Source organism: Nonomuraea cavernae, assembly GCF_014646355.1.
Taxonomy (GTDB): Bacteria; Actinomycetota; Actinomycetes; order Streptosporangiales; family Streptosporangiaceae; genus Nonomuraea; species Nonomuraea cavernae.
Map to the genome: position 1 here is coordinate 132,747 of NZ_BMNH01000009.1, position 57,355 is coordinate 190,101.

The window sequence follows — 57,355 nt, forward strand, 5'->3', positions numbered from 1 at the left end:
ACCTCGGTGAGCGACTCGCCGGCCAGGCGGCGTACGTCGGCCATCTCCCGGGCCGCCCGGCCGGGGTCCTTGGTGGCGAGCTTGGCCGCCAGCTCGCTCTTCAGCGTGATGACCGACAGGCTGTGCCCGAGCAGGTCGTGCAGGTCGCGGGCGAAGCGCAGCCGCTCCTCCGCGACGGCCAGGCCGGCCTTGGCCTCCTGGCTCTCGTGGGCGTCGCGGATCGTCCACCACAGCCACCGCCACAGCCACATGGCGGCGGCCATCGTCCCGGCGCTCACCGCCTGGACGGGCAGCACCACCTGCCACGGCTGCCCGGTGATCACGGCGACGCCGGCGCTGGTGAGCAGGATCACGGCGGCGCTCGTGCAGAGCGCCGCCCAAAGCGGCTGGAACAGGACCACGGCCGACAGCCACAGGAACGCGACCATCGACCACGAGCCCTCACCCAGGCCGCCGTCCGACGAGGGGGGTATGAGCAGCACCGCTCCGAGCGCCGCCATCCCGGTGAGGACCAGCCACACGGTGGGGCGCGGCCGGCCGTCGAAGGCGACCCTGAGCAGGTACGGGAACGGAACGAAGACGCCCAGCAGGCAGGCCCCGGCGGCCAGGGCGCGCGTCGCGGACAGACTCCCCTCGACGCCGAGGATCACCAGGAGGCCGCCTAAGGAGAGCGCGAGCAGGACGACCACGCCGTCCATCCAGTAAAGGAGGATCCTTCTCGCCGTCTCCGGGCGGGCCGCCACCGTCCCTCCCTCTCACCACAAAGAACCCGTTGCCCCGGAATCCTATAGTTCAGCCGGACGTGCGCCAGAGGGGCCGTTCGGCCGATGTCAGATAATGGCGGCATGAAGTTGCGGATCTTCACCGAGCCCCAGCAGGGCGCCACCTACGACGATCTCCTCACCGTCGCCCAGGCCGCCGAGCGGCTGGGGTTCGACGCCTTCTTCCGGTCCGACCACTACCAGCGCATCGGGCCCGGCGACCCTGGGCCCGGGTCCACCGACGCCTGGATCACGCTGGGGGCGCTGGCCAGGGAGACGTCCACGATCAGGCTGGGCACGCTCGTGTCGCCGGCCACGTTCCGGCTGCCCGGCCCGCTGGCGATCGGCGTCGCCCAGGTCGACCAGATGAGCGGCGGCCGGGTGGAGCTGGGCTTCGGAACGGGCTGGTTCGAGGGCGAGCACACCGCCTACGGCATCCCGTTCCCGCCGGTCGGCGAGCGGTTCGCCCGGTTCGAGGAGCAGCTGGAGATCGTCCTGGGGCTGTGGACGGCGGGCTCGTCCTACTCGTTCGAGGGCGCGCACTACCGGCTGGCCGACTCGCCCGCGCTGCCGAAGCCGGTCCAGCGGCCACACCCGCCGATCATCATCGGCGGCTTCGGCGCCAGGCGGACGCCGCGGCTCGCGGCGACCTTCGCCGACGAGTACAACGTGCCGTTCCACTCCCTGTCCGACACGGGCGAGGCCTTCCAGCGGGTCCGTCAGGCGGCCGAGGCCACCGGCCGCGCCCTGGTCTACTCGGCGGCCCAGACCGTGTGCGTGGGCAGCGACCGGGCCGAGCTAGAGCGCCGGGCGGCCGCCATCGGCACCGGTCTCGACGAGCTGCGGGCCAACGGGCTGGCGGGCACTCCGGCGGAGGTGCTGGAGAAGATCGGCGCGCTCGCGAAGCTGGGCGCCGAGCGGATCTACCTCCAGATGATGGATCTGGCCGATCTCGACCAGCTGGAGCTGATCGCGGCTGAGGTGCTGCCGTACGTCTGACGGGCTGCCGTACGGCTGACTAATCGAGTAGCACCGCTTTGTCGTGCTACGCCACACTTGGCCCGTGCTGCTGACGATCTCCACCACTGCTCGTCCGGCGACCGACCTGGGCTTCCTCCTGCACAAACATCCCGACCGGGTGCAGGAGTTCGGCCAGTCGTTCGGCACGGCGACGGTGTTCTACCCCGAGGCGGGCGAGCGGCGCTGCACCGCGGCGCTGCTGCTGGACGTCGACCCGATCGCGCTGGCCAGGTCACGCGGCAAGGGCTCGCCCGACTTCAGCCTGTCGCAGTACGTCAACGACCGGCCCTACGCCGCCTCCTCCCTGCTGGCGGTGGCCCTGGCCGACGTCTTCCGGACGGCGCGGGCGGGGCGGTGCGCGGCCAGGCCGGAGCTGCCCGGCACCCCGCTGCCGCTGGAGATCGGGCTGCCCGCGCTGCCCTGCCGTGGCGGGCCCGAGCTGGCCGGACGGCTGTTCGAGCCACTCGGCTGGACGGTGTCCGCGCAGGCCGTACCCCTCGACGAGGGGTTCCCCGAGTGGGGCGACTCGCGTTACGTCCGCCTGTCGCTCAGCGGGACCGTCCGGCTGGCCGACGCGCTCAACCACCTGTACGTGCTGCTGCCGGTGCTCGACGACGCCAAGCACTACTGGATCGCGCCCGACGAGGTCGACAAGCTGGTCCGGGCGGGCGGGGGATGGCTGCGCGGGCATCCCGAGCGCGGCCTGATCAGCCGCCGCTACCTGGGCCGCCGGTGGGCGCTCGCGCGCACCGCGCTGGCCCGGCTCGCCGAGCTGGGCGACGAGCCCGAGGAGCGGCTGGAGCCCGCGGTCGCCGAGGAGCCCGCCGCGGGCGAGACCGCGGCCGACGAGCTGGCCGCGGCAGCCGGATCGTGGCCGGCCCGGGACCGCCCGGACGACGGGCCCCGGGACGGCGAGGTTCCGGACCGCGGAACCGGCGACGCAGGGGACGGCGAGGCGGAGCCGAAGGCGCGGCCGCTCGCGGTCCAGCGGCGGGAGGCCGTGCTGCGGACGCTGGAGGACCTCGGCGCGGTGAGCGTGATCGACCTGGGCTGCGGGCAGGGCGCGCTGGTCGGCGCGCTGCTGGCCACCCCCAGGTTCGCCCGGGTGGCCGGGATGGACGTGTCGGCGATGGCGCTGACCATCGCGGCGCGCAAGCTGCGGCCGGAGCGGATGCCCGACAGCAAGCGGGCCCGGCTGACCCTGTTCCAGGGCGCGCTCACCTACACCGACAAGCGGCTGTCCGGCTACGACGCGGCCGTGCTCATGGAGGTCGTCGAGCACGTCGACCCGCCACGCCTGGCCGCGCTGGAACGGGTCGTGTTCGGGCACGCCCGGCCGGAGCACGTGATCGTCACCACTCCCAACATCGAGTACAACGTGCGCTACGAGTTCCTGACCGGGCTGCGCCACCCCGACCACCGCTTCGAGTGGACCCGCGCCGAGTTCGCCGGCTGGGCCGCCCGAGTGGCGGGCGAACACGGCTACCGCGTCACCCTCCGGCCCGTGGGCGAGGAGGACCCCGAGGTCGGCCCGCCCACCCAGATGGGAGTGTTCACCCGTGATCAGCGTTCCTGAGCTCTCGCTCGTGGTGCTCGTCGGTGTCTCGGGCAGCGGAAAGTCGACGTTCGCCGCCCGGCACTTCAGGCCGACCCAGGTCATCTCCTCCGACTTCTGCCGCGGCCTGGTGTCCGACGACGAGAACGACCAGTCGGCCACCCCGGCGGCGTTCGAGCTGCTGCACCACATCGTCGGCACCCGCCTGTCGCGCGGCCTGCTCACCGTGGTCGACGCCACGAACGTGCAGTATGCCGCCCGCAAGGCGCTCATCGACCTGGCCCGGCGGCACGACGTGCTGGCCGACGCCATCGTGCTCGACGTGCCGGAGGAGGTGGCGATCCGGCGCAACGCCGCGCGTCCCGAGCGCGACTTCGGGGCGGGCGTGGTGATCCGGCAGCGCAAGGACCTGCGCCGCTCCCTCGGCAAGATCTCCCGCGACGGGTTCCGCAAGGTGCACGTGCTGCGCGGTCTCGACGCGATCGACGACGCCACGGTCTCGTACGAGAAGGCCTGGACCGACAGGCGTGACCTGACGGGACCGTTCGACATCATCGGCGACGTCCACGGCTGCCGCGCCGAGCTGGAATCACTGCTGCGGCGGCTCGGCTGGGTCATCGAGCGGGTCGGCGGCCAGGCGGTGTCCGCCCGTCACCCCGAGGCCAGGACGGCGGTGTTCGTCGGCGACCTGGTCGACCGCGGCCCCGACACGCCGGGCGTGCTGCGGCTGGTCATGGGCATGGTCGAGGCGGGCGCCGCGATCTGCGTGGCGGGCAACCACGAGCAGAAGCTGGTGCGCGCGCTGAACGGCCGGGCCGTCAAGACCACGCACGGCCTGCGGGAGTCGCTCGACCAGCTCGGCGCCGGGCCGCCGGAGTTCGCCGAGCGGGCCCGCGCGTTCATGGACGGCCTCATCAGCCACTACCGGCTCGACGGCGGCCGGCTGGTCGTCGCGCACGCCGGCCTCAAGGAGGCCTACCACGGGCGCGCCTCCGGCCGGGTCCGCGCCTTCGCCCTGTACGGCGACACCACCGGCGAGACCGACGAGTACGGCCTGCCGGTCCGCTACCCGTGGGCCGAGGAGTACCGCGGCCGGGCCATGGTCGTCTACGGCCACACGCCCACGGTCCACCCCGAATGGGTCAACAACACGATCTGCCTCGACACCGGCTGCGTGTTCGGCGGCTCGCTGACCGCGCTGCGCTACCCCGAGCGCGAGCTCGTCCAGGTGCCGGCCGAGCAGGTCTGGTACGCGTCGGTCAAGCCGCTCGGCGGCCCCGCCCGCGATCCCGCCATGCTGGACATCGGCGACGTACAGGGCACCAGGCACGTCGAGACCCGCTTCGGCACGCGGGTCAAGGTGCTGGAGGAGAACGCGGCCGCCGCGCTGGAGGTGATGAGCCGGTTCGCGGTGGACCCGCGCTGGCTGGTCTACCTGCCGCCGACCATGGCGCCGCCGGAGACGTCCCGGCTGGACGGCTTCCTGGAGCACCCGCACGAGGCGTTCGAGGAGTTCGCCGCCGCCGGCGTGACCGAGGTCGTGTGCGAGGAGAAGCACATGGGCTCGCGGGCCGTCGCCGTGCTGGCCCGTACGCCGGAGGTCGCGGCGGCTCGGTTCGGCGTCACGGACGGCGGCTCGGGCACCGTCTACACCCGCACCGGACGGCCGTTCTTCGGCGACCTGGCGCCCCTGGTCGACGGCCTCCGGGAGGCGTGCGAGCCACTGTGGACGGCGCTCGGCTCGGACTGGGTGGCGCTCGACTGCGAGCTGCTGCCCTGGTCGGCCAAGGCGGGCGAGCTGATCAGGGCCCAGTACGCCTCGGTGGGGGCGGCGGCCCGGGCGGCGCTGCCCGAGGCGGTGTCCGCCCTGGAGGCTGCGGCCGGGCGCGGGCTGGACGTGGGCGGACTGCTCGACCGCACCCGCCGCCGGGCCGGCAACGCGGCGCTGTTCCGTGACGCCTACGCGCGTTACTGCTGGCCGGTCGACGGTCTCGACGGCGTGCGGCTGGCGCCGTTCCAGATCCTGGCCTGCGAGGGGCGGGCGACGGCGCTGGAGCCGCACGCCTGGCACCTGTCGACGCTGGCGCTGCTCGACTCGCCGCTGATCACCCCGACCCGTCACGTGTTCGTCTCGCTGGACTCCGCGGAGTCCCGTGCCGGGGCGGTGGCCTGGTGGGAGGCGCTGACGGCGGCCGGCGGCGAGGGCATGGTGGTCAAGCCCGCCGTCCACACGCCGGGCCGGGTGCAGCCGGGCGTCAAGGTGCGGGGCCGCGAGTACCTGCGCATCATCTACGGGCCCGACTACACCGAGTCGCTGGACGTGCTGCGCAGGCGCTTCCTCGGCAAGAAGCGGTCGATGGCGCTGCGCGAGCACGCGCTGGGCCTGGAGGCCCTGTCCCGGCTGGCCGACGGCGATCCGGGCTGGCGCGTGCACGAGCCGGTCTTCGCGGTGCTCGCCCTGGAGTCCGAGCCGGTCGACCCCAGGCTCTGACCGCCCTCACTCCCGCCGGCCGACACGTCAGCTCCCCCACTCCCGCCGGGCCGACGCGTCAGCCTCCCATACCTGCCGGGCCGACGCGTCAGCTTCCCTTGGCGCACCAAGCCCTGACGGCGGTGACGATCTGGCCGGCCTGGTGGCGGGTCACGTCGGTGAAACGCTCCTGGGCGTTGCTGACCACCTCGGTCTCCGGCACTCCCTGGACGAGCTCCAGGCAGGTGGCGCGGGCCCGCGTCAGCGTGCGCGGCTCCTCGGCCACCAGCCACGGGGCGATCCCGTCCAGCCGGGCCAGGAACTCCGACCACTGCTCCCCGCTCGGATCCGGTGTCCCGCTCACCATTCCGGACGCCGCCCCGGGCAGCCGGTCACTCGTCCCGGAGAACGGCGGTGCGGTGCCCAGGGCCAGGATCAGCGCGGCGGCCACCCCGGCCACCACGATGCCCGTGAGGGACACCCACACCAGCGGGCCCCGCCGAAGCCGGCGGCTCGTGGACGATCGGTGCTCCGGTGAGCGCTGGGGACCCATGCTGCGCACCGTACGCCCTCATGGGCGAATCATCCGGTTCTCACGCGTACGGACGCCCGAAAAAGCCCTTCCGGGCCGGACAAACCCCCGAGAGCTAGCCTCTGACCAGCAGCGCGACGCACTCCACGTGGTGGGTCATCGGGAACACATGGAATTCACTTCGCCCAGGTCGGATCCGGATTACCGATCCACTATCAGGCTTCGTGCGCTCCTGGTGCGCGTCGATCTTCAACCACGCCGCCTCAACCTCTCCATGCGCGTCCGGAGCGAGATGCGTATACCACAGAGTCGTCTGATACGCAGCGTGACCAAGCAGGTCCTTGACTCAGTACAGATCGACACCCTACTGCACCAGCCAGCTGGCCGCCGTATGACGACAGTCATGCGGGTCGTAACGTGGCACCGGATCGCCCCGCCGCTCCTTCGGCAACCCGCGATTCGCCTCCTCGATCTTCACGTTCGCAGCGTCGATCGCCTCGTACCAGACGACCCGCCAGTTCGCCCCCGACAGCAATGCAGCTCCTCGTGAAGACGTTCCAGCAGAGCCAGAAGCTGGCCGCCAACGGCGTGATCGCGCTGCTCGTGGCGGTGCTCACCCGGCCGTTCGTCGTGTCGGCCCTCACCGGCGCCCTGTCCACCGCGCTGACAGGGATGGCGTCGTTCGGGCTGCCGCTGACGGAGGTGCAGACGGGCGCGTTTGTGATGCTCGTGTCGGCGGTGCTCGGTCTGGTACTCCGCTCGAATGTGTCGCCGGGGCCGGCCACGTCGTCGTACCCACCGGGGTCGCATTCCTGAGTCGCCGTCCCGTGTCCTCGAGGGACGGTCTGGTCTTCCCCGCGCGGGTTTCTTAGGTTCGGGACTCCCGACAAGCCCTGTGACAGGGGATGCGAGAAGCCCCGCCCACTCTCTTCGGAGGGTGGGCAGGGCTTCTTCGTCGTGCCTGGGATCAGGCCCGGTACTCGACCCATGCCCGGCCGGCGGTGGCTGCGCGAGCCCGCGACGCCCGGATTTCTGCGGGGCCGTTGCGGGCGACGAACTCGCGGAACAGCGACCAGACCGCAGCGAGCCCGGTCACTGCGTCCTCTGGGGCGCTCTTGAAGGCGAGCACCTGGGCGGCAAGTGATTCGGCCCGCTCCGGCGTGTGCCCGGCGAGGATCAGCCTCGGGACGAACAGGGCAGTCTCGACCCACGCGGCGCCCTCGCAGGCCAGCCCCCAGTCGAGGACCCGCACGCCGCCCGCAGTGGCGAGCAGGTTGCCTGCATGGAGGTCGGCGTGCAGCAGCGTGTCGCCGGCGAGGGCGTCGAGGTCGAGGCAGGCACGGGCGTGACGGTAGGCGGCGAGCGCTTCCAGGTCTGCGGGAGGGTTTGCGAGCAGGGCGTCCGCGCGCTTCCGGAGGAACTCGACGTTGTCGCCGACAGGCGGCACGTCGGCGCCGGGGGCCGGGGTGAGTTCCTGGCCGAGCACCTGCACGAGGTCGAGGGCCCCGGCCAGGTCGGGCGAGTCGGGTCCGAGGTTCACGTCGCGGATGGCTGCGACGTAGCCGAAGACCAAGGCCACCCAACCGGCGGTGTGCCCGCTCCACAGCATGCGTGGGGCGGGCACACTCTCAGGTAGGGCGGCGCCGACGAGGCGCTCCCGCTGGTAGAGCCGGGCGGACGGCACGTCGTCGGGCAGGGCCTTCACGAACAGCGGTCCCGCCGCGGTGTCGAGGCGGGCAGCGAGGCCTGCGGTGAGACCGGCCGGCACGGGCGTGACCGTCCTGATCGGGCCGGTCGCCTCCCCGATGGCGTCACGTACCTCTGCGGGCAGGTCGTCCCATCGGTGTCCCGTCATCCTTGGCACTGTACGCCGCTCCTGCCTGGCCGGAAGCTATCTCAGGTGCTGTCGACGCAGCCTTCGTGGCACTGGCTGCACTTCTGGTTGCACTTGGCGCTGTGCGGCCACAGCGTCAGGTCGACCCGGTAGCCGGCACGCTTCATGGCGGTCATGGTGGCGGCCGGTCCGCCGCCGGCCGACTCGCCGGGGGCGTCGTCGGGCTGATGGTGGATGAACCTACCCGCGGCCCGGAAGCAGAACTCGGCGTACTCCTTGGTGTACAGGATGAACGTGTGCCAGCCGATGTCGACCAACTCGCTCGGGCCGAGGCGGGCGTCGGGGTTGGCGGCGCAGGTGGCGAGGAACGCCAAAGCCTGCTCCATGATCTGGTCGGCCTGGTGGGCGTGCTGGGGGTGGTCGGCGCGGATGCGCGCGACGAGCCGACCGAGCAGTTGAGGGGTGATGAGGGTGCGGGCGTTGGCGGTGGGGCGTTCGACCGTGATGGTCATGTCGTCCTCCGAACGGTCCTGCCTCCCGGGTTGGGAGGCTTGCTCTCACGATGGCTGCAGACCGGGCTCGGGGTCATTGCCGGGTGGCTCGACGGTCATTGAGGGTCTGGCGTCAATCACATCGGTGTGGCCTGCACGGTAAGTGCCGGGTCGGCTACGGTGCAGCCACCGGTGTTCGCGAGCCGTGGAGGCGTCCGATGGGGATCACCAGGTCAAGGCGTGCCCAGATCCAGCGCGAGGCGACGACCATCCGGATGCGAGCTCAGCGTGCCGGCCACACGACGGAGCGGATCGTCACCGAGCTGCGCAACGCCCTGCCCGAGTTGACAGCGCTGGAGGCGTGGCGGCTGGCGTTGGGCTGGTCGAGGGCGCAGGTGGTCGAGCAGGTGGCTGCCGCCTACTTCGGCGAGGGACTCCGGCCGCCAGGACTGTCCGAAGCACGGCTGTGCCGCATGGAGCACGGCCAGGAGCGTCCCGGCCCCGAGTATGCGGAGATGCTCGCCCGCGCCTACGGCACGAGCCAGGAGACGCTGGGACTGATGTCTCGGTGCGTGTGCGGGCGAGACCGTCGCGGATATGGTCAGCTCGGGTGCTGGACGCCGCTGCTACTGCCAGGAGTGGACATGACGTCAGCAAGTGGACTACCAGCCGTACGCGAGTCGCTGCGGCTGGCCCTGCTCGACGCCCCGCAGGGCGACCCCGCGGTGGTCGAGCTGGTGGAGGTAGCGGTGGAGCACTACGCCCTCAACTACAGCCGCCATGCGCCATCGCACCTGTTCGACGAGGTACATGCGTCCCGCAGGATGCTCGCCGAGGCCCTGGCCGCGCCCGGCGGCGACGGGATCCACAGAGACCTTCGGCGGGCGACGGGCTGGCTATCGGGCCTGCTCGGCAACCTCGCCTACCATCTGGCCGACCAGAGCGGCGCCCGCGCCCATCTCGCGCTGGCGGCATCCCTCGGCGAGCGCGTCGGGGATACCCGGCTGGTCGCGTGGACGCTCGGGGCGCAAAGCATGCTCGCCCGCGCCCGCCATGACCTGCCCTCCGGCTCATCTACGGCCAGGCCGGGCTGGAGCGCGCCCCGTCCCCGCTGGTGCGAGCTCAACTGCTGGGGTGGGCGGTACTGCCCTCCCTCGCACGTCTCGGCCGCACGACGGAGGCGGAACGCGCTCTCGGAGCGGCGACCGCGGCCCTCGGCGCGAGCGAGGAGGAGCCGGGCCGGTTCGGGTTCGACTTCGCCGAGTTGACGCTGCACGAGTCGGAGGCGTGGCTGGCGCTCGACCGTACCGACCGGGCCGCTATCCGCGCGGAGGCATCCGTAGCCGGCTGCACTCCGTACACGCCCGGCTGGACGGCGGCGACGCTCGTCCTCGCCCAAGCGGAGGCTCCGACGCAGCCGGGAGACGCTGCGGGGCGGGCTCTCGACGTGCTGGAGCGGGTCCCTGCGGACCGGCTGCGCTCGACATCCCGCGACCGATTGCGGACCCTGGTGAACGCCATGAGTGAGGCCGACATCGCCCCGGTACGGGATCTGCGTGAGCGGGCACGGGCCCTGCCGCCCCATACCGATATCGGCGGGCGCAGTACCGCCTGAAGGAGAGCGGCAGCTACGCGAGGCGGCGCGCGGCTAGATCCACGACCTCGACCAGGTCAGCCAGATCCACATGCTCAGCGAGTTCGCCGACGCACCCTCAGCGCGGTGATGGCCGACCGTGCAGCTCGATCGTCTCGGGTTTCACGCTCTTCGGGATGTCGAACAGCACGATCCCGTTGACCTTGTTGCCGGGGTTGATCTTCTCGTACGGCGACTTGGAGGACTCCAAGTAGATCGTCGCGCCCGAGTCCGCCTCGAACTCCTTGCCCTTGGCGTACAGCTTCTGGGTCGAGCTCGTGAAGGCCTGGGCCTCATCGCCGATGTTCTTCACGGTGACGTGCACGAGCAGGAACACGCCCTGGGCGTCCGTGCCGAGGAACTCAATCTGAGGTCATTCGTGGGGCCGGAGCCTCCTGACGATGACGAGTGACCGCCTCGTGCGCGACGACGCCCCGTCACCGGTTCGATGGCGGGGCGCTTTCATGATCGTGCGTCACACGTGCGTCATGATCTTGAGATCTCCTGAGACACACTGAGACCCGTGAGACAACTACTGTTGTCTTTCTCCAGGTCAGCTCCATGATCTACTCCCTCACCAGCAGCGCGACGCACTCCACGTGGTGGGTCATCGGGAAGGCGTCGAAGGCGCGCAGATCGTCGAGGCGGTAGCCGCGCTCGGCCAGCCAGGCCAGGTCGCGGGCCAGCGTCGCCGGGTCGCAGGAGACGTAGACGACGCGCGGCGCCTCCAGCGAGGCCACCCGGTCCACGACATCGCGCCCGAGCCCGGTCCGGGGCGGGTCGACCACCACCAGGTCGGCCCGCTCGATCTGGAACCGGTCGAGCGCCTCCTCGACCCGGCCCCGCTCCACCCGCGCCTGAGGCAGGTCGCGCAGGTTGGCCCGGGCGTCGCGGACGGCCGCGGCGTCGGACTCCAGGCCGAAGACGGCCCCCTCCGGCCCCACGGCCTCGGCCAGCCCGGCGGCGAACAGGCCCACCCCGCAGTAGAGGTCGAGCGCCCACTCCCCCGGCTCGGGAGCGGCGTAGGCCAGGACCGCGTCGAGCAGCGTCTCGGCGGCCCCGGGATGCACCTGCCAGAAGCCGCTGCCCGACACCCGGAACTCGCGGTCGCCCACCCGCTCGCGCAGCACGCCCGAGCCCCGGCGCGGCACCGTGCGGCCTTTGCCCTGGTCGAGCAGGACCGAGGCCGGCACGTCGAGGTCGGGCACGGCCACCGGGCGGTGCGAGCGGGGCCGGACGACCACGGCGTGGTCGCCGCCGGAGGAGGCGATCACCTCGACCCCGGCCGCGCCCGGCCACTCGTGCCGCTCCGCGCCGGCCGCCTCCACCTCGGGGTGGGCGATCAGACAGGCGTCGACCGGCTGGATGTCGTGCGATCGGTGCTTGCGGAAGCCCAGCTCACCACCGGGGCGGGCGGCGAACTGCACGCGGGTGCGCCAGCCGAGCCCGCCGGGAGCGCCGGGCACCTCCTCGACGACGATCTTCCGATCGATGCCCGCCAGCCGCCGCAGCTGCTCGGCCACGACGTCGGCCTTGAGGGCGCGCTGCGCGTCAAGGGTGGCGTGCTGCCAGTCGCAGCCGCCGCAGCGGCCAGGACCCGCGTAGGGGCAGGGCGGCGTCACGCGGTCGGGAGACGGCTCCAGGATCTCCACGGCGTCGGCCCGCAGGAACCGGGTCGTCTCCTCGGTGACCGCGGCGACGACCCGCTCACCCGGCAACGCGTGCCGGACGAAGACCACCCGGCCCTCGTGTCGTGCCACGCACCAGCCGCCGTGTGCGACCGGACCCACCGTCAACTCCAGAGATGCCTGTTCCACACGCATACCCTATGCCCTGCCCCTACCGATCACTTTCGGGAATGGATCACCTACGGTGTGCGCGCAGTCAGGCGTTCGGGCAGCGGCTCAGCGAGGCGGCGCCTGGTCGTCCTTGACGTTGCGCCTCGGCGGGCGGCGCGCCGACCCCGGAGCGACCGGCTCGGGACGGCCCAGCAGCCGGTCCGACGAGTGCAGCTGCCACGGCACGCTCGTCACCATCACCCCCGGCTTGAACAGCAGCCGCGCCTTCAGCCGGAGCGCGCTCTGGTTGTGCAGCAGGTGTTCCCACCAGTGGCCGACCACGTACTCGGGGATGAAGACGGTCACCACGTCGCGGGGCGAGCGCCGGCGCAGCGTCTTGACGTAGTCGAGCACGGGCTGGGTGATCTCCCGGTACGGCGAGTCGAGCATCTTGAGCGGCACCGGGATGCCCATCCGCTCCCAGTCCTCCTGCAACTGCCGTGCTTCCTTGCCCTCGACGCCCACGGTGACCGCCTCCAGGGTGGACGGGCGGGTGGCACGGGCGTAGGCGAGCGCGCGCATGGTCGGCTTGTGGATCTGGGAGATGAGCACGATGGCGTGGTTGCGCGCCGGCAGCGTCGCCTCGTCGTACTCCTCGGTGATCTCCAACTCGGCCGCCACGTTGTCGTAGTGGCGCCTGATGGCCTTCATCATGAGGAACAGCAGGGGCATCGCGATGCACACGATCCAGGCCCCGACCACGAACTTGGTGAGCAGCACGACCACCAGCACCAGCCCGGTCATGACGGCGCCGAAGAAGTTGATCACTCGGGAGCGGTGCATCTGGTGCCGGACCTGCAGATCGTCCTCGGTCTTCAGCAGGCGGGTCCAGTGGATGACCATGCCGGTCTGGCTCAGCGTGAACGAGACGAAGACGCCGACGATGTAGAGGTTGAGCAGGCGGGTGACGTCGGCGTCGAAGCCCCACAGCAGCAGGCAGGCGCCGAGTGCCAGGATGACGATGCCGTTGGAGAAGGCCAGCCGGTCGCCGCGGGTGTGCAGCTGGCGCGGCAGATAACGGTCCTGGGCCAGGATCGAGCCGAGCACGGGGAACCCGTTGAAGGCGGTGTTGGCGGCCAGGAACAGGATGAGCGCGGTGACCGCCGAGATGATCACGAAGAGCGCCGATCCGCCGCCGAAGACCGCGTCGGCCACCTGCGAGATGATCGGCTGCTGGTAGTAGCCGGGGCCGACCGGGGTGCCGTCGGGCCGGAGCAGGTCGGTGGCGACCGTGCCCGGATCGGCGATCTTGACCCCCGAGGCCAGGCCCAGCGCGATGATGCCGCCGAACATCGTGATCGCGATCAGGCCCATCAGCAGCAGCGTGGTGGCGGCGTTGCGGCTCTTGGGCTTGCGGAAGGCGGGCACGCCGTTGCTGATCGCCTCGACACCGGTCAGCGCCGCGCAGCCGGTGGAGAAGGCCCGCAGGATCAGGAACGCGGCGGCGAAGGCCGTCAGGTCGGTCTGCTCGGGCACGATGCCGAAGTCGGCGCTGGGCGCCCGCAGCTCGTCGCCGAAGACGAGCACCCGGAAGCCGCCCCAGGCGATCAGCCCGAGCACCGCGAACATGAACGCGTACGTGGGCACGGCGAACGCGGCGCCCGACTCGCGCAGCCCGCGCAGGTTGACCACGGTGAGCAGGATGACGATGCCGATGGCGACGGCGGGTTTGTGCTCGGCGACGAACGGGATGGTCGCGCCCACGTAGTCGACGCCGTTGGCCACCGACACCGCGACGGTCAGCACGTAGTCGACCATGAGCGCGCTGGCCACGGTGAGCCCGGCGTTCTTGCCCAGGTTGGTGGTGGCCACCTCGTAGTCGCCGCCGCCGCTGGGATAGGCGTGGACGTTCTGCCGGTAGGAGGCGACGACCGTGATCATCACCACCACGACGGCCATCGCGACCCACGGGCTGTAGGCGTAGAACGAGACTCCGGCCAGCGACAGGATGACGAGGATCTCCTGCGGCGCGTACGCGACGGAGGACAGCGCGTCGCTGGCGAACACCGGCAGGGCGAGCCGTTTGGGCAACAGCTGCTCGTGCAGTTGGCCGCTGCGCAGCGCGCGTCCCACCAGGACGCGTTTAAAGAGATCCGTTCCCTTCGCCACGTAACGAGATGCTAGTCCCATCTTCCGGTGCCACAGCCAGTACGCTCCCGGACCGCGCCATACTGGTGTCGAGCAACCGGCCGACCGCGAATTGCGGGGGAGAATGCATATAGTGATCATGGGATGTGGCCGGGTCGGCTCGACTCTGGCGCACATCCTCGAGGACAACGGCCATTCCATCGCGATCATCGATCGCGACCCCCAGGCGTTCCGCCGCCTGCGCGCCGGCTTCCGCGGTCGACGGGTCACCGGGGTGGGCTTCGACCGCGACGTGCTCACCGAGGCGGGCATCGAGTCCGCGACCGCCTACGTCGCGGTCTCCAGCGGCGACAACTCCAACATCATCTCCGCCCGGGTGGCGCGCGAGACGTTCGGCGTCGACAACGTGGTCGCCCGCATCTACGACCCCCGCCGCGCCGAGGTCTACCAGCGGCTGGGCATCCCCACGGTGGCGACCGTGCGCTGGACCGCCGACCAGATCCTGCGCCGCATCCTGCCCGAGGGCGCCGAGCCGCTCTGGCGCGACCCGACCGGCACGGTGGTCCTGGCCGAGGTCACCGTGCACCCCTCCTGGATCGGCACCCGGGTGCACGTGCTGGAGGCCCAGGCCAGGTGCCGCGGCGCGTTCCTCACCCGGATGGGCGAGGCGCTGGTCATCACCGAGAACACCGTGGTGCAGGAGGGCGACCTCCTGCACGTCATCGCCGCCGAGAGCGACATGGACCGGATCAACAAGGTGCTCGCCGCCGCACCCGAGGAGGAGCACTGATGCGCGTCGCCATCGCCGGCGCCGGCGCCGTCGGCCGGTCCATCGCCGCCGAGCTGCTGGAGAACGGCCACGAGGTCCTGCTCATCGACATCGACCCCAAGGCCATCAAGATCGACACCGTGCCGCGCGCCGAGTGGCTGCTGGCCGACGCCTGCGAGATCGCCTCGCTGGACGAGGCGGGCCTCAACGACTGTCACGTCGTCGTCGCCTCCACCGGCGACGACAAGGTCAACCTGGTCGTGTCGCTGCTGGCCAAGACCGAGTACGGCGTGCCGCGCGTGGTGGCCCGGATCAACCACCCCAACAACGAGTGGCTGTTCAACGAGTCGTGGGGCGTCGACGTGGCCGTCTCGACCCCGCGCCTGCTGAGCGCGCTGGTCGAGGAGGCGGTGAGCGTCGGCGACCTGGTGCGGCTGATGACGTTCCGCCAGGGGCAGGCCAACCTCGTCGAGCTGACCCTGGCCGACGACGCCCCCGTGGTGGGCCAGCGGGCCGGCTCGGTGCCGTGGCCGGTCGACTCCGCGCTGGTGGCGATCCTGCGCGAGGGCCGCGTGCTGGTGCCCAGCGCCGACGATCCGCTGGAGGCCGGCGACGAGCTGTTGTTCGTCGCCAGCCAGGAGGTCGAGCAGGAGCTGGCGCACCTGCTCTCCCAGCACTGACCCCGCGCCCCGGTGGTCAGGCCGGGGCGACCGGCGGTTTGATCGGGGTGCGGCCCCTGCTGAGCAGCCAGACCATGGCGGCCAGCGCCGCCACCTGCAGCGGCCAGCCCATCGCGATCTTGGCCAGGCCCAGCGCGGCCACGGCCTCGTCACCGCCGCCGAACAGGTAGACCGGCAGCTGCACGGCCACCCGGACCACGCACGGGAGCATGAGCAGCCAGGTCAGCTTGGTGCACAGCCGGACGATGCCCGGATCCTTGTGCCACCCGGTGGGATCACCGGTGACCGAGCCGATCAGGAACCCGACCAGCGGCCAGCGGGCCACGATCGAGACGAGCATGGCGATCGAGTAGGCGCCGTTGTACAGAATGCCGGGCAGGAAGTAGTCCTTGGCGTCGCCGGTGCGGCTGGCGAAGAACGCGCCGATCGCGATGCCGATCAGGCTGTTGATCACGAACTGCGGCGTCGACCGCTGCACCACCCTGACCACGAGCAGGAGCACCGACAGCGCGATGCTGATGATGAGCGACAGCTTCAGCTCTTCGGTGGCGATCCAGGACACCGTGAACGCGACCGTGGGCACCGCGGCCTCGATGATGCCGCGCACACCGCCGAACGCCTTGCCGAGCTGGGCTCGGACCGCGGCCTCCACGGTGTCGTGGGCGACGTCTTCCGCCTCGGCACTCACCTGATCAACTCCCTGGGCGCAGTTCGTATCGCGGATTGAACATCACTTTGCGCCCGTCCTGCACGCTGACCAGGCCCTCGGCCTTGACGATGCGGCCGGGCTCGATCCCCGCGATCTTACGACGGCCGAGCCAGACCAGATCGATCACGTCCGACCCGTCGTAGAGCTCGGCCTCCAGGGACGGGGCTCCGCCCCGTGGACGCAGGGTGACGGTACGTAGCGTACCGGCCACGCAGAACCGACGGCGTCCGCCACACGCGGCGATCGGTGTCGCGCCGGTCTGCTCGGCGTCTTTGCGCAGCTCCTGAGCCTCGATCTCGGACTGAGGCGAGGCCAGGCGGCTGAAGAACCCGCGCAGGCCCCCGCGTCGGGGGGGCGGTGCCGTACTCATGATGACTCAGCCTATGCGATGGGACGGTCAGCGAATCTCGCTGATCTCGGGCCCGCGTTTGAACGGGTTGAGGCCCGGCCCCTCGGTGGCCTCGGCCGTCTGGTCGCTGGGCCTGCGCAGGGTGATCGGCTCCTCGCGGGCCATCGGCTCGGCGCCGCGCACGACCACGACGTCCCTGACGAAGTCGACGAACGGCGCGGCGACCTCCTCGTCCATGGCGGCCTTGCCGTAGATCACGGCCAGCAGGAACCAGCGCGGGCCGTCGATGCCGAGGTAGCGGGCCGGGCGGGTGGTGCCCTCGGAGGCGATCTCGCCGGACAGCTCGACGCCGAACGGCCCCTGCCGCTCCTCCAGCGACGGAGACTGCTGCAGGATCTTGGTCTTGACCTCGTCCCACAGGCTCATGGACCGGGGCGCGGCCAGCGCCTGCAGCTGGAGCGAGCTGTCCTCGTACAGCGCGACGACGCCGATGTGCTGGTCTCCCATCGAGGCCAGCCGTACGTCGAAGTCGGGATTGTGCGGCAGCCGGAGGCCGCCGAGATCGATGCGGTCATGCTCGGGGTGGGGCTCGTCGGCGTCCCACGGGCCGGAGGCGCGCATGGGGGCGGAGGTCTCCGCCACGACTGGGTCCGGCTGCTCACGACGGCGACGTCGGAACACTGGTCTCACACTCCCTGGATTAACGTCCTGTTGAACCGAAACCGCCGGCGCCGCGCGCCGAGCGGGGCAGGTCTCCCACCTCGCGGAAGGCGGCCCGCTCCACACGCTGCAGCACGAGCTGCGCGACACGGTCGCCGCGGCGAAGGCGGAACGGCTCCTTGGCATCAGTGTTGATCAACGTCACCTTGATCTCGCCCCGGTAGCCCGCGTCGACGGTGCCGGGAGCGTTGACCATGGTGACGCCGTGCCGGGCCGCCAGCCCCGAGCGCGGATGCACGAACGCGGCGTAGCCCTCGGGCAGCGCGATCGCGATCCCCGTGCCGACCACGGCCCGCTCGCCCGGCGACAACTCGACGTCCTCGGCCGAGTAGAGGTCGGCGCCCGCGTCGCCCGGATGGGCGTAGGAGGGCACGGGCAGCTCGGCGTCGAGCCGGTGGAGGAGGACCTCCGTCGTGCCCTCGGCGGGCGGATCCACGGACGGGCTGCCGGTCAAGGATTCACCTCGAAGTCGTGGTGCTCGGCGGTGATGGCCTCGGCGTCGCCGTGGCGGGCGAAGTGCTCCATCTCGACCTCGATGAAGAGCGCCGCCGCCCGGACGGCGACCGGGCCGTCGGGGGCGCCGATGCGCCCCTCAGCCTCAAGGTACGCCTTCCGGCCCGAGATGCCGTTGCACCAGGCACGCAGGTGGAGTGTCGTGCCGACGGGAACGGGGAGAAGGAAGTCGGTCTCCAGGCGGCCGGTGACGTAGGGCTTGCGGAACAACCACACGGACATCCCGATGACCTCGTCCATCGCCGTGGCCAGCACTCCGCCGTGCGCGAGCAGCGGCGCCCCCTGATGGGGCTCCCCCACCACGAACTCCGCCTCGACGCTGAGCCCGTCGGGCGTGAACGCCGAGATGTGCAGGCCGGTCGGGTGGTCGACGCCACAGCCGAAGCAGCCGCTGTAGTGGGTGCCGAGCGCGCTGCCCGGCGCCGGTGCGTCGGGATGCGGCTTCGGAGGTTCGGTGCCCGAAGGCGGGGTGGTCACGGGAGAACGAGTCACGGATGACGAGGTTACTCGGTGTCGGCCGGACGTGGGTCGCGACCTGGTAGGACGGGCAGCGCGGGCGGCCGGCCGGGCTCGGGGCCGGGCTCCGGCTCGGCGGACTGGGCCGGAGGCAGGGCCGGCGGGGCGTGCCGCAGCTCGGGCAGCGCCCGGTAGATCACCGCCGCGACCGGCACGGCCACGACCGCTCCGGCGATGCCGCCGAGGATGCCGCCGACGGCCAGCACGAGGATGATGGCCAGCGGGTGGAAGTTGAGCGCCCTGCCCACGATCAGCGGCTGCAGCACGTGGTTCTCGAGCTGCTGCTCGACGACCAGGATGCCGACGAAGACCAGCGCGTAGACGGGGCCGTTGGCGCCGAGCGTGACGAGCGTGGCGATGGTGCCGGCGAAGAAGATGCCGACGATCGGGATGAAGCTGGCGAAGAAGATCAGCACGGCCAGCGGCGCCCAGAGCGGCACCCCCATGCCGGCCAGCACGATGCCCATGATGACGCCGTGCACGGCGGCCACGGCCACGGTGCCCTGCACGTAGTGGGAGAGCGTGGTCCACGCGGCCCGGCCGGCCCGGTCGACCCGCGGCGACATCGCGCCGAACCCGCGCAGGAACCACGACCAGATCCGGTCGCCGTCCTTGAGCAGGAAGAACGTGACGAACAGCAGCAGCACGATGGACGCGAGCACCTCGAAGGCGACGGCCCCGGCGGTCAGCACGGTGCCGGTGATGGCGGTGCGCTGGGTGTTGACCATCTTGGCGACTTCGTCGACATAGCCGGTGATCTGCGCCTGCTGGAGGTGCAGCGGACCGGTGATCAGCCACTCCTGGACGTCGCGGGCGGTCGCCTGAACCTGCTGGACCAGGTTGGGGAACTCCTCGGTGGCCCGCGCGCCGACCAGCCACCCGGTGCCCACCAGCACGGTGAGGGCGACCAGCATGGTGATCCAGGTGGCGTAGATGGGCCGCATGCCGGTCTTGCGCAGCCTGTTGGTCAGCGGGAACAGCAGCGCGGTCAGCAGCAGGGCGACGGCCACGGGCAGCGCGACGAAGCTGAGCCGCCCGATGCCGAGGGCGAAGAAGTAGACGACCACGCCGACGAGGATCAGGCAGGCCGCCCAGGTGGCCATCTTGGCCAGCACGGGTGGCACGAGCGAGGTGGGGCGGTCGGCGGTCACGCCCTCCAGACTGGCACGTCGCGGGCCGGTACGCGCATGGTTAAAAGATCGGGCCTGGGCAAGGTCACCGAGCCGTGTCACCGTCGTGCCCATGAAGGCTGTGTCCGCGCTTCTCAGCGTGCTTCTGACCCCGTTCCTCACCGGCCTCCCGGCTGCGCCGGCCGCCGCGGCGGCCGGGCCCGCCTCGGGCGGCGGGCTCGCGCTGGAGGTGCTCTCCAGCCGCGCCGACCAGGTCAGCGGCGGTGACGCGTTGGTCAGGGTGCGATCGGCCCGCGGCGGCCCGGTGCGGGTGCTGCGCAACGGCGAGGACGTCACCTCCGTGTTCCGGGCCGATCCCGCAGGGCGCTCGCTCACCGGCCTGGTGAGCGGGCTGCGGACCGGCGACAACACGATCAGCGCCGTGGCCGGGCCGCACCGGGAGGAGCTGAGGGTGCGTGACCACCCGATCTCGGGACCGATCTTCTCGGGGCCGCACCAGTACCCGTTCGTGTGCAAGACCGAGCGCGCCGGGCTCGGCCGGCCGGTGGCCGACAACCAGGACGGGCAGGGCATGCGGGTGCCGGACGGCTGGAGCAGGGACTGCTTCGCGCCCACGGTGACCGACCGGATCTACCGGGCGGCCGACGGCGCCTTCAAGCCGATGCCCGCCGAGCGGCCGGCCGACATGACGACCACCACGCTGCTCGACGGGCGCGTGGTGGACTTCGTGGTGACGCGCGAGCGCGGCGTGATCAACCGGTTCCTCTACTCGATCGCGATGATCGAGGGCGGCTGGAACGGCCGGGCGATCTACCGCTTCGACGGCGGCGTGGCGATCGGCCACGACCAGGGCACGCTGGGCGGCGGCGCGCTCGACCCGTACGGGCTGGGCAAGGGCTACGCGATCCTGCACTCGTCGGGCACCCGCACCTCGACCCACTACAACCTGATCCTGGGCGGCGAGACGGCGCTCATGGTGAAGGAGAGGTTCGTCGAGCGGCACGGCCCGCCCCTCTACACGGTGGGCCTGGGCGCCTCCGGCGGCGCGATCCAGCAGTACATCTACGGCCAGAACCACGGCGACCGGGTGATCGACGCCGCCATCCCGCAGTATTCGTATCCGGACATGGTCACCCAGACCATCCACGTGGGCGACTGCGAGCTGCTCGAACGCCACATGGACCGCAACCCGCGCTGGGCGGACTGGGACTCACGCACCGCGCTCATCGGGATGAACGCCAGCGACACCGTGGCCAACCCCTACACCGGCAGGGCCGGGTCCGACGAGTGCGTCGAGGGCTGGCGCGGGCTCACCCCGCTGACCATGAACCCGCTGTGGACCTCCGACAACTCCCCCGAGTGGCAGCAGATGGATCCGCCGGGCGTCAAGAACACGGTCCAGTGGACGCACTGGGACGACCTGCGCGACGTCTACGGCGTCGGCCCCGACGGCTACGCCCGCTCCACCTGGGACAACGTCGGCGTGCAGTACGGGCTGAAGGCACTGGTCGACGGCACCGTCACGGCCGGTGAGTTCCTCGACCTCAACGCCCAGGCGGGCTCGTGGAAGGAGGCGCGGGACATGGTCCAGGAGGGCTGCCCGTTCACGCCCTCGCTCTGCCCGGCCGAGTTCGACCCGTGGAGCTCGCGCAACATGCGCCTGGGCGACCCGGCGCCGCGCCGCACCGGGGACCGGGTGGCGATCAGGAACGTCGAGCGCAGCGGGCTGGTGTTCCGCGGCGACATCGACATCCCGGTCATCGACTGGCGCCACTACCTGGAGGACGAGCTCGACATGCACAACTCGCACCAGTCGTTCGCCTCGCGCAAGCGGATGCTGAACCACGACGGCGACGCCGCCAACCAGGTCATCTGGTTCACCGACGCCCGCCCGGACGGTCCCCGGTTCGACCAGACGCCCGAGGCGCTGCGGGTGATCGACACCTGGATGGCGAACATCCGGAAGCACCCGCGACGCGGGGTGGCGGGCAACCGGCCCGCTGACGCGGTGGACCGCTGCTTCGCCACCGACGGCAGCCAGATCGCGGCCGGCCCGCGCGTCTGGGACGGCATCCTGAACCGGCGCGCCGCCGGCGCCTGCACGGAGAGGTTCCCGCTCTACTCGACCTCGCGCATCGTCGCGGGCGGGCCCATCGAGGGCGGGGTCTACGCGTGCCGGCTGCAGCCGGTCGCCCGCGCCATCGCGCGCGGGCTCTACGGCGGCTGGCGGCCCACCCCCGCCGAGCGGAGCCGCCTGGAGGCGATCTTCCCGACGGGAGTGTGCGACTACTGACCCTCGGCCACCGCCCTCGACCAGTGCCCCTCGGGGCTACTGACCCTCGACCAGTGACACCTGGACGGCGAACTCGGGCCCGTCGAGGAGGACGAACTCCTCGACGTTGCCCGCGCCGCACAGGTCGTCCTGGGCGAGGCGGACCAGCCCGATCTCGGGGCCGGTGACGGTCAGGCGCGAGACCTCGGCCCGCATCGACAGCCTGGCCTCCGACTTGGCCTTGCGCACCCGCCCGAGCACCTCGGAGGCGACGGCCAGCACGGCCGGGTCGCCTCCGCCGCGCTCGGCCGCCGGCCAGGGGGCGCGGTGCACGCTGCCCTCGCGCCACCACGACCACACCTCCTCGGTGACGAACGGCAGGAACGGCGCGAACAGCCGCAACTGGACGTCGAGCGCCCGGCGCAGCGCGGTGCGGGCCGAGGCCGCCCCGGCGCCGGACTCGTAGGCCCGCGCCTTGACCAGCTCCAGGTAGTCGTCGCAGAACGACCAGAAGAACCGTTCGACGGCCTCCAGCGCCCGCGTGTGCTCGTAGCCGGCGAACGCCTCGGTCGCCTCACGGACCACGTCGCCCAGGGCGGCCAGCATCGACAGGTCGAGCGGCTCGGTGACCTCGGTGACCTCGCCGCCCTCGCCCAGGCCCGAGCCCTCACCCAGGCCGAGCACGAACTTGGAGGCGTTGAGGATCTTGATCGCCAGCCGCCGGCCGATCTTGAGCTGACCGGCGTCGAACGCGGTGTCGATGCCGTAGCGGCCGTTGGCCGCCCAGTAGCGGACCGCGTCGGAGCCGTGCCGCTCCAGCAGGTCCATCGGGGTGACCACGTTGCCCTTGGACTTGGACATCTTCTTGCGGTCGGGGTCGAGGATCCAGCCCGAGATCGCGACGTCGCTCCACGGGGCGTCGCCGAACTCCAGGTGCGACCTGACCACGGTGGAGAACAGCCAGGTCCGGATGATCTCGTGGGACTGCGGGCGCAGGTCGGCCGGGAAGACCCGCCGGAACAGGTCGTCGTCGGTCTCCCAGCGGCCCGCGATCTGCGGGGTGAGCGACGAGGTGGCCCAGGTGTCCATCACGTCGGGATCGGCCATGAACCCGCCGGGCACCCCCCGCTGCGACTCCGTGTAACCGGGTGGCGTGTCGGAGGACGGGTCGATCGGCAGCAGCTCCTCGGGCGGCGTGATCGGCTGGTCGTAGACCGGCCGGCCGGTCTCGTCGAGGGGGTACCACACCGGGAAGGGCACGCCGAAGAACCGCTGCCGGGAGATCAGCCAGTCGCCCGCCAGCCCTCCGACCCAGTTGTCGTATCTCACCCGCATGTGCGGCGGGTGCCAGCTCAGCTCGCGGCCCCGCTCCAGCAGCCGCTCGCGCAGCTCCGCGTCGCGCCCGCCGTTGCGGATGTACCACTGCCGGGTGGTGACGATCTCCAGCGGCTTGTCGCCGCGCTCGTAGAACTTGACCGTGCGCTGGACCGGCCGCGGCTCGCCGTCGAGGTCGCCGGACTCGCGCAGCAGCTCCACGATCCGCTCGCGGGCGCTGTGGACGGTCTTGCCCGCCAGCTCTTTGTACGGCTCCTCGTCGACGCCCGCCGGCGGCTCGGGCAGCAGCCGGCCGTCCCAGCCGATGATCGGCCGGGTCTCCAGGTCGAGCTCGCGCCACCAGGTCACGTCGGTGATGTCGCCGAACGTACAGATCATGGCGATGCCCGAACCCTTGTCCGGCTCGGCCAGGTGGTGGGGCAGGACGGGCACCTCGACGCCGAACAGCGGCGTGAGCACCGACGTGCCGAACAGCGGCCGGTAGCGCTCGTCGTCGGGATGGGCGACCAGGGCCACGCAGGCCGGGATCAGCTCGGGCCGGGTGGTCTCGATCCAGACCGGGCCGTTCTGGCCGTAGAACGAGATCCGGTGGAACGCTCCCGGCCACTCGCGGTCCTCGAGCTCGGCCTGGGCGACGGCGGTGCGGTAGGTGACGTCCCACAGCGTCGGCGCCTCGGCCAGGTAGGCCTCACCCCGGCCGAGGTTGCGCAGGAAGGCCCGCTGCGAGACCCGGCGCGAGTCGTCGCTGATCGTGGTGTAGAGCAGCGACCAGTCGACCGACAGGCCGACCCGCCGCCACACGGCCTCGAACGCCTGCTCGTCGATGGCCGTCAGCTTGTGGCACAGCTCCACGAAGTTGCGCCGCGAGATGGAGATCTCACGTTTGCCGGGCTTGTCTGGCGGTACGAACCCGGGGTCGTAGGGCAGCGAGGGATCACAGCGCACGCCGTAGACGTTCTGCACGCGCCGCTCGGTGGGCAGGCCGTTGTCGTCCCAGCCGATCGGGTAGAACACCGACTTGCCCAGCATCCGCTGGTGGCGGGCCATGATGTCGGTGTGGGTGAAGGAGAAGACGTGACCCACGTGCAGGGAGCCGGAGACGGTGGGGGGCGGGGTGTCGATCGAGTAGATCTCCTCGCGCGCCCTGGACCGGTCGAACCGGTAGGTGCCCTCGCTCTCCCAGCGGCCTACCCATACCTGCTCCAAGCCATCGAGAGTGGGTTTCTCGGGCATAGGCGCATGGCGTGGTCGCTGTTGAGTCATGCCTCCTTATGGTACGGCTTCACGGGCCAGGCCCGCGTTAGAGACTAGGGTTCGTTATCTAGGGGAAGGAGACGCCGCATGGCAGAGGACAAGCCGGATCTGGCCTGGCGGGTCATTGGCGGACTGGTCGGTCTGGCGACCGCGTGGGCGGCCCGGAAGCTCCTCGGGTTCGCCTGGGTCAAGGCGACCGGGAAGGAGCCGCCCATCGACACCGACTCGCCCGAGGTCAGCCTCGGTGAGGCGATCGGTTACGCCGTCGTGATGGGCGTCGGCATGTCCGTGGCGCAGATCGTGGTCAACCGGACCGCCAAGAAGCGGTATGAAGCGTGGCGGACTGTGAAACAGGTGACTCCAGGGCATTGAGAAACTCGTTGGCCCAGCGGTCCACGTCGTAGGTGGTGACCCGGCGCCGCATCGTGCGCATGCGCCGGGTCAGCTCGTGCGGCGTGGCCCGCATCGCCGCCAGGAGCTGGCGCTTGACGTCCTCGATGTCATACGGGTTGACCAGGTACGACTGCCGCAGTTCGTCGGCCGCCCCGGCGAACTCACTGAGCACGAGCGCCCCGTCCATCGCGTGGCGGCAGGAGATGTACTCCTTGGCGACCAGGTTCATCCCGTCGCGCAGCGGGGTCACGACCATCACGTCGGCCGCCAGGTAGAGCGCGGCCAGCTCCTTGCGGCCGTACGACTGGTGGAAATACTGGATCGGCTGCAGCCCGAGCATCGCGTGCTCGCCGTTGATCCGGCCGACCTGCAGCTCGATGTCGTCCCGGAGCCGGCGATACTCCTCCACCCGCTCCCGGCTGGGCGTGGCGATCTGCACGAACACCGCCTCGTTGGGCGCCAGGCTGCCGTCCTTCAGCAGCTCGCCGAACGCCTCCAGCCGCTGCCCGATGCCCTTGGTGTAGTCGAGCCGGTCGACGCCGAGCAGCAGGTGGTCGGGGTCGCCGAGCTCCGACCTGATCTCCTTGGCGCGGGTGATGACCGCCGGGTCGCGCACCATGGTGTCGAGTTCGCCGAAGTCGACGGAGATCGGGAAGGCCTGCGTGGTGACGACCCGGTCGTCGAGGAAGATCTCGTTCCCCTTGTACGGCAGGCCGAGCAGCCTGCGGCACAGCCGGCGGAAGTTGGAGGCGCCACCGGACAGCTGGAACCCCACCAGGTCGGCCCCGAGCAACCCCTCGACCAGCTCCTTGCGCCACGGCAGCCGCCAGAACAGCTCGACCGGCGGGAACGGGATGTGCAGGAAGAAGCCGATGCGCAGGTCGGGCCGGAGCTTGCGGAGCATGGCGGGCACGAGCTGGAGCTGGTAGTCCTGCACCCAGACGACCGCCCCGTGCTCGGCGACCTCGGCCGCGGCGTTGGCGAAGCGCTGGTTGACGAGGCGGTAGGCGTCCCACATGTCCCGCTCGAAGACGGGCGGCGCGACCACGTCGTGGTAGAGCGGCCAGAGCGTGGCGTTGGAGAACCCCTCGTAGTAGAGCTCCACCTCCTCGGTCGACAGCGGCACCGAGATGAGGTTCATGCCGTCCTGCTCGAACGGGTCCAGCTTCTCGTCGGCGGCTCCGTGCCAGCCCAGCCAGGCACCATGACGGCGCTGCATCACCGGGGCGATGGCGGTCACGAGCCCGCCCGGGCTCCTGCGCCATGAGGCCGTTCCGTCCGGCCCGACCGTCCGATCCACCGGCAAGCGGTTGGCAACGATCAGAAACGAGCTACGGCCACTCACTCAAGTCCTCCTACGACTCTGTCCAGCGTGCACCGCGAGGCGCGGCGCACGGCGGCCACCACCGACTCCGGCCCCGCGTGGGGAATGATCGCGGCGATGTGAGCGTCGGGCCTGATCAGCCACGCTTCGTCCGGCCTGACGCCGAGTTCGTCGGCCAGGCCACCGGTGCCATCCATCGTCGCGAGCTCGCGGACGGCGAGCGGCGCCCTAGTGACCTTGCCCAAGACCTGGGCAAACAAACGCGAATCGCTCATTCCACCCACAAGTAGTAGGAAACCGTCACGGCAGTGATCACGCAATCTCCCGCCCGGCAGCGCCTGCCTGCGTTCCCGGTCGGCCGCGCCCGACGGGGCGAGGAAGCGCATGGTGGCCGCGGTGACCTCCAGGTTCTCCAGCGCGGCCGCGTGCCGCTCGACGTGGTACGTCTCCAGGAGTTCCTCGGGAGCCCAGCCGTTCAGCACGAAGGCCAGCTTCCAGGGCGAACGTGCGGCCGTCGAACCGGACGCCGAGCGCCTCCCGCAGCCCCTGCTCCCGCGCGCCGGCGCAGGCCACCACGTAGGAGGCGCGCAGCGACCGCGCGCCGCACCGGACGGTGACGCCGTGGTCGTCCCGCTCCGGGCCGGTCACCTCGTGGCCCCAGCGGACCTCGACGAGCGGCTGGGCGGCGATGGCCTCGTCGAGGATCTCCTCGGTGCGCGACTGGGAGATGTTCACGAACGGCGGCAGCGTGCCGGAGACCTCGAACCTCCAGGAGGACAGCTCCCGGTCGCGGTAGTAGGTGCGGGCGGCCGTCCAGGTCAGGCCCTCCTCGGCGATCCGGCCCGCGCCGACGGCCGACCAGACGTCGAGCACGTCGCGCTGCCCGGTCGAGCGTGCCGGTGGCCCAGTCGCGGTGGAAGGCGTCGCCGGTGTAGGGAGATGGAGCCGGGCTCCTTGAACAGGCGGGGCATTCTGGCGTACTCGCTGGCCCAGTCCTCGGCGCCCGCTCGGCGATCAGGTCGCGGGTCCTGTCGTGCGTGACGATTGTCGTCGAGATCGGCGGACGAGGCGAACGGCTTGACCATGGCTGCTCCTCTGCGTCTGCTGCGCCGGGGCGGGTCAGGGGTCTGACCGGCCCCGCTCGGGAGGCTCTAACCGGCCGCGCTCGGCAGACGCCGGCAGCTTGACCCGCAGGTCGTCGCGGATGGCCTGGCCGAGTTTCTTGGTCGCCACCCGGTTGAGGGCGCCGCCGGCGACGGCGCCGGTCAGGAACGGGCCGAGCGTGGTGAGGTGGCGGCCGAGGGTGCGCATGAGGCGGTTGCGCAGGGCGGTCTTGGTGGCCGCGCCGAGCGCGAGCGAGACGGAGGCGGGGGCCAGCGGGTCGACGCCGCGTTGCTTGGCCCAGGCCGCGGTGAAGGCGACCGCGCGCTGGGCGCCGGTGCCCTCGACCCGCACGCCGTAGACCTCGTGCAGCTCGGCGAGGAGCTTGACCTCGATGGCGGCGACCACGATCGTCTCGGCGACGAGCTGGGCGGGAGCGGAGAGCAGAAGAGGGGGCGCGGCGAACTGCGCGGCCGCGAGCGCGCCGCCGATGGCGCCGACCGTCATGGTGGCCTTCTGGGCGGTGCGGACCAGGTCGTCGGCGAGCTGCTCACCGGTCAGGCCGTGGTGGTGCTCGGACAGGGTGTGCAGGTCTCGGATGGGGATGCGCGGCGCGATGTTGAGGAAGATGTCGGCCAACCACCGGCCTCGGCCGGTGCCGCTCTCCCGTGCCCTCCTGGAGGCGGTCGTCAGGGACCGGGCTAGGCGGCCGAGCAGCTTGCGCCGCTCGGCCGGCTCCAGCTCGCCGGGCTCGGTGAGCCTGCCCACGAGCTCGCCGACCTCCCTGTCGAGGTCGGCCTCCTGCTTGCCTGGTTGCTGATCCTTATCGGGTACGGCCACGCGAAGCCTCCGTCTGGTGGTGGCGACCGCTCAGGGCCGATCGGCATCGCCGTTTGCCCTGAGCCACGGCGTCAGGCAGCGCACTCCCGGCAGACCTGCTGACCGTTCCTCTCGGACGCCAGCTGGCTGCGGTGGTGCACGAGGAAGCATCGCGAGCAGGTGAACTCGTCGGCCTGGCGCGGGATGACCCGCAGGCTGAGCTCTTCGTTCGACAGGTCCGCGCCGGGCAGTTCGAGCGACTCGGCGAGGTCCGTCTCGTCGATGTCGATGCTGCCGGACGACTTGTCGGTGCGCCGGGCCTGCAGCTCCTGCAGGCTGTCCTCACTGAGATCGTCGTCCGTCTTGCGTGGGCTGTCGTAGTCGGTAGCCATCGTGCTAACTCCATCCCCCTCATCTATATGTCTTCACGCTCATCGCGCGTCTTCTAACGTCCGGGACGCCCAACTTGTGCCCGATCCCGGCGGGGAGATTGTGCATCGGTACCCCAGGAGAACGGCCATCGAACCTCCCAACACGTCAGGGCCTGCTGCCGAGGGCAATGGTTAGCCAAATATGGCGAAACCCACAGCCTTGGCGTCACGCACCACCGTGTTCGACGGCACATCCAACCACATGTGCGGCGAGAACGAGACGCCCCCACTCGACCAACACGCCGGATCAGCGGCGTGGAAGCCGAATGGTCACGACAAGTCCGCCGCCGTCGCGTGGCACGGCGGTCACATTTCCACCATGAGCCTGGACCACCGCGCGCACGATGGACAGCCCCAACCCCGCTCCCTTGGCGGATTCCACCCGGTCGGCGTGGAGTCTCCTGAAGGGCTCGAACAGGCTGTTGACCTCGTACGCCGGAACGTGCTGTCCGGTGTTGGCCACCTGAACAACCAACGCACCGTCCGCCATTCCCGTCTGGATCCATACTTTTCCGTTTTCAGGAATGTTGTACTTGATCGCGTTCTCGAGCAGGTTACTGACGGACCGCTCCAGGAGCACCGGATCGCCCACGGTAGGCGCGCTGACCAGATCGGTGACGACCGAAACCCCGTGTTCGGCGGCGAACGGCATGACCTGTTCGACCGCGGTCCGCGCGACGTCCTGGACGTCCAGGGGTTTGCGCACCGCCAGGTCGCGCTCGCTCCTCGCGAGCAGCAGCAGCCCCTCGATCAGCCGCTCGTTGCGGGCGTTCACCTCGAGCAGGGTGCGGCCCAGGGCCTTGAGGTCCTGTGAGGCCTCGGGGTCGGACAGGGCGATCTCCAGGACCGTCCGGTTGATGGTCAACGGCGTGCGCAGCTCGTGCGAGGCGTTGGCGACGAACCGCCGCTGGGTGTCGAAGGCGACGTTGAGCCGGGTGAGCATGGCGTCGAAGGTGTCGGCCAGCTCCTTCAGCTCGTCGTTGGGGCCCTGGAGGTCGATCCGCTGGTGGGCCAGGTTGCTCTCGGACAGCTTCCTGGCCGTGGCGTTCATCTGCGCCACCGGGCGCATCGCCCGGTCGGCGACGAAGTAGCCGAGGATGACCGCCAGCAGGCCGACGCCCAGCAGGGCGAGGAACGAGCTGCTCAGCAGGGCGTCGCGGGCGGTCTGCACCGCCTGCTGCTGGGCCAGGCGCCACCGGTTCTCGACGATGGCCGCGTCGATGGCGTTCATGCCGCTGAGGTCGAGGGGCAGCCAGGCGTCGTCGATCGCCCTGCCGACGATCGCGTAGATCGAGAACAGCAGCACGGCGGCGGCCACGAAGAACAGCGCGCTGTAGGTCAGGGTGAGCCGCCAGCGGATGCTCACCCGGCCGGGCAGCTCCCTGACCCGGTCCATCGCGCTCCGCTGGACCGGCGCGTAGGAGGGGGGCGGCGGGCCGTCCCAGGCCGGCGGCCCGGTCGGCGGCGGCGCCTGCCTCTTCCGGTCGGAGGACGGGCTGATCATCGGATGCGTCCGCGCCTCTTCGCGCCGTTCTGGACTTTCGCTCACAACTTGTATCCCACCCCGGGCACCGTCTCGATCACCTGAGGGTCGCCCAGCTTCTTGCGCAACGTCATCATCGTCACGCGCACCACGTTGGTGAACGGGTCGATGTTCTCGTCCCATGCCTTGTCCAGCAGGTCCTCCTGGCTGACCACGGCGCCCTCGGCGCGCATCAGCTCCTCCAGGACCGCGAACTCCTTCTTGGTCAGCACGACCTCCCGCCCGTCACGCTCGACCAGCCGCTTGCCGGGGTCGAGCCGGATCCCGGCGCGCTGCAGCACGGGCGGCAGCGCCGGGGCCGAGCGACGGCCGAGCGCCCGGACCCGGGCGACCAGCTCGATGAAGACGAACGGCTTGGCCAGGTAGTCGTCGGCGCCCAGGCCGAGCCCCTCCACCTTGTCGTCCACGTCGCCCGAGGCGGTCAGCATCAGGATCCGCGAGGCCGAGCGCTGCTCCACCAGGCGGCGGCAGACCTCGTCGCCGTGCACCACCGGCAGGTCACGGTCAAGGACGATCACGTCGTAGTCGATGTAGGACGTACGCTCCAGCGCGCCACCGCCGTCGTAGGCCACGTCGACGGCCATGGCCTCGCGCCGCAATCCGGTCGCGATCGCGTCGGCCAGCACTCGCTCGTCCTCAACCACCAGCACCCGCACGCCCGTGCACCTCTTTCCGCTTCTTGACCGACATTCTGACCTCAGCCTCGATAAGCGCACGGTAAGGCATCTCGGGGGCTGCCTCGGACAAGGCTCCGCGAATTTCCATGTTTCGGATGACGAGCGGGCTGGGTATGCCTGCGAAACACCCGCCGCCGTGTGCCGAAGGATCCCCGTGTGCGCAGGCCGGGTGACACACGTCGCCCAGGACGTTCTGGACCCCCTCAGAAAGCAGGTGAGATGGGCGAGTTCACGACCACGATCGAAAGCCGCCTCGACCAGGCTTACAAGGGCCTCAGGGAGGCCCGTAGCGCCGGTGACGACTATCTCGCCGACACCCTCTCCGCGGAGATCGAGGATCTGCGCCGGCTGGCGGACGATCACGGCATCCCGTTGCGGAGCTGACGCCAACGCGACGACGGCCGGGACCCTGGAAAAGGGCCCCGGCCGTCGTCATGTCCGGTGATCCCGGGCGTGGGGCCCCCGCGCCCGGCGCCCGGTCAGCCGTCGCGCTCGGGGTCGAGCGTGACGAGCAGGTCGTGCAGCTCCTCGAACAGCCCGGGCGCCGCGCAGAGCAGCAGGTCGGAGTTGGGCGGCCTGCCGTGCAGCCCGCCCAGCCCGGCCCCGGCCTCGGCGGCCACCAGCCCCGCCGCCGCGAAGTCCCAGTGGTTGACGCCCCGCTCGTAGTAGGCGTCCACCCGGCCCGCGGCCACCGAGCAGAGATCGACCGCGCAGGACCCTCCACGCCGGATGTCACGCACCCTCGGCAGCACCGCGGCCACCACCTCGCCCTGCACCGCCCGCCGCTCGGCCCCGTAGCCGAACCCGGTCGCCACCAGCGCCCGCGACAGCGGCACCCCGGTGTTGCAGCGCAGCCGCTCGCCGCCGAGCCAGGCCCCCTCGCCGAGCTCCGCGGTGAACACCTCGCCGCGTGGCACCACGTTCACCACACCGGCGACGATCTCGCCGTTCACCTCGACCGCGATCGACACCGCCCAGTCGGGCAGGCCGTACAGGAAGTTGACCGTGCCGTCGATCGGGTCGACGATCCAGCGGACACCGGAGGAACCTCCGTGCTCGCCGCCCTCCTCGCCGAGGAAGCGGTCACCGGGCCGGGCCGCCCGGACGCGGGAGCGGATGAGCTCCTCCGAGGCCCGGTCCAGGGCGGTGACCACGTCGGTGGGGCTCGACTTGGTCGCGACCACGCCGGACATCGTGGGCCGCTTGGCGAGCAGCATGTCGCCCGCCTCCCGCGCGATGTCCTCGGCCAGCTGTGCGAAGTCGGTCATCAGGCCACCGAGTCCGGCCGTTTCCACTCCTGCCCGAGCACGTGCTGGGCGAGGAAGGCCAGGACCGTCTCGTACCAGGCGACGGTGTTGCCCGGCTTGAGGATCCAGTGGTTCTCGTCGGGGAAGTAGAGGAACTTCGACTCGACGTTCGTACGCCTCAGGTCCCACCAGAGTCGCAGGGCCTCGCCGATCGGCACCCGGTAGTCCTTGTCGCCGTGGATGACGAGCATCGGGGTGTCGATGTCGTCCAGCGCGAGGTGCGGGGAGAGCCTGGCGTAGCGCTCGGAGCCGGGCGCGCCGAACTCACGCTGCCAGTACATGGAGGCGTCGGTGGTGCCGGCGAACTGGTCGAGGTTCCACAGCGAGGCGTGGGTGACGATGGCCTTGTAGCGGTCGCTGTGACCGGCGACCCAGTTGGCCATGTAGCCGCCGAAGGAGCCGCCCATCGCGCCGAGCCGGTCGGCGTCGATGTCGTCCCTGGCCACGGCCACGTCCATGATCGCGTCGAGGTCGGCCAGGGTGCGCGGGCCCCAGTCGCCCCAGCCGCGGTCGATCATCTGCTGGCCGTAGCCGGTGGACAGGCACGGGTCGGGCATCAGGACGGCGTAGCCGTGCTCGGCCATGATCCACGACTGCCAGCGCCACTGCCAGTCGTTCCACGAGCCGACGGGGCCGCCGTGGATCCACAGCAGCAGCGGGGCCGGGTCGGCGGCCGAGGCGCCCCGGGGCAGCACGAGCCAGCCGCGGATCGTGGCGCCGTCGTCGGCGGTGGCGGAGATCTCGGTCAGCGTGCCGGACACCTCGGGGCGGGGCGCCGGTGACGGCAGGTCGGCGACCTCGCCGGTGCCGAGGTCGATCCTGGCCGGTGCCGGGGCGAGGGCGACCCCGCCGCGCAGCGCGTACAGGAACCGGCCGTCGGGCGAGGCGTTGAGCGCGAGGTAGGACGCGTCGTCGCCGGTGAGCCTGACCGCCTCGCCGCTTTCCTGATCGCCCACCGGGACGCGGAAGACCGGGCGGCGGCCCTGGTGGTCGGCGACCAGGAAGACGGCCGAGGAGTCGGGCGCCCACGCGAGGCCCGCCGGGAACAGGTCGGGCGCGTGCGCGCCGCCCTCCCCGGTGGCCAGGTCGCCGATCCACAGCTCGGCGCGCGCCGACACCTCCAGACCGGTGTGCCGGTCGCGGGAGCAGGCGACGCGGGCGCCGTCGGGCGAGACGGCGATCGGCCCGGTGAAGTCGTGGGCGTCGTCGGCGAAGATCACCCGGCGCTCGCCGGTGGCCACATCGATCGCGACGAGCTCGGTGCGCAGCTCGCCGCCGGGCAGCGGGACCCGCCAGGTCGTGACCACGGTGGCGCCGTCGGGGGTGAGCTCGAACGCGACCTCGCGCAGCGCGTCGCCCGGGTCGGGCGTCAGGTCGCGCACGTCCTCCAGCCGGTCGTCGCCGAGCCTCCCGGCGAACAGCCGGGTGCGGCCGGGGCCGAGGTCGTGGTCCCAGTAGCGGACCGGGTAGCCCTCGTGCAGGATCGCGCTGATCCCGGCGTCCTTGCGCGCCTTGCGGCGTTCCTCCTCGGTCGCCTCCTCGCCGTCGAGCACGTCGGAGGCGAACACCACGACGTCGCCCGCCGTGCGCACCGCGCCGATGCCGCCGGGACGGGCGGCCACCTGGCGTGCCTCTCCGCCGGAGCGGGGCAGCAGCCAGAGCGAGGGCGCCTCGTCGGTGGAGTCCTTGACCGCCGGGTCGGGGCGGGCGGAGGTGAACAGCAGGTCGCCCGCGCCGGTGAACTCCGCCTGGGTCTCGCCCTTGGCCGACCGGGTCAGGCGGTAGGGCTCGGCGTCCACCGGGATCGCCCAGAGCGCGGTGCCGTACGACTTGCCGTCGGGATTGAGGGACTGCACGGCGGAGACGAGCCGCGAGGCGTCAGGCGAGAGCTTCAGCGAGAGAACTCGAGGGATCGCCACATAGTCACGTATGTCGTTGAATGCGCTCACTCGATCGAACCTACCTCGCGGCAAGGAGCACGGACACCGCGACATAGGGTTTGTCACGTGGGGAATTACGACGCGTTGCTGATCCTCTCGTTCGGCGGGCCCGAAGGTCCCGACGACGTGCTGCCGTTCCTGGAGAACGTCGTCCGGGGCAGGGGCGTGCCGCGCGCGCGGCTGATGGAGGTGGCCGAGCACTACCTGTCGTTCGGCGGCGTCAGCCCGATCAACCAGCAGAACCGCGACCTGGTCGAGGCGCTGCGCCCGGTGGCCGGTGTGCCCGTCTACTGGGGCAACCGCAACTGGCGCCCGTTCGGCGAGGACACCGTGCTGCGGATGCGTGACGACGGCGTGCGCAGGGCCGCGGTCTTCGCCACCTCCGCGTGGGCCGGCTACTCCAGTTGCCGGCAGTACTACGAGGACATCGCCCGGATCTCCGTCGAGGGAGGTCCCGAGCTGGTCAAGATGCGGCACTACGGCGACCATCCGGGGTTCGTCACCGCCGTGGCCGACCACACCCGGCAGGCGCTGGAGCGGCTCGGCCGCGACGACGCCCGGCTGGTGTTCACCGCGCACAGCATCCCGCTCGCCATGGCCGAGACCGCCGGTCCGGCCGGCGGGCTCTACGAGGCGCAGCTGCACCGCTCGGCCGAGCTGGTCAACCGGGCGCTGGGCCGCACGCGGCCGTGGGACCTGGTGTGGCAGTCGCGCAGCGGGCCGCCGCAGGTGCCGTGGCTGGAGCCCGATGTCTGCGACCACCTGCGCAAGATCGACGCGCCGGCGGTGGTGCTGGTGCCCCTGGGGTTCGTCTCCGACCACATGGAGGTCGTCTACGACCTCGACACCGAGGCCCGGCAGGTGGCCGACGAGCTCGGCCTGCCGATGGAGCGGGCCTCGACGGCCGGCGTGCACCCCGCGTTCGTCCGCATGGTGCGCGAGCTGATGGACGAGCCCGAGCCGGCGCCGTGCGCGCTGACCTGCTGCCCGCCGCCGCGACGCCCGGGAGCGCCCCGGGCGTGAGCCGCGGGGGCGCGGGGCGTCAGGTGTAGGCGCGGGCGTAGGCCTCGGCGACGCCCATCACCTTGTTCACGTAGTCCCACGAGTGGTTGTAGAACCAGATCGCCTTGCGCAGCTTCTCGCCGCCCTTGCCGGCGCCGTTCGCGCACAGGTAGTTGGCCGCTCCGGGCACCGCGTCGTACGGGCTCCAGATGTCGGCCTTGCCGTCGCCGTCGCCGTCCACCCCGTACGCCTTCCAGGTGGCGGGCATGAACTGCATGGGCCCGAGCGCGCCCGCGCTGGAGGGGCCGTTGTTGCGGCCGTGCCCGCTCTCCACCTGGCCGATCGCGGCCAGCACCGTCCACGACAGGCCGGGGCAGCGGGTGGCCGACACCTTGTAGAGGTCGAGGTAGCTGGTGGGCCGCTGCCCGGCGACCGGCTGCTCCGTCGGGCGGGAGGTGCTCCGGGGGGTGCTCTTGCGCGTCTCGGCGACCAGTGAGACGACCTGGGCCCCGTCACCGAGCAGCTTCTTGACCCGCGCCTGGCTGATGGCGCCCTTGCCGTGCAGCAGCACCGCGACGCCCGGCGCGAGCCCGAGGGTCTTGCCCGTCTCGGTGCTCACCAGGCCGTCGACGCCCTTCAGTCCGAGCGTGGCCGAGGCCGCGACGCGCAGCCTGGGGCCGCCGTCCACCTGGTAGTGGGCCCCGAGCACGAGACCCAGGCGGCGGGTGGCCGCGCTGTCGGCGACGAGCTCGCCCCTGGCCAGCGCGCTCCAGACGCCGGGCTGGCCGGCGACCGCCTTGGGCGTCCACGAGCGGAACCCGGCCGGGTCGACGGCGAGCAGGTTGAGGCCGGTGCCCGACACCTTGACCGAGCCCGCGTCGACCACGACCACCTTCTGCGCGTTCTTCAGCGCGGCCAGCGCGAACCGGGTCCGCTTGGGCACCTCGCCGCGGGCGATCGCGAGCAGCCTGGGCGGGGTCGGGGTGACGCCGGGGCCGCCTTCGCCGAAGTCCCGGGCGGGCTCCGTGGTGGGGACGAGCTGGTCGAGCCGGATCTGCTCCGGCCGCTCGCGGTCGCTCCGCGCCGGCCGCTCCTTCGCGGTCTCGAGCAGGTCGTCGTTCATGATCACCACGACTCCGCCGCCCACCAGCGTGAGGACGATCACGGCGACGACCATGTACAGCACGGCACGGAAGGTGGGAAGTCCGGACACCCGGCACACGTTAGCTCAGCCATCGGGTAAACCAGTTGCAGTACGGACAGACGGTGCGCAAAGGTTAAGTTCGCGCAGTAGGGAGAGACGCCACGTGGTCGGGCCTTACCGGGGGTTGTTCAACGGGCCCGGCGTCAAAGGTTTCGTGCTGGCCGGCTTCATCGGCCGGATGCCCATGTCGATGCTCGGCATCGGCATCGTGCTGCTGATCTCGGCCCTCACCGGGTCCTACGCGACCGCGGGCGCCGTCGCCGCCGCCACCAACGTCGCCTTCGCCATCGCCGCGCCGCTGTCCGCGCGGCTGGTGGACCGGTTCGGGCAGAGCCGGGTGATCATCCCGCTCGCCTCGGTCAACGGGCTCGCGCTGGCCTCCCTGATGCTCAGCGCGAGGTTCGGCCTGCCCGAGTGGACGCTCTACGCCACCGGCCTGCTGGTCGGCGCGACCTCGCTCTCGCTCGGCTCGATGGTGCGCGCCCGCTGGTCCACGCTGTACGGCGGCTCGGCCAGGCTGCACACCGCGTTCTCCTTCGAGTCGGTGGCCGACGAGGTCATCTTCGTCACCGGGCCGGCGATCGTCACGGTGCTCGCCACGGCGGTCAACCCGTACGCGGGACTGCTGGTGGCACTGCTGTGCATGCTCGGCGGGTCCTTCGCGCTGGCGCTGCAGCGGCGCACGCAGCCGCCGGTCCAGCCGGTCAGAAGCACCTCGGGCACCCCCATCCTGATCCCCGGGATCGCCCTGCTGGCCTGCGTCTACGTGGCGCTCGGCGCGGTGTTCGGCTCGGTCGACCTGATCACGGTGGCGTTCGCCGAGGAGGAGGGCGTGAAGGGCGCCGCCGGCTTCCTGCTGGCCTCCTTCGCCGGTGGATCGATGGTGTCGGGCCTGTGGTTCGGGTCGAGGAACTGGCGGATCCCGCTGCGGGGCCGGTTCGTGCGGGCGCTGGGCGTGTTCGTGGTGGGGCTGGTGCCGATCTCGTTCATCGACGACGCGTGGATCATGGCCGTGGGGCTCTTCGTGGCCGGGCTGGCCATCTCGCCGACGCTCATCACCGGCTTCTCGCTCACCGAGCGGATGGTGCCGCCGTCGCTGCTCACCGAGGGGCTGGCCTGGATCTCGACCGCGATCGGGTTCGGGGTGGCGATCGGCGCGTGGGCCGGCGGAGCGCTCACCGAGGCGTTCGGGGCGTCCAGCGCGTACGGCTTCTCCGTCGTCTGCGCGGCCCTCGCCGCCGTCGTCGGTGTGGGAGGTTCGGGTTTGCTGAGACTTCCCGAGGCGCCTTCACCCGCGGAGACATGATCCGCTACGGTCGAAACATCCCTCGCAACACCCTTCACACTGGAAGCTCTATTTCATGTCCCGACAAATCTATTCACTTTTGGCCATCGCGGCTGTCACCCTCACGCTGACGCCGGCACCCGCCCTGGCCGACTCCCCAGCCAACCAGCAGGCGGCGAAGACCGCCCCCGCCCCGGTCGACTGCGAGCAGCTCAAGTGCATCGCGCTGACCTTCGACGACGGGCCGGGCAAGTACGCGGGCACGCTCCTCGACACCCTGAAGAAGTACGACGCCAAGGCGACGTTCTTCCTGGAGGGCCAGTACGTGAAGAGCCGCCCGGCCTATGTCAAGCGCATGGCCAAGGAGGGCCATGAGCTCGGCAACCACAGCTACAAGCATCTCAACTTCACGACCATCGAGCCGGGGGCCATCCGGAGCGAGATCCAGAAGACGCAGGACGCCGTCAAGAAGGCCGCCGGCGTCGAGCCCAAGCTGCTGCGCCCGCCGTACGGGATGGCCGACCTGCAGGTGTCGGACATCGCGGCCGAGTTCGGCATGCCGATCGTGCTGTGGACCGGCGGATCGCGTGACTGGTCCACCAAGAACGCCGACGCCATCAAGAAGCAGACGCTGGCGGTGGCCAAGCGCGACGGCATCATCCTCATGCACGACTGGGTGAAGCAGACCGTCGACGTGATGCCGTCCCTCGTCAAGACGCTGCAGAGCCGGGGCTACACCCTGGTGAAGGTCTCCGACATCGTCAAGAAGGAGAACCTGGCGGCGGGTGACGTCTTCCCGCTTCCGGAGGGCTGGGAAAACTGAGTATCGTTCACGTTTAGTTTCGGAACGACGCTCGAAGGGAGCCGCTCATGGTCTTCACGAACTGGGCACGCAACCAGTCGGCCACCCCCTTCGACGTGCGCACCCCGGCCGCGGCCGACGACGTCGTGCGGGCCGTGCGCGACGCGGCGGCGGGCGGCCGGCGGGTGCGGATGGTCGGCACGGGCCACTCCTTCACCGGAGTGGCCCTCACCGACGGCATCATGCTGCTCCCCACCGCGCTGACCGGGGTCCGCTCGGTCGACGGCGACCAGGTCACCGTCCTGGCCGGCACCCCGCTCAAGGTGCTCAACGAGCTGCTCGACGAGCGTGGCCTGGCCCTGGCCAACATGGGCGACATCACCGAGCAGACGGTGTCGGGCGCCATCCAGACCGGCACCCACGGCACCGGCCGCGACAGCGGCGGCCTGGCCGACCAGGTGACCGCCCTGGAGCTGGTGCTGGCCGACGGCTCGGTGGTGACGGCCACCCCGGGCGACGACCTGTTCGACGCCGCCCGGGTCGGGCTGGGCGCGCTCGGCGTGCTGACGGCCGTGACGTTCCGGGTGGAGCCCGCGTTCCTGCTGCGCAACGAGCGGCGCCGGATCACGCTCAGCCGGATGCTCGACTCGCTCGACGAGATGACCACCGGCAACGAACACCTCGACTTCTTCTGGCTGCCGCACACCGACGCGTGCCTGGTCAAGACCAACAACCGGCACCCCGGCCCGCCCCGGCCGCCGAGCGCCGCCAAGCACTGGCTGGACAACGTCTTCCTGGAGAACACCGTCTTCGGCCTGGCCTGCGCCGCCGGCGCGCGGTTCCCCGGCCTGATCCCCCGGATCAACGCGCTCAGCGCGGCCGCGCTCGGCGGCTCCGAGGCGGTGGACGCCTCCTACCGCGTCTTCACCGCCCGGCGCGACGTGCGCTTCCTAGAGATGGAGTACGCCGTGCCGCGCGATCGGCTCGGCCAGGCGCTGCGCGAGACGCGCGACCTGGTCGAGCGCGCCGACTGGAAGATCACCTTCCCGATCGAGGTGCGGGTGGCGCCGCCCAGCGACGCCTGGCTCTCCACCGCGTACGGCCGGCCCACGGCGTACATCGCGTGCCACATGTACCGGCCGACGCCCCACCCCGCCTACTTCGCGGGGGTGGAGGAGATCATGACGCGGCTGGAGGGCCGGCCGCACTGGGGCAAACTGCACACCCGCGACGCCGCCTACCTGAGCGCGGTCTACCCGAGGTTCGCCGACTTCGTGGCGCTGCGCGACCGGCTCGACCCGGAGCGGCTGTTCGGCAACGCGTACCTGGACACCGTGCTCGGCTGACCCTTCACTCCGGCGCCCCCGGGGCGGGCTCGTCGCCCTCCGCCGGCGAGGCCGGCGCCTCCTCCCCCACGTCCGGCCGCTCCGTGGGCTCCGGCGGGGCGCTCGTCGGGTCGACCGGCTCGGCCGGGCCGGTGTCCGTGGGAGTGGGGGTGGGCGGGGGCGTCGCCGACGGGGTGGGAGTGGCCGTCACCGTCACCGTCGGCACGGGAGCGGTCGGGGCCGGGTCGCCGGACGGCGTGGTGACCGCCGGGGAGGGCTCCCGTGAGCGGCGTTCCTCCTCGACCGGCGCCTTCGCCGGCCCCTTGTCGCTGACGGGCCCCCGGAGCTGCTCGTGCACGGTCGTCCCGGCGATCCCCTGGTAGAGCAGGATGCCGCCCATGCTGACGGCGAAGACCAGCGTCGCGGCCACGGCGACCCTGATCCACGGCAGCTTCGCCCGAGGCGCCTCCACCGGCGCCATGACCAGGGTCGACTCAGGCTGGTCGGGGTCGTCGTCACGGACCGTGGCGTGCGCGGCCATGGCCAGCGCGCCCTCCCCCTCGTTCTCGCGAAGCGGCTCCTCCCGGTCGGCATGGGTCAGCCGGGCGATCACGGTGTGCTGCTTGACCTTGTCGCCGGTGCGCTTGAGGTAGTGCGTGTAGACGGCCGAGGCGACGGTGCTGGCGATGCTCACCACCGCGGCGCCGATCACCGTGCCCGCCACCCCGAGGTAGGAGGCGGCCGCCGCGGCCGTCACCGCCGCCAGGGCGCTCCCTCCGATCTGCGGCCCGCTCAGCTCGAACTTCCGCTGCTCGCCGCCCATGCCGTCGATCAGTCCCTTCTGGCCATCCGTAAGGTAAAGAGCTTCCTCGTGAATAGACGCGACTGCGTGTCCCGTTGTTCCTGTGACCTGCGTGACAGGCACCCTCTTGGCTCGTGCCCCGACGATTCGGCCTGCCCTCCGTATATCTCGCCGCGGCCGTGGCGACGGCCATGACCACAGCGGCGCCCCTGGCCATGACCCCCGCCTCCGGCCTCGCCGCCCGGCCCGCCACGAGCGAGCCCGCCCTGCCCCATGTCGTCACCGCGCGCGACCGGGCCGCCGCCCGTGACCTCGTCGGCGAGGTGCGCTGGCGGGTGCGCCGCTACTACACGGCAGCGCTGCCCGGCTTCGCCACCTGGCTCACCCCGGCCGAGGCCGACGAGCTGCGCGCCGACCCGCGCGTGCGCGCCCTCGAACCCGACCGGCTGATCCGCCCCCTGACCGGCTCGCGCTCGCCCGGCGCCCCCGGACCGGAGGCCACCGGCGCCGGCACCACGGTGTACGTGGTGGACAGCGGCCTCGACGCCGCCCGCGCCGAGTTCGGCGACCGAGCCTGGCGCGCCTTCGACGCGACCGGCGGCACCGGCGACGACTGCACCGGGCACGGCACGCGGGTGTCCCGCGAGATCTCCGGCACCGCGCCCGGCGCCAGGATCGCCTCGGTGCGCGTGCTCGGCTGCGACGGCGCCGGCACGCTGTCGGACGTCGTCGCCGGCCTCGACTGGGTACGCAGACACGCCCGTCATCCCGCCGTGGCGAACCTCTCCCTCGACGGCGACGGCTCCCCGGCCTACGCCACCGCCGTACGCCGCCTCACGCGGTCCGGCGTCTTCGTCACCGGCGCCTCGGACACCGCCGGCTGCCGGCCGGCCAGCGGCGGCCAGGCGTTCTCCGCCGCCGCCCCCGGCCTGGCCGGACTCGCCGCCCGCCACCTGGAGCTCCATCCAGCCGCCGGCCCATTGGCTCTCGCGTCTTATCTGAAGTGCACGACGGCGCGCGGCTCAGTTCGCCAGAATCCTTCAGGGGCCGCGCGAAACGGCGGGCGCTGATTTCGATGGAAGCGGTAAATGTGACCGGCGTCACATCGCCCCGGGGCTATCCCAGGAAGGCGATGTTCGGACATGCCGGGTACGGTGCTGGCAGGCAACCGGCACACGCGAGAGACTCAAGGGTCCGGGGGAAGAACGAGCACGCTGACGAAGGGACTCGTATGCAGGAGCTCCGACTCGTCGCGGTGAGCGAAGACGGCACCTATCTCGTGCTGGCGACTGCCGGCCGGGGTACACGCTTCACGCTTCCCGTGGACGACCGGCTCCGTGCTGCCGTCCGTGGCAACTTCTCCCGTCTCGGCCAGTACGAGATCGAAGTGGAGAGTCCGTTGCGCCCCAAGGAGATCCAGGCTCGCATACGTGCCGGAGAGACCGCGGAACAGATCGCCGCGACCGCCGGCATCCCTGTCGAGCGGGTCCGCTGGTTCGAGGGCCCCGTGCTGCAGGAGCGCGAGTACGTCGCCCAGCAGGCGCAGCGCGTCGCCGTACGGATGCCGGGAGAGTCCTCCCCCGGCCCCACCCTCGGCGACCTGGTCGCCGAGCGGCTCACCCGGCGCGGCGTGCCCACCGACGAGATCGACTGGGACTCCGCCAAGCGTGACGACGGGCTGTGGCGGGTCAAGCTCGGATACGTGTGGAACGGTCACACCAGGCACGCCGAGTGGCTGTTCGACCCCCGGCGCCGCCACGTCACCCCGCACGACGACGAGGCGCTGCGCCTGTCTGCCGCCGACTTCGACCCGAGTCCCGTCACCGAGGACACCACGGTCACGCCGTTCGCTCCGCGCGTGGCCAAGCTGCAGCCGGTGCCGCCGCTGGCGTCCGACCCGCTGCCGTTCCCCTCGGTGGTGCGGCGCGAGCCCGAGGAGCCCGCCGTCGGCTACCAGCCGCCCGCGCGCGGCTCGGAGTCCGCCTACACACGGCCGGCCAGTCCGTCCCGCGAGGCCCCCTTCGAGCCCGGCCACACCCGTCCCGGCGGGGCCGCGCCCTGGGCTCCCGACTTCGGCTCCAACCGCCCGGCCGGTCGCGACTTCCGGCCCTCCCCCGGTCCCGACCGTACGGACACGCCCGACGACCTCGCGCCGCCGGCCGCCTTCCAGCCTCCGGCCTCCGCCGCGCCGCCGTTCTCACCCGCCGCCGCACCGGACACCTACCAGTCCACCGGCACGCGTCCGGTCCAGCCCGAGCAGCACGCCCCCGGCCATCTCGACTCCCTCGCCGACACCGGGGCGGCGCGGGCGCCGTATCCCGCCGAGGCCGGGCCGGCGGCGCACTCTGCGCCTGGCCGAGTCCCCGGCGCCGAGACAGGCCACTCCGACAGCGGCCAAGTCCCAGGCACAGGAGCAGGAACAGGGGCAGGGGCAGGGGCGGGGGCAGGGCGCGCCGACTCGGGCACCTCGTCCACACAGGCGGCCGACGGACCGCCGAGTCATGCGAGCACGCCTGTCGCCGACGTCCGCCCGACCGTCCCGGCCGAGGCGCCGCCGCAGTCGATGCCCGCTGACGCGCCCCTGGCGGTGGCGTCGGCTCCCGAGGCTCCACCCCAGCCCACGCCGGCCGACACGTCCCAGTCCGGCGCGGCGACCTCGACGCCCGAGCCGAAGGCCGTCACCGACGCCCCGGACTCCTCCGGCGACAAGCCGTCCGCCAAGGACCAGGCCGTGACGACCGAGGTGGCCGCCCAGGCGGGCACCGGCCAGGACATAAGCCCGCCGCCGGCGGCGGAGACGACGCGGACTTCGGCCACGGTTTCCGGTAGCCAGACCGCGTCTGACGGCCCGGCCACACTTGACAGCCCGACCGCCTCAGACAGCCCGGCCACAGCCAACAACGAGATCGCGTCTGACGCCCAGGTCGCGCCGGAACACCGAAGCGCGTCTGAGGCGCGGGTGGCGCCGGAACACCAGCGCGCCTCTGACGGGAAGGCCACACCTGACGGGAAGGCCACACCTGACGGGAAGGCCACACCTGACGGGAAGGCCACACCTGACGGGCAGGCCACACCTGACGGGAAGGCCACGCCTGACGGCCCGGTCACACCTGACGGGCAGGCCACGTCCGAGACGCAGGCCACCTCGCCGGCGTATCCGGCCGCATCCAGCACGCCGACGACGCCTCCTACACCCGCAAGCCTTCCGACGTCGCCTGCCACACCGGCAACGGTGCCGACGCCCGCCACGCCCAGCCCTCTTCCGACGTCGCCTGACACGCCGACAACGCTTCCGACGTCACCCGACGTGCCGACGCCGGTCCCGACGACGCCGATCGCGCCACCCGCCGCCGCGTCGGTGGCGGAGCCCGCCGCCGCCGAGGGGCAGACCACGCCTGCCGCGTCAGAGACGACCATCGCCGCCAAGGACACGACCGCCACCCCGACAGCCACCGAGCGCACCGAAGCACCGGCGGCACCGGCGGCGACCACGCCGTCCGCCGAGGCGCCCCGCGCGACAGAAGGCACCACAGGCACGGCGCAGCCCACCGGCGGCGAGCGCGTCGCCGAGGCCACACCGGCCGCGGCAGGGACCACCGCCCCGGCCGCACCTGCGACGACGGAAGCGGCCACACCGGCGGCGGAAACACCCGTCACCACGGGATCCGCAGCGACACCCGCTCCGGCCGAACCCGTTACGCCGACCCCCGAAGCACCCACCACCACGGAAACCGCCACACCGGCCGCAGAGGCACCTGCCACGGCGGAGCCCACCACCCCGGCCACCGAAGCACCTTCCGTGACGGAGCCCACCACCCCGGCCGCAGCGGCGCTCGGGGCGGCGGAAACCGCCACACCGGCCGCAGAGGCACCTGCCACGGCGCAGCCCACCACCCCGGCCACCGAAGCACCTTCCGTGACGGAGCCCACCACCCCGGCCGCAGCGGCACCTGCCACGGAGGACGCCGCTCCGGCGGCGCAGGCACCCGCCACGCCGGCCGCCGAGGTGTCCGAGGCGGCGCAGAGCCCGGCACCGGCCGCCGAGCCGGAGGCGGAGCCTCAGGCGGCGGCCCAGGAGCCAGCGCAGTCGCCTCCGGTCGCCAAGCCCGTTCCCAAGCCGCCGGCGCCGCGGCCCAAGCCGGCCCCCGGACGCGAGTCCAAGGCGGCCGTGCCCGCAGCGCGGCCGGGCAAGGACGACACGACCAAGGAAGGCACGGCCGCGGAGGAGCCCGCGGTGCCGGTGCCGTCTCCCCCTCCGGCTCCCGCGGCCCGCCCGGCACGCAAGGGGTCGCGGGGACGCCGCGCCTCGGTGCCGACGTGGGACGAGATCATGTTCGGCGCCCGCCGCCCGGACTGACCCCTGCGGATCGCCCGCCTCGAACCCGGCTCGTCGCGGGCGTGGCCGACATCCCGCAGGTGGTCGCCCGTGGCCGACATCCCACACGTGCTCGCCGGTGCCCCGGCATCGACGAGGTCCGGTGCCCCGCGTCGGCGAGGCGATGACCGGCCCGTTCACGATCGGGTGACGGCGACTACGGGGCGTTGGAGCCCTCAAGGAAGGGAGCCAGCCAGTCGGGGGTGACCTCGACGGGGAAGTCCACGGCCTGCGCGGGCGAGACGTCGTACGCGGAGTAACCGCCCTTGCCCGCGCCCACGCCGGCGATGAGCGTGAAGACGCCGGCCCGGCGCTGGAACCAGGTCTGCCTGACGCGCCAGCCGACCACGGCGCGTCGTTCGACCACGGCCTGCACCCGTCGCAGGGAGCCTGAGCGGACCGAGAGACGGTGGCCGTCGAAGCCGTGCCCCAGCGAGCGGTAGCGGTCGAGGCCGAGCGGGACGCCGAGGCCCGCCAGGATCAGGGCGAGCACCAGGAGGACCCACCAGAACAGGCTCCCGGTGAGCAGCGCGGCCAGGCCGGTGACGGCGGTGAGCGCGAGCCACGGGAACACGGCGCGGAAGAGGCGCCGGTTGCGGGCCACCGGGGGATGCGGGCGCAGGGTCGCCTGGTAGGGACCGATGGCGTCCGCGACCACCTGGAAGGCGACGGCGCGCGGCACGTCCGGCAGGAGCTGGCCCCGTGTGGACGAGTCGCCGAGGCCGGTCACGATGGCCCAGGCACGGGCGACCCCGGCCCACCGTTCGACGAGTCCGTCGACGATCTCGTAGCCGCGCACCCGTCTGCGCTCCAGCGAGACACTGCGCCGGTTGATCAGCCCTCGCTCGGCCACCAGGTAGCCGTCACGCCGCTTGAGCCGGAAGTCCCAGTTGAACACCGCGTACATGAGACCGCCCACGAACGGCATGGCCGCCACGAGCAGCAGCACCGCCACCAGCAGCAGGTAGGGGCGGTCCCAGAGCCACTGGCCGACCGTCCAGGCGGTGTCCCTGCCGAAGCCGAGCTCGTTGCCCCACTGGAACGCCAGCCCGATGGCGCCGCCCACCAGGGCGAACGGGGTCAGCAGGTAGGCGCCGGACAGCGGGCCGTACAGGAGCCATCTGCGGGGCACGCCGATGACGGTGTGCTCGGCCGGCGCGGTGGGGCCTGCGGGCTCCTCGGTCCGCGGGCCCTGCTCCCGCGTCGCGTGGGCGCGGCGCAGCAGGACGACCTTGAGGCGTTCGGCCTCGTCCAGGGTGACGCCGTCGAGCTTGCCCTCCTCCTCGCCGCCGCTCGCCCCGGTGTCTATCTTGAGCACGGCCAGGCCCAGCAGGCGGTGCATGGGCGGGGTGGACACATCGACGCCGCGTACGCGTTCCAGGGGGATGGTGCGGACGGAGCGGCTGATGAGCGAGCGTTTGATCTCCAGCCGGTCGTGCACGATCTGGTAGCTGAACGTGACCCACCTGATGACGGCGAAGATCACGGTGCCGAACAGGCCGAGCGCGGCGAAGCCGTACGAGGTGCCGGAGAAGCCCCCGGCGAGCAGCAGCCCGACGAACGGGAGCAGCAGCGACGGCAGCATCCGAACCGGGTCGATGAGCAGCACCCTCGGGCTCAGCCGCAGCGGCAACCCCGCCAGGCCCGGAACGGGACCGTCATCACCCGGGTCCGGAACGTGCGGCCCTCCCGGCGCCGTGGGGCCCTGCGGCCCCTGTGGCGGGCCGTGCCAGGCGGGCGGGGGCCGGTGCGCCGGGTCGTGAGGCGGCGGTGGGGTGGGAGGCTGGGAGGGACCGGTCACGTGGCGTCGTCCCGCAGTGCTTCGGCGCGGTGCGCGAGCTGCTCGGCCAGCCCCGCCGCGACCACGTAGTCGAGCCCGTTGATGGTCGAGGAGCCCGCGTGGGACGCGGTGCGGATCTCCAGGGTCGCCAGCCCGAGCATCCGCTCCATCCAGCCCTGCGCCTTGTCGACGGTCTGGATGCGGCTCACCGGCACGAACACCCATTCCCTGGTCAGAAACCCCGACCGGGCGTAGACGACGTCACCGGACAGCTCCCACCGATGTACGGCATAGCGCACGAACGGCTCCGCCACCAGGAACGGGGTCGTCAGCACCGCCACCGCCAGGGGCAGCAGCCACCAGCGGCCCTCGAGCCAGTCGGGCACCCAGTCCCAGCCGCTGCCGCTGACCCATCCCCCGGCCAGCACGGAACCACCGATCAGCAGCACGAAGGCGATCAGAGCCTCCAGCAGCCAGAGCCGCACGGCCTTGGGCGAGACGCGGTGCGCCGGGTCGCGCAGTGGACCATTTGACGTCACAAATCCCAGCCTATGGTGCCCGGCACGCAGGGGCGATCTCTCCCCGGCGCCACCGCGACTCCGAAGTCGCTCTCGGCGGCGCCGCCACGGCTCCGAAATTGTCGGTGCCGTCGTGGAGAGTGGGGGTCACTGATACGAAGGGACGACGGTATGCGCTATGCGATTCAGGCCGAGGGCCTGGTGAAGCACTATGGCGAGACCAAGGCGCTCGACGGCGTCGACCTGGCCGTGCCACCCGGCAGGCTGCTGGGGGTGCTCGGGCCCAATGGAGCCGGCAAGACCACAGCGGTGCGCATCTTGGCGACCTTGCTCAGCCCCGACGCGGGTAGCGCCTCGGTGCTCGGGTTCGACGTCTTACGCCAGGCTCATCAGGTCCGATCACTGATCGGGCTCACCGGGCAGTACGCCGCGGTGGACGAAATGCTCACCGGGGTCGAAAACCTGGTGATGATCGGGCGCCTGCTTGGCCTGTCCAGGAGTGAGTCGCGGCAGCGGGCCAAGGCGCTGCTGGAGCGGTTCGACCTCGCCGACGCGGGCGGGCGCGCGACCAAGACCTACTCGGGCGGCATGCGCCGGCGGCTCGACCTGGCGGCGAGCCTGGTCGGCAGGCCGCAAGTGCTGTTCCTCGACGAGCCGACCACCGGTCTCGACCCGCGCAGCCGCACCGAGCTGTGGGGCGTGGTCCGGGGGCTGATGGCCGACGGGGTGACGGTCCTGCTGACCACCCAATACCTGGAGGAGGCCGACCAACTGGCCGACGACATCGTGGTGTTCGACCACGGCAGGGTGATCGCGTCGGGCACGTCCGACGAGCTCAAGGCGACCACCGGCGCCCAGGTGCTGGAGGTGCGCCCGCTCGACGCGCAGCAGCTGGAGCTGGTGGCCAAGGTGGTCACCGACGTCATCGACGAGGAGCCCGAGCTGTCGGGCGGCAAGGTCACGGCCGCGGTCTACGACCCCGCGGTGGTGCCGGCCGTCGTCCGCCGCCTCGACGACCTCGGCGTCGTGGCCTCCGAGCTGACGCTGCGCAAGTCCAGCCTTGACGAGGTGTTCCTCAGCCTGACCGGGCACCGCGCCGAGGAGCCCGCCGACCAGGAGGAGGTTCTCGTATGACCGCCGTGACGACGCTCGTCCCGCCGTCGGCGGTGAGCAGACGGGTGGGGCTCGGAGCGACCATCCAGCAGACGTTCACGCTGGCGTGGCGGAGCCTGGTGCAGATCAAGCACAATCCGTGGGAGCTGCTCGACCTCAGCATCCAGCCGATCATGTTCCTGCTGCTGTTCACCTACGTGTTCGGCGGCGCGATCTCCGGCTCGACGGGCGACTACCTGCAGTTCGCGCTGCCGGGCCTGCTGGTGCAGAACGCGCTGTTCTACACGCTGTCCACGGCGATCGGGCTCAACACCGACATCACCAAGGGCGTGTTCGACCGGTTGCGCAGCCTGCCGATCGCCCGCGTCGCGCCGCTGGCCGGGCGCATCATCGCCGACACGTTCAAGCAGGTGTGGGCGTTCGCGCTGCTGGTCGGGTTCGGCATGGTGCTCGGTTTCCGGGTGACGACCAGCGTGGCCGGCCTGGTCGGCGCGCTGGCCCTGCTCGTGGTGGTGGCGCTGGCCATGTCGTGGATGTCGGTGCTCATCGGGCTCAAGGCGTCCAACCCCGAGAAGGTGCAGATGATCGCCTTCTCGGCGATGATGCCGCTGACCTTCACCAGCAGCGCGCTGGTGCCGTCCGACACCTTCCCGGGTTGGCTGAAGGCCTGGTCCGACGTCAACCCGGTGACCCATCTGGCCGACGCGATCCGCGGGTTGCTGATCGGCGGCGAGGTCGCCGATCCCGCGCTGGTGTCGCTGCTCTGGTCCGCGGGCTTCGTCCTGGTGTTCGCGCCGCTGGCCATCAGGGTCTTCCGCAAGCACGTCTGACCACACCCCGGCCGCCCGGCCGGCCGGTGACCGCGCCGCACAGGGGCAGGCTCGGTCACAGCGCCGCGCGTCGTGAGAGCGGAGCCGATCGCGCCAGGTGCCGCCGGCCGCGGCCGGCGCCGCGCGAGGGCCGCGGCCCGGCGGGAGCACCTGTGATCACCATGCCCACGCCGCCTGGCGGGCCGGGGCGGGCACGGCACTTCGTGCGGACGCGCAGCACCGGCGGCCGTGCCCGAGGAGTCTCGGGTACGGCCGCCGGTCGCTGTCCGGATGCCGGTCGCTGTCCGGATGCCGTCGGCCCGCGCTGGCCGGCCGGGGGCGCGCGGCGTCCAGGCGCCGTCGGGCAGATGGGCCACCTGGCGCACCCGCTTTCTCGGAGTCCGCCCCCGCCGGACCGGCGGACAGGTGACCACGCCATCGCCCCCTCGACCGCCCCGATGATCACTGCGCCACGAAGCGGCAGGTCACAGCGACTAGGCGGCATTATGGGGCGATCTTCGCCAATCACCCATTTCGACAGCCCCTGCACGTCCGGAAGATGTGGGGGGTCACACTTGTGTCCAAGCTCACCCTGTCCATCCCCTGCCAGGTGTCCGATTTCGTATCGTTATCGACCACCGAGCCTCCCGAAACGGTCGGCGCACCGCCGATACACGCGTAGCATCATCCGGCATGGGGCTGTGTAACACGGCTGGACGTGTGAGACGCATCGCTGTCATTGCGACAGGGGTGGCGATCATGCTCGCCTTGTCGGGCTGCGGCATCCTCATCGGCAAGTCAGAGGCCAAGGAGATCGCCGAGATCAACGTGTCGAGCCCGGACCTGCGCGACGGCGAGCCGCTGCCGCGCCGCTACACCTGCAACGGCACCCAGGGCAGCCCGCCGCTGCGCTGGTCCAGCGGACCGTTGCCCACGGCGAAGTCCGTCGCGATCGTGGTCGACTCCCTCTCACCGTCCGAGTCCAACGTGCACTGGGTGCTCTACAACATCCCGGCGACCACGACGGAGCTCGGGCCCGACGCGGCGGCCGACGTTCCGGACGGCTCCAGCCAGGCCAAGGTGACCAGCGGCAAGGCCGGTTACGAGCCCCCGTGCGACCCCAAAGGCAGCTACCGGTTCTCCGTCTACACGTTGAGCGACAAGGTCAAGGCCCAGGAGGGCGCCCCCCTCTCTGCGGTCTTGAAGGAGATCGCGGACCAGACCATCGCTCACGGCCGCCTCACGGCAATCCACACCGAGTGAGATCCCAAACACTACGGGTAGTAATCGTTACCAATTCTTCGCTTAGGGTGTGACAACACTCGTAGTGGTCCGACAGAATCAGATCCAATTGTTAGGTACTGGTGATCAAAGGGGGCAGATCGCGTCGATGGCCGCGCGATCTCACCGGTGCCACAGGGAGGCCATGGCTTTGAGGGTGGTGCAATGATCGCGGTCGTCATCAGCTTGGTCGCTGTCGTGCTCCTCGTGCTCGTCGTCGTGGCACTGGGCATGCGTTCGATGAACCGACGGGAGAGTTCGCTCCCGCCGGAGCGGCTGAAGCAGATGGCCGAGAAGGAGGAGATGACTCATGCTCGGTCGACTGACGAGTTCGCCGCTCACGAACCACGAATGAATAACTTCAGCCCCGACTTCAGCCCCATCGACGAACCCAAGCCCAAACCGGTCCGCACCGGTCAGCGGGGCAAGCGTGGCGTCGACGAGTGGGGCAACCCGAGCTCCGACGACGAGGACGAGGAGTTCTGGGCCAACATCCGCAGCGACGCGACCGAGGGCGGCTTCGGCGCCGGGGGCACGGTCGCGGCACGCAAGGGCGCCTCACGTCCCGTCGAGCGTGAGCAGCCGGCCTCCGAGCACCCACGTCCCGCCGAGCGTGAGCGGCCCGCCCGGCGGCAGGCCGCCGCCGCGGCGGTCGACCCGCACGCGGCGACCGTCCAGGCGCCCCTCCCCCAGCGGCCCGTCCCCGCGGCCGCCTCGGCCGGGCTGGCCGACCTGGTGGAGCCCGTGCAGCGGCCCGCCGTCGCGGCCTCCGAGCTGGCCGACCAGCGCACGGTGACGTTCTCCGCGCCCCCGGCCGACGTGATGAGCATCCTGGGCGCGGGCGCCAAGCCCGTGCCCGCCCCGCACTCCGTCTCCCACGCGTCCGCCGGGTCGCCGTCCACGCCGAGCGGTTCGTTCCCCGCCACGGGGAACGGCGCCTCCAGCGGGTCGTTCCCGGCGGCCGGCGGCAGCGGCTCGCTGTCCACACCGGCCGGCGGCATGTTCTCCCCCGCCAACACCGGCTCGTTCCCGGTCACGCCCGCGGCCCCCATCCACGGCGCGCCGACCAGTGACCCGTTCCCCGCCTACAACGGCGCGGGCGACCAGCTCAGCGCCGGCCCCGCCTGGCCGGCCCCGCCCGCCTCGACCACCTCGGGCTCCTGGTCGGCGACCGCCTCGCCCGACATCCTCGACGACCCCACCCCCGGCCCCAGCGGCTCCTGGCCCGCCTTCGAGCCCCAGCAGCCCGCCGCCGCCCCCTACCCGTCGTCCTACGAGGTGCGGTCCGGCTGGGCCGTGGCCGACGACTCCGAGGCGGTCACCGGGCCCTCCCCCGCCACCGGCACCCCGACCCGGCCCGCCAGGACGGTCTCGGCCTATGACGACGTGCTGTCGGCACCGCCGCCCGCCCAGTCCATCGCGTACGAGACGGGCGACTTCACCACCTCCCAGGCCGCCTGGCCGGAGGGATCTCCGGCCAACGCCGGCTGGCCCAACCACAACGAGATGTACGGCGCGACGACCGAGGCGGGCCACGCCGCCCGGCACGGCAACGGCCAGCGGACACCCGAGCAAGATTTCCCCGACTACTACCGCTGACCCTTGATTGCGTAAAACCCGCGCGATGACCTCTTAAGGGTCGGCCCGTCGGGCGTTAGTGTTTGGCGCATGGTCGGCGTCACACAGAGTCGCGTGCTGAGCACGCTCAGGTACGACGTACCCGCCTCGCTGGTGGTCTTCCTGATCGCGGTGCCCCTGTCACTGGGCATCTCGATGGCGTCGGGCGCACCCCTCGCCGCCGGGCTGATCGCCGCGGTGGTGGGTGGCATCGTCGCCGGCGCGCTCGGCGGCTCAGCCGTACAGGTGAGCGGGCCCGCGGCGGGTCTGTCCCTGGTGGTGGCGGATCTCGTCCAGACGTACGGCTGGCGGGCCACCTGCATGATCACGCTCCTGGCCGGGGCCGTACAACTCGTGCTGGGCGTGTTCAGGGCCGCGAGAGCGGCGCTGGCCGTCTCCCCCGCCGTGGTCCACGGCATGCTGGCGGGCGTGGGCGTGGTCATCGCGCTCTCCCAGCTGCACGTCGTACTGGGCGGCAGCTCGCAGCGTTCGGCGCTGGCCAACATCATGGAGCTGCCCGCGCAGCTGGCCGAGATGCACGGTCACACGGTCGCGGTGGGCCTGCTCACGATCGCGGTGCTGGCGTTGTGGACCCGGCTCCCCAAACGGGTCAAGGTGGTGCCCGCGCCGCTCGCGGCGCTGCTCGTGGCCGCTGTCACCGCCTACGTCTTCCAGTGGGACGTCACCCGCATCGACCTGTCGGGCACCCTCGGCGACTGGCAGTTCCCCGTGGTGCCGCAGGGCGACTGGGAACACGTCGTGGCGGCCGTGCTGCTGGTCGCGCTGCTCGCCGGGGTCGAGTCGCTGCTCTGCTCGGTCGCGGTCGACGGCATGCACACCGGCCCGCGCGCCGACCTCGACCAGGAGCTCACCGGGCAGGGCGTGGCCAACATGGTGAGCGGGGCGCTGGGCGGGTTGCCGCTGGCCGGCGTGATCGTGCGCAGCACCGCCAACGTGCAGGCGGGGGCACGCAGCCGGTGGTCGACGATCCTGCACGGCACCTGGGTGCTGGTGTTCGCGCTCGGCTTCGGCTGGACGATCAAACTGATCCCCGTCGAGGCGCTGGCGGCGCTGCTGGTCTTCATCGGCGTGCAGATGGTCAACCTGGGCCACGTCCGCAAGGTGCACGGTCACGGCGAGGTCCCGGTCTACGTGGCGACGATGGCGGCGGTGATCCTGCTGGGGCTGGCCGAGGGCGTGCTGGCCGGGCTGGCGCTGGCCGCGCTGCTCGCGCTCCGGCGGCTGACCTGGGTCACGGTCAAGATCCACGAGATGCCGGACGGGCGCTGGCACGCGACGATCTGCGGGTCGCTCACCTTCCTCGGCGTGCCCCGGCTCACCCACGAGCTGCGGGCCATCCCCGAGGGCGCGGCCGTCGACCTCGACCTGAACATCGACTTCATGGACAACGCCGCGTTCGAGGCCATCCACTCCTGGCGGCTCGGCCATGAGCGGCTCGGCGGCACGGTCGACATCGACGAGGTACACGACGAGTGGTACGCGCTGGCGGCCAGCGGCGCCCGCACCTACCCCGCCAAGAGCCTGCCCAAGGCGCCCGACCGGTCATGGCTGCCCTGGGCCCACCGCAACCACCGTCCCGCCCGCCATGCGTCCCCGCCCACTCACGGCGTGTCCCCGCCCCCTCACGGCCGCCCCGCCAGCGTCGAGTGCCAGCTGACGGCCGGCGCCCGGGAGTTCCACCGGCGTACGGCTCCGCTGGTGCGCCCCATCTTCACCGAGCTGGCCCGCAAGCAGCAGCCGTCGCACCTGTTCATCACGTGCGCCGACTCTCGGGTCGTGCCCAGTCTCATCACCGCGAGCGGCCCGGGTGACCTGTTCACGGTGCGCAACATCGGCAATCTGGTGCCACGCCGGGGCGCCGAGCCGCACGACGACTCGATGGCTGCGGCGATCGAGTACGCGACCCAGGTGCTCAGCGTCCACACGATCACGGTGTGCGGCCACTCAGGCTGCGGAGCGATGGCCGGGCTGCTCAGCGGCGGCGTCAAGGCGGGCAGTCTGCCGGGGCTGCGGCGCTGGCTGCGGCACGGGCACCACAGCCTGGCCAGGTTCATCGAGAGCGCGGAGGAGCCGCTGGACGCCAGGGCGCTCGACCAGCTCTGCCGGGTCAACGTACAGCAGCAGTTGGAGAACCTCCGCACGTACCGGAAGGTCGACGAGCAGGTGCGTGACGGGCGGCTGCAGTTGGTGGGGCTCTACTTCGACATCGGCGCGGCGCGGGTGCACATGGTTCCGCCGCTGCCGCCCACGCTCGCGGTGAAGATCTGACGGCGGACGGATCCTCCGGTTCTGCGTAATCGTCCGCAGACCGGGTGCCAGGGCGAGGCTAGCGTCGTCGGTGCCCGCGAGGTTGCCCTGGTCCCCACTTCGCCTCGCGTGGCGGCGGTCCACACTCCCAGGGGCCGAGAGGGGCGGAGGTGCTGGACGCCTCCGCCCCTCGTCTCGGTGTCACCCGGGACCCCGAACCGGTCCCGGACAGGTCGATGCGCACCCCAGGTACCGCCGGCCTACCGGTCGCCGCCGCGCGGCCAGGCAACTGGCCGAGATGATCCGCGCACGCCCCGAAGCGGCGCGCAGGCTCCCCCATGCCCTGGAGGCGCCGCCTTGTCCAGGACTTCGGCTTCGGCCCGTCGCACGAGAAGATCGGCATCTCAGCCGACAAAGTGTCGGCTGGCCCGAGGCGCTGGTTCTCTCGAATCCTGGAAACGGCTGGGATGTGCGGATGCGGGTGCTGGATTGGGCGCTGCTCGGCGGCGGATGCTTACTAGGCGTCTTCAGCCTGCTGGCGCTGAGCAGCCGTGTACGGAGGCCGCCCGGGCGTGGGCACGATGGGCGGGGGCGGCAGCGTGAATACGCGACGGCGGGCCTCGATGAAGGCGGCTTGTGGGTCCAGGCGTTCGTGCGGTGCTCTGTGGCCCGTGCCGTCACGAGGAGCTCGGCCTGTGTTTCGGCGAGCAGGCGGCTCGTCTCGTATGTCCGCAGCCGGTCGTGGTAGTGGCGGAACCCGCCGGCGATGGTCTCGGCGTACCAGTGCCGCCATCTGACCGACCACGCTGCCAGTTCGCCGGGGAGGAGCGTCGTCCAGGCCGCCTGCCGCCACTCGGGCGGGAAGACGGGGTTGGCGCCGATGACATGGACCCGGCGAGGGCTGTCCGTATCAAGGACCAGCAGCGACCGCAGCCGCTCGTCGATGTCCTGCCACCGCCTGAGTTGCCAAGCGTGATCGATCTTTTCCGGCGACTCCGGCTCTTCAGGAGAGTCTGCGCGGTGCGGGCGACGGAGTGCGTGAGCCAGGCCCGCGTGTGCGCGTGCCAACCGTACGAGTTCGCTGAGGTCCCTCCGCGCGACGTCGCGGAGGGCTGCGGGCACCCAGTCCGTACCCATGGCCCGCCATCGTAGCCGACGATCACTGCGAAGACGGGTCCGGATCGCGCTCGACAAGGTGTTCCGACGGCGCTGAGCGTGCCTTGGTCTTCTCGTCCGGGTCAGGGAGAGATGTGGGACGAGTCGGCCTGTAGGCCGGGATCTAATTCGGCAAGATCGTGACCTGCGGCGGATCACGTGAGCATGGCTCTGAGCTGCACTAACGCTGCCGTCCGTTGACACTGGTTGATACCGGCTTCCGGCGAGATGTGCCCTGGATGTGCCCTGCACACGGACCCCAGCGTTTCCCCGGCCCGATCTTCCCGTCTGCCTCGTCCCACATGCAATGCAGCGGATCAAGGCCAGGGGTCAAGGTGGAGCGCCCTGCCGGACGAACGACCTTGACCCCTGGCCTTGATGTGCTGGGCTCTGCCTGGGACGTGGCGGACGGGAAGATCAGGCTTCACCTCAGCCAACCGACTTCCTCGGGTTGGACGCGGTCGCCGATCATCCCCGGAGCGGAGCCCCCCGCCGGAGGCATGTTCTGACCTGCTGGTGTTTCTGTGCCGGCTTCGGGTGATGCCCTGTCATGTGTGATCAGCCTGGCCGACTGTGCCCTGCCTGCCCGCGCGGCTCCCGCCCGTGACCGGCCCCCAGGCCGCAGCGCGGGCGGGGAGGGCCGCGCGGGTGCGGCGGCGCAGCCGCCGCTTGATTCACACAATGGCAATTCGGCAAAATCAGCTAGGCGGACTGCTCGCATCTCGCGGTCAGTTGATCACGGGAGGCGGGCCATGGGCTGGGATGCATGGATGCGTGTGCAGGATTGGGTGCTGCTCGGCGGCGGATGCTTACTTGGCGTCTTCAGCCTGCTGGCGCTGAGCACCCGAATGCTAGATGCGCGTTGGGCGCGTCGCCCGAGTGGAATCAAGCGCGGACGACTGTACGCCAAGGGCTCCTGTCTGATGTCGCTGGCCCTTATCGCCAATGCCAGCTTTGATCTGTTCGTCTCTGCTAAGTGGCTGGCTGTGATTCTGTTGGTCTTCCAGTTCGCATGCCTCGGTGGCTGTGTATGGCTCTGGGTGGTCGCCAACAGAGTCACATCGGAGTCTCCGACTCGATGACCCGAGCGCCGTCGTGCTGGCGTACGGCCGGCCCGTGATCGTCGTGCATGGCGTCGAGAACGCGGACGGCAAACGCTTCGGTTGCGAGTGCTCGAACTTCGTCGGCGGTGACCCAGCGGAAGGCGCGGGCCTCGTCTGTCTCGGTGATGTGGCCGCCAACGACCTTGCATCTAAAGACCAGGGCGACGATGCCTCGGGTCATGTTCTTATAGACGCCGGTCAGGGCTACGGGCTCGACCTGGAGGCCGGTCTCTTCCTCGACTTCCCGAAGGAGTCCGGTCGTGATGTCCTCGTTCAGTTCCAACACTCCACCTGGCGCTTCCCAGTGGTCGTTGTCCCTGCGCTGAGTCAAGAGCGCACGGCCCTGGTCATCGATGATCACACCCGCGACGCTGACAGAGTGGCTGTTCGGGTGGGTCATGGGAGTGTCCTCCGCACCAGTAGACGGTAATCTCGACTGTAGTACACGTATGTACGAGTTGAGGAGTTGGCCAGTGCCCGAATCGCCGACTTTGCCGGACCTGGACCCGATCAGCGACCGGGCCGTCTTCCGTCAGATCGCCGATCACCTGCGAGAGGCGATCGAGCGTGGTCAACTCGCTGAAGGTGACAAGGTGCCCTCAGAAGCGCGGCTCATGCAACACTACGGCGTCGCGCGTATGACCATCCGCAACGCGCTCCAAGTGCTTCAGAGCGAGGGCCTGACGGTAGCCGAGCATGGGCGCGGCGTCTTCGTCCGCTCACATCCTCCTGTGCGCCGACTGGCTTCCGACCGGTTCGCCCGTCGTCACCGAGAGCAAGGCAAGGCGGCGTTCATCGCTGAGACGGAGGGCGCAGGCGGCAAGCCGTCGGTGGATTCCATCGAGATCACGGAAGTGAAGCCTTCGCCGGATGTAGCCGAACGCTTGAGGCTCAGCCCCAAGGATCGAGTAG

General features: G+C 71.4%; 52 protein-coding genes and 1 pseudogene (2 of these 53 only partly in view). 24 read left to right on the forward strand and 29 right to left on the reverse strand.

Going from position 1 to position 57,355, the window contains the following annotated elements:
• Positions 1-743 carry the 5' portion of a sensor histidine kinase gene (locus tag IEY82_RS17385; protein WP_189125171.1) on the reverse strand. 382 nt of this gene lie to the left of the window's left edge, so 743 of the gene's 1,125 nt are visible here — the first part of the coding sequence; it begins with the start codon at positions 741-743; the stop codon falls past the left edge of the window.
• A 102-nt stretch (positions 744-845) separates the two neighbouring features.
• Between IEY82_RS17385 and IEY82_RS17390 the strand changes: the two genes are divergently transcribed.
• The 3 genes from IEY82_RS17390 (at position 846) to IEY82_RS17400 (ending at position 5,827) form a co-directional block, all read left to right on the forward strand.
• Positions 846-1,760, forward strand: coding sequence for an LLM class F420-dependent oxidoreductase (locus tag IEY82_RS17390; protein ID WP_189125172.1), 915 nt, complete (start codon positions 846-848; stop codon positions 1,758-1,760).
• A 64-nt stretch (positions 1,761-1,824) separates the two neighbouring features.
• The gene (locus IEY82_RS17395) at positions 1,825-3,357 is read left to right on the forward strand and encodes a 3' terminal RNA ribose 2'-O-methyltransferase Hen1 (RefSeq protein WP_189125173.1); all 1,533 of its coding nucleotides are present in this window, start codon (positions 1,825-1,827) and stop codon (positions 3,355-3,357) included.
• Positions 3,341-5,827: a polynucleotide kinase-phosphatase gene (locus tag IEY82_RS17400; protein WP_189125174.1), complete on the forward strand. Its 2,487-nt coding sequence runs from the start codon at positions 3,341-3,343 to the stop codon at positions 5,825-5,827. Before IEY82_RS17395 ends, IEY82_RS17400 begins: the two co-directional genes overlap by 17 nt.
• A gap of 88 nt (positions 5,828-5,915) precedes the next feature.
• On the opposite strand, the gene IEY82_RS17405 is transcribed toward IEY82_RS17400, so the two are convergent.
• Together IEY82_RS17405 and IEY82_RS17410 are read right to left on the reverse strand one after the other, a co-directional pair.
• On the reverse strand, positions 5,916-6,359 hold the full coding sequence (locus IEY82_RS17405) for a DUF732 domain-containing protein (RefSeq protein WP_189125175.1): 444 nt from the start codon (positions 6,357-6,359) through the stop codon (positions 5,916-5,918).
• Positions 6,360-6,702: 343 nt separating this feature from the next.
• Complete coding sequence (locus tag IEY82_RS17410) at positions 6,703-6,873, reverse strand: hypothetical protein (protein WP_189125176.1); 171 nt, start codon at positions 6,871-6,873, stop codon at positions 6,703-6,705.
• Between the two features lie 11 nt (positions 6,874-6,884).
• On the opposite strand from IEY82_RS17410, the gene IEY82_RS17415 reads away from it, so the two are divergent.
• Positions 6,885-7,154, forward strand: coding sequence for a hypothetical protein (locus tag IEY82_RS17415; protein WP_189125177.1), 270 nt, complete (start codon positions 6,885-6,887; stop codon positions 7,152-7,154).
• Positions 7,155-7,305: 151 nt separating this feature from the next.
• On the opposite strand, the gene IEY82_RS17420 is transcribed toward IEY82_RS17415, so the two are convergent.
• Both IEY82_RS17420 and IEY82_RS17425 read right to left on the reverse strand, forming a co-directional pair.
• On the reverse strand, positions 7,306-8,193 hold the full coding sequence (locus IEY82_RS17420; RefSeq protein ID WP_189125178.1) for a phosphotransferase family protein: 888 nt from the start codon (positions 8,191-8,193) through the stop codon (positions 7,306-7,308).
• Between the two features lie 41 nt (positions 8,194-8,234).
• Positions 8,235-8,684: a glycine-rich domain-containing protein gene (locus IEY82_RS17425; RefSeq protein ID WP_189125179.1), complete on the reverse strand. Its 450-nt coding sequence runs from the start codon at positions 8,682-8,684 to the stop codon at positions 8,235-8,237.
• A gap of 197 nt (positions 8,685-8,881) precedes the next feature.
• On the opposite strand from IEY82_RS17425, the gene IEY82_RS17430 reads away from it, so the two are divergent.
• Together IEY82_RS17430 and IEY82_RS17435 are read left to right on the forward strand one after the other, a co-directional pair.
• Positions 8,882-9,931 (forward strand): helix-turn-helix domain-containing protein, encoded by a 1,050-nt coding sequence (locus IEY82_RS17430; protein ID WP_189125180.1) that lies wholly within the window; start codon positions 8,882-8,884, stop codon positions 9,929-9,931.
• Entirely contained in the window at positions 9,928-10,278 is a 351-nt protein-coding gene (locus IEY82_RS17435; RefSeq protein WP_189125181.1) for a hypothetical protein, read from the forward strand. Before IEY82_RS17430 ends, IEY82_RS17435 begins: the two co-directional genes overlap by 4 nt.
• Positions 10,279-10,375: 97 nt before the next feature.
• On the opposite strand, the gene IEY82_RS17440 is transcribed toward IEY82_RS17435, so the two are convergent.
• The 3 genes from IEY82_RS17440 to IEY82_RS17450 all read right to left on the reverse strand — a co-directional run bounded on the left by IEY82_RS17440 (position 10,376) and on the right by IEY82_RS17450 (position 14,243).
• Positions 10,376-10,663 carry a DUF4352 domain-containing protein gene (locus IEY82_RS17440; RefSeq protein ID WP_225263312.1) on the reverse strand — a complete coding sequence of 96 codons (288 nt, stop codon included), beginning with the start codon at positions 10,661-10,663 and terminating at the stop codon, positions 10,376-10,378.
• Positions 10,664-10,862: 199 nt separating this feature from the next.
• The gene (locus IEY82_RS17445; protein ID WP_189125183.1) at positions 10,863-12,119 is read right to left on the reverse strand and encodes a class I SAM-dependent RNA methyltransferase; all 1,257 of its coding nucleotides are present in this window, start codon (positions 12,117-12,119) and stop codon (positions 10,863-10,865) included.
• 81 nt (positions 12,120-12,200) lie between these two features.
• Positions 12,201-14,243: an APC family permease gene (locus IEY82_RS17450; RefSeq protein WP_189125184.1), complete on the reverse strand. Its 2,043-nt coding sequence runs from the start codon at positions 14,241-14,243 to the stop codon at positions 12,201-12,203.
• Between the two features lie 103 nt (positions 14,244-14,346).
• On the opposite strand from IEY82_RS17450, the gene IEY82_RS17455 reads away from it, so the two are divergent.
• Together IEY82_RS17455 and IEY82_RS17460 are read left to right on the forward strand one after the other, a co-directional pair.
• On the forward strand, positions 14,347-15,012 hold the full coding sequence (locus tag IEY82_RS17455) for a potassium channel family protein (protein ID WP_189125185.1): 666 nt from the start codon (positions 14,347-14,349) through the stop codon (positions 15,010-15,012).
• Positions 15,012-15,671, forward strand: coding sequence for a potassium channel family protein (locus tag IEY82_RS17460; RefSeq protein ID WP_189125186.1), 660 nt, complete (start codon positions 15,012-15,014; stop codon positions 15,669-15,671). Before IEY82_RS17455 ends, IEY82_RS17460 begins: the two co-directional genes overlap by 1 nt.
• Positions 15,672-15,687: 16 nt before the next feature.
• Here IEY82_RS17460 and IEY82_RS17465 read toward each other — a convergent pair whose 3' ends face one another.
• The 6 genes from IEY82_RS17465 to IEY82_RS17490 are packed head-to-tail and all read right to left on the reverse strand — an operon-like array spanning position 15,688 to position 19,629.
• On the reverse strand, positions 15,688-16,359 hold the full coding sequence (locus tag IEY82_RS17465; RefSeq protein ID WP_189125187.1) for a DUF3159 domain-containing protein: 672 nt from the start codon (positions 16,357-16,359) through the stop codon (positions 15,688-15,690).
• Between the two features lie 4 nt (positions 16,360-16,363).
• A complete protein-coding gene (locus IEY82_RS17470) occupies positions 16,364-16,750 on the reverse strand; it encodes an OB-fold nucleic acid binding domain-containing protein (RefSeq protein ID WP_189125188.1) in 387 nt (128 codons plus the stop codon).
• A 27-nt stretch (positions 16,751-16,777) separates the two neighbouring features.
• Positions 16,778-17,371, reverse strand: coding sequence for a DUF3710 domain-containing protein (locus IEY82_RS17475; RefSeq protein WP_225263292.1), 594 nt, complete (start codon positions 17,369-17,371; stop codon positions 16,778-16,780).
• Positions 17,372-17,429: 58 nt separating this feature from the next.
• Complete coding sequence (gene dut, locus IEY82_RS17480; RefSeq protein ID WP_189125189.1) at positions 17,430-17,903, reverse strand: dUTP diphosphatase; 474 nt, start codon at positions 17,901-17,903, stop codon at positions 17,430-17,432.
• Positions 17,900-18,454, reverse strand: a complete 555-nt coding sequence (locus tag IEY82_RS17485) for a PaaI family thioesterase (RefSeq protein WP_189125190.1) — start codon at positions 18,452-18,454, stop codon at positions 17,900-17,902. Before IEY82_RS17485 ends, dut begins: the two co-directional genes overlap by 4 nt.
• An 11-nt stretch (positions 18,455-18,465) precedes the next feature.
• Complete coding sequence (locus IEY82_RS17490) at positions 18,466-19,629, reverse strand: AI-2E family transporter (protein ID WP_189125191.1); 1,164 nt, start codon at positions 19,627-19,629, stop codon at positions 18,466-18,468.
• A 91-nt stretch (positions 19,630-19,720) separates the two neighbouring features.
• Between IEY82_RS17490 and IEY82_RS17495 the strand changes: the two genes are divergently transcribed.
• A complete protein-coding gene (locus IEY82_RS17495; protein ID WP_189125192.1) occupies positions 19,721-21,901 on the forward strand; it encodes a DUF6351 family protein in 2,181 nt (726 codons plus the stop codon).
• 36 nt (positions 21,902-21,937) lie between these two features.
• Here the strand turns inward: IEY82_RS17495 and valS are convergent, their stop codons facing one another.
• The gene (valS, locus tag IEY82_RS17500) at positions 21,938-24,478 is read right to left on the reverse strand and encodes a valine--tRNA ligase (protein ID WP_372459729.1); all 2,541 of its coding nucleotides are present in this window, start codon (positions 24,476-24,478) and stop codon (positions 21,938-21,940) included.
• A gap of 78 nt (positions 24,479-24,556) precedes the next feature.
• Here valS and IEY82_RS17505 point away from each other — a divergent pair, with 78 nt between their 5' ends.
• Positions 24,557-24,841 (forward strand): DUF4235 domain-containing protein, encoded by a 285-nt coding sequence (locus IEY82_RS17505; protein WP_189125194.1) that lies wholly within the window; start codon positions 24,557-24,559, stop codon positions 24,839-24,841.
• On the opposite strand, the gene IEY82_RS17510 is transcribed toward IEY82_RS17505, so the two are convergent.
• The 7 genes and pseudogenes from IEY82_RS17510 to IEY82_RS17535 form a co-directional block, all read right to left on the reverse strand.
• Positions 24,774-26,207 (reverse strand): alpha,alpha-trehalose-phosphate synthase (UDP-forming), encoded by a 1,434-nt coding sequence (locus IEY82_RS17510; protein ID WP_189125195.1) that lies wholly within the window; start codon positions 26,205-26,207, stop codon positions 24,774-24,776. The two genes, IEY82_RS17505 and IEY82_RS17510, sit on opposite strands and share 68 nt — an antisense overlap.
• Positions 26,204-26,431 (reverse strand): hypothetical protein, encoded by a 228-nt coding sequence (locus IEY82_RS39160; RefSeq protein ID WP_225263317.1) that lies wholly within the window; start codon positions 26,429-26,431, stop codon positions 26,204-26,206. The genes IEY82_RS17510 and IEY82_RS39160 overlap by 4 nt, the downstream gene beginning before the upstream one ends.
• A gap of 319 nt (positions 26,432-26,750) precedes the next feature.
• A pseudogene (locus tag IEY82_RS39170) lies at positions 26,751-27,059 on the reverse strand (FAD-dependent monooxygenase); the annotation flags it as partial.
• A gap of 246 nt (positions 27,060-27,305) precedes the next feature.
• Positions 27,306-28,127 (reverse strand): hypothetical protein, encoded by an 822-nt coding sequence (locus IEY82_RS17520; RefSeq protein WP_225263291.1) that lies wholly within the window; start codon positions 28,125-28,127, stop codon positions 27,306-27,308.
• Positions 28,128-28,198: 71 nt separating this feature from the next.
• On the reverse strand, positions 28,199-28,498 hold the full coding sequence (locus IEY82_RS17525; RefSeq protein WP_189125196.1) for a DUF4193 domain-containing protein: 300 nt from the start codon (positions 28,496-28,498) through the stop codon (positions 28,199-28,201).
• Between the two features lie 286 nt (positions 28,499-28,784).
• Complete coding sequence (locus tag IEY82_RS17530) at positions 28,785-30,086, reverse strand: sensor histidine kinase (RefSeq protein WP_308015985.1); 1,302 nt, start codon at positions 30,084-30,086, stop codon at positions 28,785-28,787.
• Positions 30,083-30,736 carry a response regulator transcription factor gene (locus IEY82_RS17535; RefSeq protein WP_189125197.1) on the reverse strand — a complete coding sequence of 218 codons (654 nt, stop codon included), beginning with the start codon at positions 30,734-30,736 and terminating at the stop codon, positions 30,083-30,085. The genes IEY82_RS17530 and IEY82_RS17535 overlap by 4 nt, the downstream gene beginning before the upstream one ends.
• 240 nt (positions 30,737-30,976) lie before the next feature.
• Here IEY82_RS17535 and IEY82_RS17540 point away from each other — a divergent pair, with 240 nt between their 5' ends.
• Positions 30,977-31,141 (forward strand): hypothetical protein, encoded by a 165-nt coding sequence (locus tag IEY82_RS17540; protein ID WP_189125198.1) that lies wholly within the window; start codon positions 30,977-30,979, stop codon positions 31,139-31,141.
• Positions 31,142-31,236: 95 nt separating this feature from the next.
• Here the strand turns inward: IEY82_RS17540 and IEY82_RS17545 are convergent, their stop codons facing one another.
• Positions 31,237-32,025: an inositol monophosphatase family protein gene (locus IEY82_RS17545; protein ID WP_189125199.1), complete on the reverse strand. Its 789-nt coding sequence runs from the start codon at positions 32,023-32,025 to the stop codon at positions 31,237-31,239.
• Complete coding sequence (locus tag IEY82_RS17550; RefSeq protein ID WP_189125270.1) at positions 32,025-34,058, reverse strand: alpha/beta hydrolase family protein; 2,034 nt, start codon at positions 34,056-34,058, stop codon at positions 32,025-32,027. The genes IEY82_RS17545 and IEY82_RS17550 overlap by 1 nt, the downstream gene beginning before the upstream one ends.
• 12 nt (positions 34,059-34,070) lie before the next feature.
• On the opposite strand from IEY82_RS17550, the gene IEY82_RS17555 reads away from it, so the two are divergent.
• A complete protein-coding gene (locus tag IEY82_RS17555; protein WP_189125200.1) occupies positions 34,071-35,027 on the forward strand; it encodes a ferrochelatase in 957 nt (318 codons plus the stop codon).
• Positions 35,028-35,046: 19 nt separating this feature from the next.
• Here the strand turns inward: IEY82_RS17555 and IEY82_RS17560 are convergent, their stop codons facing one another.
• Positions 35,047-36,219 (reverse strand): lytic transglycosylase domain-containing protein, encoded by a 1,173-nt coding sequence (locus tag IEY82_RS17560; RefSeq protein WP_225263290.1) that lies wholly within the window; start codon positions 36,217-36,219, stop codon positions 35,047-35,049.
• 94 nt (positions 36,220-36,313) lie between these two features.
• On the opposite strand from IEY82_RS17560, the gene IEY82_RS17565 reads away from it, so the two are divergent.
• From IEY82_RS17565 to IEY82_RS17575, 3 genes are read left to right on the forward strand one after another with little or no spacing between them, the layout of a single operon-like run.
• Positions 36,314-37,516: an MFS transporter gene (locus IEY82_RS17565; protein WP_189125201.1), complete on the forward strand. Its 1,203-nt coding sequence runs from the start codon at positions 36,314-36,316 to the stop codon at positions 37,514-37,516.
• 55 nt (positions 37,517-37,571) lie between these two features.
• Complete coding sequence (locus tag IEY82_RS17570) at positions 37,572-38,318, forward strand: polysaccharide deacetylase family protein (RefSeq protein WP_189125202.1); 747 nt, start codon at positions 37,572-37,574, stop codon at positions 38,316-38,318.
• A gap of 47 nt (positions 38,319-38,365) precedes the next feature.
• On the forward strand, positions 38,366-39,643 hold the full coding sequence (locus IEY82_RS17575) for a D-arabinono-1,4-lactone oxidase (protein WP_189125203.1): 1,278 nt from the start codon (positions 38,366-38,368) through the stop codon (positions 39,641-39,643).
• A gap of 4 nt (positions 39,644-39,647) precedes the next feature.
• Here the strand turns inward: IEY82_RS17575 and IEY82_RS17580 are convergent, their stop codons facing one another.
• The gene (locus IEY82_RS17580) at positions 39,648-40,445 is read right to left on the reverse strand and encodes a hypothetical protein (protein ID WP_189125204.1); all 798 of its coding nucleotides are present in this window, start codon (positions 40,443-40,445) and stop codon (positions 39,648-39,650) included.
• A 113-nt stretch (positions 40,446-40,558) separates the two neighbouring features.
• Between IEY82_RS17580 and IEY82_RS17585 the strand changes: the two genes are divergently transcribed.
• Positions 40,559-41,494, forward strand: coding sequence for a S8 family serine peptidase (locus IEY82_RS17585; protein WP_189125205.1), 936 nt, complete (start codon positions 40,559-40,561; stop codon positions 41,492-41,494).
• Positions 41,495-41,655: 161 nt separating this feature from the next.
• Positions 41,656-44,781, forward strand: a complete 3,126-nt coding sequence (gene sepH / locus IEY82_RS39910) for a septation protein SepH (protein WP_263648207.1) — start codon at positions 41,656-41,658, stop codon at positions 44,779-44,781.
• Positions 44,782-44,956: 175 nt separating this feature from the next.
• Here sepH and IEY82_RS17595 read toward each other — a convergent pair whose 3' ends face one another.
• A complete protein-coding gene (locus IEY82_RS17595) occupies positions 44,957-46,600 on the reverse strand; it encodes a PH domain-containing protein (RefSeq protein ID WP_225263289.1) in 1,644 nt (547 codons plus the stop codon).
• Positions 46,597-47,118: a PH domain-containing protein gene (locus IEY82_RS17600; RefSeq protein ID WP_225263288.1), complete on the reverse strand. Its 522-nt coding sequence runs from the start codon at positions 47,116-47,118 to the stop codon at positions 46,597-46,599. The genes IEY82_RS17595 and IEY82_RS17600 overlap by 4 nt, the downstream gene beginning before the upstream one ends.
• Positions 47,119-47,268: 150 nt before the next feature.
• Here IEY82_RS17600 and IEY82_RS17605 point away from each other — a divergent pair, with 150 nt between their 5' ends.
• The 6 genes from IEY82_RS17605 (at position 47,269) to IEY82_RS17630 (ending at position 56,422) form a co-directional block, all read left to right on the forward strand.
• Positions 47,269-48,231 carry an ATP-binding cassette domain-containing protein gene (locus IEY82_RS17605; RefSeq protein ID WP_189125206.1) on the forward strand — a complete coding sequence of 321 codons (963 nt, stop codon included), beginning with the start codon at positions 47,269-47,271 and terminating at the stop codon, positions 48,229-48,231.
• Entirely contained in the window at positions 48,228-49,040 is an 813-nt protein-coding gene (locus IEY82_RS17610; RefSeq protein WP_189125207.1) for an ABC transporter permease, read from the forward strand. Before IEY82_RS17605 ends, IEY82_RS17610 begins: the two co-directional genes overlap by 4 nt.
• Before the next feature lie 738 nt (positions 49,041-49,778).
• Positions 49,779-50,282 (forward strand): YbhB/YbcL family Raf kinase inhibitor-like protein, encoded by a 504-nt coding sequence (locus tag IEY82_RS17615; protein WP_225263287.1) that lies wholly within the window; start codon positions 49,779-49,781, stop codon positions 50,280-50,282.
• A gap of 183 nt (positions 50,283-50,465) precedes the next feature.
• Positions 50,466-51,899, forward strand: a complete 1,434-nt coding sequence (locus IEY82_RS17620; RefSeq protein ID WP_189125208.1) for a hypothetical protein — start codon at positions 50,466-50,468, stop codon at positions 51,897-51,899.
• 69 nt (positions 51,900-51,968) lie between these two features.
• Positions 51,969-54,206, forward strand: coding sequence for a SulP family inorganic anion transporter (locus IEY82_RS17625; protein WP_189125209.1), 2,238 nt, complete (start codon positions 51,969-51,971; stop codon positions 54,204-54,206).
• A gap of 1,886 nt (positions 54,207-56,092) precedes the next feature.
• A complete protein-coding gene (locus tag IEY82_RS17630; RefSeq protein ID WP_189125210.1) occupies positions 56,093-56,422 on the forward strand; it encodes a hypothetical protein in 330 nt (109 codons plus the stop codon).
• Here the strand turns inward: IEY82_RS17630 and IEY82_RS17635 are convergent.
• Positions 56,397-56,843, reverse strand: coding sequence for an NUDIX hydrolase (locus IEY82_RS17635; protein ID WP_189125211.1), 447 nt, complete (start codon positions 56,841-56,843; stop codon positions 56,397-56,399). The two genes, IEY82_RS17630 and IEY82_RS17635, sit on opposite strands and share 26 nt — an antisense overlap.
• Positions 56,844-56,916: 73 nt before the next feature.
• Here IEY82_RS17635 and IEY82_RS17640 point away from each other — a divergent pair, with 73 nt between their 5' ends.
• Positions 56,917-57,355, forward strand: the 5' portion of a protein-coding gene (locus IEY82_RS17640; RefSeq protein ID WP_189125212.1) for a GntR family transcriptional regulator. 350 nt of this gene lie beyond the right edge of the window; the window shows 439 of its 789 coding nt (coding positions 1-439); its start codon is at positions 56,917-56,919; its stop codon lies beyond the right edge, outside the window.

Bases quoted from the DNA above. Each gene is read 5' to 3' on its own strand.
- IEY82_RS17390 (WP_189125172.1), top strand. From the start codon at position 846: ATGAAGTTGCGGATCTTCACCGAGCCCCAGCAGGGCGCCACCTACGAC.
- IEY82_RS17405 (WP_189125175.1), bottom strand. From the start codon at position 6,359: ATGGGTCCCCAGCGCTCACCGGAGCACCGATCGTCCACGAGCCGCCGG.
- IEY82_RS17420 (WP_189125178.1), bottom strand. From the start codon at position 8,193: ATGACGGGACACCGATGGGACGACCTGCCCGCAGAGGTACGTGACGCC.
- IEY82_RS17425 (WP_189125179.1), bottom strand. From the start codon at position 8,684: ATGACCATCACGGTCGAACGCCCCACCGCCAACGCCCGCACCCTCATC.
- IEY82_RS17430 (WP_189125180.1), top strand. From the start codon at position 8,882: ATGGGGATCACCAGGTCAAGGCGTGCCCAGATCCAGCGCGAGGCGACG.
- IEY82_RS17445 (WP_189125183.1), bottom strand. From the start codon at position 12,119: ATGCGTGTGGAACAGGCATCTCTGGAGTTGACGGTGGGTCCGGTCGCA.
- IEY82_RS17455 (WP_189125185.1), top strand. From the start codon at position 14,347: ATGCATATAGTGATCATGGGATGTGGCCGGGTCGGCTCGACTCTGGCG.
- IEY82_RS17460 (WP_189125186.1), top strand. From the start codon at position 15,012: ATGCGCGTCGCCATCGCCGGCGCCGGCGCCGTCGGCCGGTCCATCGCC.
- IEY82_RS17470 (WP_189125188.1), bottom strand. From the start codon at position 16,750: ATGAGTACGGCACCGCCCCCCCGACGCGGGGGCCTGCGCGGGTTCTTC.
- IEY82_RS17495 (WP_189125192.1), top strand. From the start codon at position 19,721: ATGAAGGCTGTGTCCGCGCTTCTCAGCGTGCTTCTGACCCCGTTCCTC.
- valS (WP_372459729.1), bottom strand. From the start codon at position 24,478: ATGACTCAACAGCGACCACGCCATGCGCCTATGCCCGAGAAACCCACT.
- IEY82_RS17505 (WP_189125194.1), top strand. From the start codon at position 24,557: ATGGCAGAGGACAAGCCGGATCTGGCCTGGCGGGTCATTGGCGGACTG.
- IEY82_RS17525 (WP_189125196.1), bottom strand. From the start codon at position 28,498: ATGGCTACCGACTACGACAGCCCACGCAAGACGGACGACGATCTCAGT.
- IEY82_RS17540 (WP_189125198.1), top strand. From the start codon at position 30,977: ATGGGCGAGTTCACGACCACGATCGAAAGCCGCCTCGACCAGGCTTAC.
- IEY82_RS17545 (WP_189125199.1), bottom strand. From the start codon at position 32,025: ATGACCGACTTCGCACAGCTGGCCGAGGACATCGCGCGGGAGGCGGGC.
- IEY82_RS17550 (WP_189125270.1), bottom strand. From the start codon at position 34,058: ATGTCGCGGTGTCCGTGCTCCTTGCCGCGAGGTAGGTTCGATCGAGTG.
- IEY82_RS17570 (WP_189125202.1), top strand. From the start codon at position 37,572: ATGTCCCGACAAATCTATTCACTTTTGGCCATCGCGGCTGTCACCCTC.
- IEY82_RS17575 (WP_189125203.1), top strand. From the start codon at position 38,366: ATGGTCTTCACGAACTGGGCACGCAACCAGTCGGCCACCCCCTTCGAC.
- IEY82_RS17580 (WP_189125204.1), bottom strand. From the start codon at position 40,445: ATGGGCGGCGAGCAGCGGAAGTTCGAGCTGAGCGGGCCGCAGATCGGA.
- sepH (WP_263648207.1), top strand. From the start codon at position 41,656: ATGCAGGAGCTCCGACTCGTCGCGGTGAGCGAAGACGGCACCTATCTC.
- IEY82_RS17605 (WP_189125206.1), top strand. From the start codon at position 47,269: ATGCGCTATGCGATTCAGGCCGAGGGCCTGGTGAAGCACTATGGCGAG.
- IEY82_RS17610 (WP_189125207.1), top strand. From the start codon at position 48,228: ATGACCGCCGTGACGACGCTCGTCCCGCCGTCGGCGGTGAGCAGACGG.
- IEY82_RS17615 (WP_225263287.1), top strand. From the start codon at position 49,779: ATGCTCGCCTTGTCGGGCTGCGGCATCCTCATCGGCAAGTCAGAGGCC.
- IEY82_RS17620 (WP_189125208.1), top strand. From the start codon at position 50,466: ATGATCGCGGTCGTCATCAGCTTGGTCGCTGTCGTGCTCCTCGTGCTC.
- IEY82_RS17625 (WP_189125209.1), top strand. From the start codon at position 51,969: ATGGTCGGCGTCACACAGAGTCGCGTGCTGAGCACGCTCAGGTACGAC.
- IEY82_RS17630 (WP_189125210.1), top strand. From the start codon at position 56,093: ATGGGCTGGGATGCATGGATGCGTGTGCAGGATTGGGTGCTGCTCGGC.
- IEY82_RS17635 (WP_189125211.1), bottom strand. From the start codon at position 56,843: ATGACCCACCCGAACAGCCACTCTGTCAGCGTCGCGGGTGTGATCATC.